Annotated in this window: 55 protein-coding genes (2 of these 55 cut by a window edge); 23 read left to right on the top strand and 32 right to left on the bottom strand. The window is 66.1% G+C overall.

Annotated elements, in window-relative coordinates:
• The 8 genes from rbsK to QNN98_RS11905 form a co-directional block, all read right to left on the bottom strand.
• A protein-coding gene (rbsK, locus tag QNN98_RS11940; RefSeq protein WP_283997361.1) for a ribokinase crosses the window boundary here: on the bottom strand, positions 1-497 show its 5' portion. Its footprint begins 436 nt before the window's first position; only the first 497 of its 933 coding nucleotides appear in the window; it begins with the start codon at positions 495-497; its stop codon lies beyond the left edge, outside the window.
• A gap of 4 nt (positions 498-501) precedes the next feature.
• Positions 502-1521, bottom strand: a complete 1020-nt coding sequence (locus QNN98_RS11935) for an aldose 1-epimerase family protein (RefSeq protein ID WP_283997359.1) — start codon at positions 1519-1521, stop codon at positions 502-504.
• Positions 1508-2863, bottom strand: a complete 1356-nt coding sequence (fucP, locus tag QNN98_RS11930; RefSeq protein ID WP_227926861.1) for an L-fucose:H+ symporter permease — start codon at positions 2861-2863, stop codon at positions 1508-1510. Before fucP ends, QNN98_RS11935 begins: the two co-directional genes overlap by 14 nt.
• The gene (gene deoC, locus QNN98_RS11925; RefSeq protein ID WP_227914353.1) at positions 2863-3519 is read right to left on the bottom strand and encodes a deoxyribose-phosphate aldolase; all 657 of its coding nucleotides are present in this window, start codon (positions 3517-3519) and stop codon (positions 2863-2865) included. Before deoC ends, fucP begins: the two co-directional genes overlap by 1 nt.
• 99 nt (positions 3520-3618) lie before the next feature.
• On the bottom strand, positions 3619-4572 hold the full coding sequence (locus QNN98_RS11920) for a sugar-binding transcriptional regulator (protein ID WP_283997356.1): 954 nt from the start codon (positions 4570-4572) through the stop codon (positions 3619-3621).
• 156 nt (positions 4573-4728) lie between these two features.
• Positions 4729-6270, bottom strand: coding sequence for a tripartite tricarboxylate transporter permease (locus QNN98_RS11915; RefSeq protein WP_227914358.1), 1542 nt, complete (start codon positions 6268-6270; stop codon positions 4729-4731).
• The gene (locus QNN98_RS11910; protein ID WP_227914360.1) at positions 6270-6899 is read right to left on the bottom strand and encodes a tripartite tricarboxylate transporter TctB family protein; all 630 of its coding nucleotides are present in this window, start codon (positions 6897-6899) and stop codon (positions 6270-6272) included. Before QNN98_RS11910 ends, QNN98_RS11915 begins: the two co-directional genes overlap by 1 nt.
• Complete coding sequence (locus QNN98_RS11905) at positions 6896-7876, bottom strand: tripartite tricarboxylate transporter substrate binding protein (RefSeq protein ID WP_227914362.1); 981 nt, start codon at positions 7874-7876, stop codon at positions 6896-6898. Before QNN98_RS11905 ends, QNN98_RS11910 begins: the two co-directional genes overlap by 4 nt.
• A gap of 236 nt (positions 7877-8112) precedes the next feature.
• Here QNN98_RS11905 and tcuA point away from each other — a divergent pair, with 236 nt between their 5' ends.
• Both tcuA and QNN98_RS11895 read left to right on the top strand, forming a co-directional pair.
• Positions 8113-9591 carry an FAD-dependent tricarballylate dehydrogenase TcuA gene (gene tcuA / locus QNN98_RS11900; RefSeq protein ID WP_283997352.1) on the top strand — a complete coding sequence of 493 codons (1479 nt, stop codon included), beginning with the start codon at positions 8113-8115 and terminating at the stop codon, positions 9589-9591.
• Between the two features lie 135 nt (positions 9592-9726).
• Positions 9727-10410, top strand: a complete 684-nt coding sequence (locus tag QNN98_RS11895; protein WP_227914365.1) for a GntR family transcriptional regulator — start codon at positions 9727-9729, stop codon at positions 10408-10410.
• Here QNN98_RS11895 and QNN98_RS11890 read toward each other — a convergent pair.
• The 3 genes from QNN98_RS11890 to QNN98_RS11880 all read right to left on the bottom strand — a co-directional run bounded on the left by QNN98_RS11890 (position 10407) and on the right by QNN98_RS11880 (position 13332).
• On the bottom strand, positions 10407-11321 hold the full coding sequence (locus QNN98_RS11890) for a DUF5996 family protein (protein WP_227914368.1): 915 nt from the start codon (positions 11319-11321) through the stop codon (positions 10407-10409). The genes QNN98_RS11895 and QNN98_RS11890 overlap by 4 nt on opposite strands.
• An 84-nt stretch (positions 11322-11405) precedes the next feature.
• The gene (locus tag QNN98_RS11885) at positions 11406-12344 is read right to left on the bottom strand and encodes a DMT family transporter (protein ID WP_283997347.1); all 939 of its coding nucleotides are present in this window, start codon (positions 12342-12344) and stop codon (positions 11406-11408) included.
• A gap of 10 nt (positions 12345-12354) precedes the next feature.
• Positions 12355-13332 carry an N-acetylglucosamine kinase gene (locus QNN98_RS11880; protein ID WP_283997345.1) on the bottom strand — a complete coding sequence of 326 codons (978 nt, stop codon included), beginning with the start codon at positions 13330-13332 and terminating at the stop codon, positions 12355-12357.
• Positions 13333-13494: 162 nt separating this feature from the next.
• On the opposite strand from QNN98_RS11880, the gene QNN98_RS11875 reads away from it, so the two are divergent.
• On the top strand, positions 13495-14313 hold the full coding sequence (locus QNN98_RS11875) for a DeoR/GlpR family DNA-binding transcription regulator (RefSeq protein WP_227926855.1): 819 nt from the start codon (positions 13495-13497) through the stop codon (positions 14311-14313).
• On the opposite strand, the gene QNN98_RS11870 is transcribed toward QNN98_RS11875, so the two are convergent.
• The gene (locus tag QNN98_RS11870) at positions 14310-15134 is read right to left on the bottom strand and encodes a glycerophosphodiester phosphodiesterase (RefSeq protein WP_227926854.1); all 825 of its coding nucleotides are present in this window, start codon (positions 15132-15134) and stop codon (positions 14310-14312) included. The two genes, QNN98_RS11875 and QNN98_RS11870, sit on opposite strands and share 4 nt — an antisense overlap.
• Positions 15135-15544: 410 nt before the next feature.
• On the opposite strand from QNN98_RS11870, the gene QNN98_RS11865 reads away from it, so the two are divergent.
• Entirely contained in the window at positions 15545-15841 is a 297-nt protein-coding gene (locus tag QNN98_RS11865; protein WP_227926853.1) for a hypothetical protein, read from the top strand.
• Between the two features lie 74 nt (positions 15842-15915).
• Positions 15916-16668 carry a ZIP family metal transporter gene (locus QNN98_RS11860; protein WP_227926852.1) on the top strand — a complete coding sequence of 251 codons (753 nt, stop codon included), beginning with the start codon at positions 15916-15918 and terminating at the stop codon, positions 16666-16668.
• Between the two features lie 36 nt (positions 16669-16704).
• On the opposite strand, the gene QNN98_RS11855 is transcribed toward QNN98_RS11860, so the two are convergent.
• Positions 16705-17100 (bottom strand): hypothetical protein, encoded by a 396-nt coding sequence (locus QNN98_RS11855; RefSeq protein ID WP_283997340.1) that lies wholly within the window; start codon positions 17098-17100, stop codon positions 16705-16707.
• A 455-nt stretch (positions 17101-17555) separates the two neighbouring features.
• Here QNN98_RS11855 and QNN98_RS11850 point away from each other — a divergent pair, with 455 nt between their 5' ends.
• Entirely contained in the window at positions 17556-18980 is a 1425-nt protein-coding gene (locus QNN98_RS11850; protein ID WP_283997338.1) for a DUF222 domain-containing protein, read from the top strand.
• A gap of 283 nt (positions 18981-19263) precedes the next feature.
• Here QNN98_RS11850 and QNN98_RS11845 read toward each other — a convergent pair whose 3' ends face one another.
• A complete protein-coding gene (locus QNN98_RS11845; protein WP_283997336.1) occupies positions 19264-20304 on the bottom strand; it encodes a LacI family DNA-binding transcriptional regulator in 1041 nt (346 codons plus the stop codon).
• Between the two features lie 140 nt (positions 20305-20444).
• Here QNN98_RS11845 and QNN98_RS11840 point away from each other — a divergent pair, with 140 nt between their 5' ends.
• From QNN98_RS11840 to QNN98_RS11820, 5 genes are all read left to right on the top strand, one after another.
• Positions 20445-21755: an ABC transporter substrate-binding protein gene (locus QNN98_RS11840; RefSeq protein WP_283997334.1), complete on the top strand. Its 1311-nt coding sequence runs from the start codon at positions 20445-20447 to the stop codon at positions 21753-21755.
• 20 nt (positions 21756-21775) lie between these two features.
• Entirely contained in the window at positions 21776-22726 is a 951-nt protein-coding gene (locus tag QNN98_RS11835; protein WP_283997332.1) for a carbohydrate ABC transporter permease, read from the top strand.
• Positions 22726-23544, top strand: a complete 819-nt coding sequence (locus tag QNN98_RS11830; RefSeq protein WP_227913356.1) for a carbohydrate ABC transporter permease — start codon at positions 22726-22728, stop codon at positions 23542-23544. Before QNN98_RS11835 ends, QNN98_RS11830 begins: the two co-directional genes overlap by 1 nt.
• A 2-nt stretch (positions 23545-23546) precedes the next feature.
• Complete coding sequence (locus QNN98_RS11825) at positions 23547-25952, top strand: beta-xylosidase/alpha-l-arabinosidase (protein ID WP_283997330.1); 2406 nt, start codon at positions 23547-23549, stop codon at positions 25950-25952.
• Positions 25953-26028: 76 nt separating this feature from the next.
• Positions 26029-27024: an acetylxylan esterase gene (locus tag QNN98_RS11820; RefSeq protein WP_283997328.1), complete on the top strand. Its 996-nt coding sequence runs from the start codon at positions 26029-26031 to the stop codon at positions 27022-27024.
• Here the strand turns inward: QNN98_RS11820 and QNN98_RS11815 are convergent.
• The 5 genes from QNN98_RS11815 to xylA all read right to left on the bottom strand — a co-directional run bounded on the left by QNN98_RS11815 (position 27021) and on the right by xylA (position 31533).
• Positions 27021-27593, bottom strand: coding sequence for a GNAT family N-acetyltransferase (locus tag QNN98_RS11815; protein ID WP_283997326.1), 573 nt, complete (start codon positions 27591-27593; stop codon positions 27021-27023). The genes QNN98_RS11820 and QNN98_RS11815 overlap by 4 nt on opposite strands.
• A 66-nt stretch (positions 27594-27659) precedes the next feature.
• Positions 27660-27839 (bottom strand): hypothetical protein, encoded by a 180-nt coding sequence (locus tag QNN98_RS11810; protein WP_227926844.1) that lies wholly within the window; start codon positions 27837-27839, stop codon positions 27660-27662.
• A 47-nt stretch (positions 27840-27886) separates the two neighbouring features.
• Positions 27887-28816 (bottom strand): aldose-1-epimerase, encoded by a 930-nt coding sequence (locus QNN98_RS11805; protein WP_227926843.1) that lies wholly within the window; start codon positions 28814-28816, stop codon positions 27887-27889.
• A 10-nt stretch (positions 28817-28826) separates the two neighbouring features.
• Positions 28827-30248 carry a xylulokinase gene (gene xylB, locus QNN98_RS11800; protein ID WP_283997323.1) on the bottom strand — a complete coding sequence of 474 codons (1422 nt, stop codon included), beginning with the start codon at positions 30246-30248 and terminating at the stop codon, positions 28827-28829.
• 103 nt (positions 30249-30351) lie between these two features.
• On the bottom strand, positions 30352-31533 hold the full coding sequence (gene xylA, locus QNN98_RS11795) for a xylose isomerase (protein ID WP_502864726.1): 1182 nt from the start codon (positions 31531-31533) through the stop codon (positions 30352-30354).
• Between the two features lie 31 nt (positions 31534-31564).
• On the opposite strand from xylA, the gene QNN98_RS11790 reads away from it, so the two are divergent.
• Positions 31565-32956, top strand: a complete 1392-nt coding sequence (locus tag QNN98_RS11790) for an ROK family transcriptional regulator (protein ID WP_227926841.1) — start codon at positions 31565-31567, stop codon at positions 32954-32956.
• Between the two features lie 114 nt (positions 32957-33070).
• Here QNN98_RS11790 and QNN98_RS11785 read toward each other — a convergent pair whose 3' ends face one another.
• Genes QNN98_RS11785 through QNN98_RS11765 form a run of 5 tightly spaced genes read right to left on the bottom strand, consistent with a single transcriptional unit; the run spans position 33071 to position 37320 of the window.
• Entirely contained in the window at positions 33071-33481 is a 411-nt protein-coding gene (locus QNN98_RS11785; protein WP_227926840.1) for a Rid family detoxifying hydrolase, read from the bottom strand.
• Positions 33478-34599 carry an aminotransferase class V-fold PLP-dependent enzyme gene (locus QNN98_RS11780; protein WP_283997318.1) on the bottom strand — a complete coding sequence of 374 codons (1122 nt, stop codon included), beginning with the start codon at positions 34597-34599 and terminating at the stop codon, positions 33478-33480. Before QNN98_RS11780 ends, QNN98_RS11785 begins: the two co-directional genes overlap by 4 nt.
• On the bottom strand, positions 34596-35408 hold the full coding sequence (locus QNN98_RS11775; protein ID WP_283997317.1) for an amino acid ABC transporter ATP-binding protein: 813 nt from the start codon (positions 35406-35408) through the stop codon (positions 34596-34598). The genes QNN98_RS11780 and QNN98_RS11775 overlap by 4 nt, the downstream gene beginning before the upstream one ends.
• Positions 35405-36349, bottom strand: coding sequence for an amino acid ABC transporter permease (locus tag QNN98_RS11770; protein WP_227926838.1), 945 nt, complete (start codon positions 36347-36349; stop codon positions 35405-35407). Before QNN98_RS11770 ends, QNN98_RS11775 begins: the two co-directional genes overlap by 4 nt.
• Before the next feature lie 2 nt (positions 36350-36351).
• A complete protein-coding gene (locus tag QNN98_RS11765) occupies positions 36352-37320 on the bottom strand; it encodes an ABC transporter substrate-binding protein (protein ID WP_227926837.1) in 969 nt (322 codons plus the stop codon).
• A gap of 203 nt (positions 37321-37523) precedes the next feature.
• Here QNN98_RS11765 and QNN98_RS11760 point away from each other — a divergent pair, with 203 nt between their 5' ends.
• Positions 37524-38252: a helix-turn-helix transcriptional regulator gene (locus tag QNN98_RS11760; protein WP_227926836.1), complete on the top strand. Its 729-nt coding sequence runs from the start codon at positions 37524-37526 to the stop codon at positions 38250-38252.
• Between the two features lie 42 nt (positions 38253-38294).
• On the opposite strand, the gene QNN98_RS11755 is transcribed toward QNN98_RS11760, so the two are convergent.
• Positions 38295-38954: a class F sortase gene (locus QNN98_RS11755; RefSeq protein WP_283997314.1), complete on the bottom strand. Its 660-nt coding sequence runs from the start codon at positions 38952-38954 to the stop codon at positions 38295-38297.
• Positions 38955-38962: 8 nt separating this feature from the next.
• A complete protein-coding gene (locus QNN98_RS11750; RefSeq protein ID WP_283997312.1) occupies positions 38963-39736 on the bottom strand; it encodes a hypothetical protein in 774 nt (257 codons plus the stop codon).
• A gap of 320 nt (positions 39737-40056) precedes the next feature.
• Between QNN98_RS11750 and QNN98_RS11745 the strand changes: the two genes are divergently transcribed.
• Positions 40057-40680, top strand: coding sequence for a sigma-70 family RNA polymerase sigma factor (locus QNN98_RS11745; RefSeq protein WP_283997310.1), 624 nt, complete (start codon positions 40057-40059; stop codon positions 40678-40680).
• Positions 40677-41423 (top strand): anti-sigma factor, encoded by a 747-nt coding sequence (locus QNN98_RS11740; RefSeq protein WP_283997308.1) that lies wholly within the window; start codon positions 40677-40679, stop codon positions 41421-41423. The genes QNN98_RS11745 and QNN98_RS11740 overlap by 4 nt, the downstream gene beginning before the upstream one ends.
• Before the next feature lie 23 nt (positions 41424-41446).
• On the opposite strand, the gene QNN98_RS11735 is transcribed toward QNN98_RS11740, so the two are convergent.
• The 6 genes from QNN98_RS11735 to QNN98_RS11710 all read right to left on the bottom strand — a co-directional run bounded on the left by QNN98_RS11735 (position 41447) and on the right by QNN98_RS11710 (position 50357).
• Entirely contained in the window at positions 41447-42253 is an 807-nt protein-coding gene (locus QNN98_RS11735) for a 3-hydroxyacyl-CoA dehydrogenase family protein (protein ID WP_231706335.1), read from the bottom strand.
• 55 nt (positions 42254-42308) lie between these two features.
• Positions 42309-43106, bottom strand: coding sequence for an enoyl-CoA hydratase/isomerase family protein (locus QNN98_RS11730; RefSeq protein ID WP_283997304.1), 798 nt, complete (start codon positions 43104-43106; stop codon positions 42309-42311).
• An 87-nt stretch (positions 43107-43193) separates the two neighbouring features.
• Complete coding sequence (locus QNN98_RS11725) at positions 43194-44060, bottom strand: SGNH/GDSL hydrolase family protein (RefSeq protein ID WP_283997302.1); 867 nt, start codon at positions 44058-44060, stop codon at positions 43194-43196.
• A 309-nt stretch (positions 44061-44369) separates the two neighbouring features.
• Complete coding sequence (locus tag QNN98_RS11720) at positions 44370-46832, bottom strand: DUF7937 domain-containing protein (protein WP_283997301.1); 2463 nt, start codon at positions 46830-46832, stop codon at positions 44370-44372.
• 181 nt (positions 46833-47013) lie between these two features.
• Entirely contained in the window at positions 47014-49428 is a 2415-nt protein-coding gene (locus QNN98_RS11715) for a hypothetical protein (protein ID WP_283997299.1), read from the bottom strand.
• A 527-nt stretch (positions 49429-49955) separates the two neighbouring features.
• On the bottom strand, positions 49956-50357 hold the full coding sequence (locus QNN98_RS11710) for a variant leucine-rich repeat-containing protein (RefSeq protein WP_283997297.1): 402 nt from the start codon (positions 50355-50357) through the stop codon (positions 49956-49958).
• Positions 50358-50664: 307 nt separating this feature from the next.
• Between QNN98_RS11710 and QNN98_RS11705 the strand changes: the two genes are divergently transcribed.
• From QNN98_RS11705 to QNN98_RS11670, 8 genes are all read left to right on the top strand, one after another.
• Positions 50665-51774: a DUF475 domain-containing protein gene (locus QNN98_RS11705; RefSeq protein WP_283997295.1), complete on the top strand. Its 1110-nt coding sequence runs from the start codon at positions 50665-50667 to the stop codon at positions 51772-51774.
• A 12-nt stretch (positions 51775-51786) separates the two neighbouring features.
• A complete protein-coding gene (locus QNN98_RS11700) occupies positions 51787-52377 on the top strand; it encodes a TerD family protein (RefSeq protein WP_283997293.1) in 591 nt (196 codons plus the stop codon).
• Positions 52378-52401: 24 nt separating this feature from the next.
• A complete protein-coding gene (locus QNN98_RS11695; RefSeq protein ID WP_227913379.1) occupies positions 52402-52983 on the top strand; it encodes a TerD family protein in 582 nt (193 codons plus the stop codon).
• A 30-nt stretch (positions 52984-53013) separates the two neighbouring features.
• Positions 53014-53595: a TerD family protein gene (locus QNN98_RS11690; RefSeq protein WP_227913380.1), complete on the top strand. Its 582-nt coding sequence runs from the start codon at positions 53014-53016 to the stop codon at positions 53593-53595.
• A gap of 98 nt (positions 53596-53693) precedes the next feature.
• Positions 53694-54884: a toxic anion resistance protein gene (locus tag QNN98_RS11685; RefSeq protein ID WP_227913381.1), complete on the top strand. Its 1191-nt coding sequence runs from the start codon at positions 53694-53696 to the stop codon at positions 54882-54884.
• Positions 54885-54922: 38 nt separating this feature from the next.
• Positions 54923-55441: a hypothetical protein gene (locus QNN98_RS11680; protein WP_283997288.1), complete on the top strand. Its 519-nt coding sequence runs from the start codon at positions 54923-54925 to the stop codon at positions 55439-55441.
• The gene (locus tag QNN98_RS11675; protein WP_227913383.1) at positions 55442-55993 is read left to right on the top strand and encodes a TerD family protein; all 552 of its coding nucleotides are present in this window, start codon (positions 55442-55444) and stop codon (positions 55991-55993) included.
• A 9-nt stretch (positions 55994-56002) separates the two neighbouring features.
• A protein-coding gene (locus QNN98_RS11670) for a hypothetical protein (RefSeq protein ID WP_283997286.1) crosses the window boundary here: on the top strand, positions 56003-56469 show its start. 517 nt of this gene lie beyond the right edge of the window; 467 of the gene's 984 nt are visible here — the first part of the coding sequence; it begins with the start codon at positions 56003-56005; its stop codon lies off the right edge, out of view.

Below are 56469 nucleotides of genomic sequence, written 5' to 3'. Positions count from 1 at the left end.
CTGGCCGGTGCCGGGTTGAGCAGCACAGGGATGCCGTGCCGGTTCCCGAAGTCGATGGCGGCGTAGACGGTCTCCAGGTTCACTTCCAGCTGCAGCACCATCAGTTTGCACTGCGCAATGGCCTCGGCGGCGTCCTCGATGTCCGCCGCCGTCAGGAAGGCGTTGGCGCCCTTGGCAATGACAATCGAGTTGCGGGAGTTGTCATCCACGAAGATGGGCGCGACGCCGCTGGTGGCGTCCGTGTCCAGCACGTAGGTGGTGTCGATCCCGTTGGCCTCGAAGTTGCGCCGGGTGGTTTCGGCGAAGGCGTCGTTGCCCACCCGGGTCAGCATCAGCACCGAGGAACCCATGCGGGCGGCGGCCATCGCCTGGTTGGCTCCCTTGCCGCCGCAGCCCATGGCGAAGTCCCGGGCCTCAACGGTTTCCCCTTCGTCCGGCATCCGGCTGAGGTAGGACACCAGGTCCACCATGTTGGAACCGATTACTGCAATATCCATGGGGCTATGCCTTCTCTTTGATGCCGGTGCTGACGTGGAAGGAGCGGGTGGCTCCGGGTGCCAGTTCAATTAGTGTCCCTGCGGCCTTGGCTGCCAGGAAGCCTTCGGGCCGCGAGGTGCCGGGCAGGACAAACGAGGCCACTTTCTGGTCCGGGTTGTGCAGCAGCCAGCGGGTGGCCACTGGGAACTGGGCGCCGGAGAACCGGGTGCAGAACGTGACGCCGTCGGTGCGCTCCAGCCGGAATTCCAGCTCGTCCCCTGCGGGCAGGTTATCCGCGAGGAACACGATTTCCGGGTCGTAGCCCTGTGAAGCGTCCACCACGTCGGCGGGAACCTTCCCGGTGCGGATGGCCTCGTTCAGGACCGTCCACTCCGGCGTCGGGAATACGTGTGCCGGGACGGTTTCCCGCAGCCGGAACGCGCCGTCGGGCAGGGACTGCGTCATGCGGGCCCCGTCCGAGTAGGCGTAGTTCATGTGGCACATGTACTGCAGCGGCATGGTGCGGGCCGCGGACAGGTTGGTCACGGACAGGTCGATGTCGAACATGGCCGAACCGGCGGTCAGCCGGACAGCGGGAACGGCCTCGTAATGGTTCCCGAATCCCTTGACGTATTCGTAACGTCCGGAGACGGCCACGGAATCGCCGGTGATTTCCAGCCACGCTTCGTCAAAATCCGCGCATGGGAACTCCCCGTGCAGCGGGTGGGAGTCTTCGGGTGCGGGGCAGCCGGCGGCAAGCAGTCCGGAGTGGAAGGCGAAGCAGCCGTAGGTGTCCTCGACGAGCGTGGCGGGATAGGGCTGCCGGAAGGGCGAGTCCATCCGCAGGCTCACGCCGTCGAACTCCGCGTCCCAGACCATCTGGCCCAGGAACGGCAGGACCTCGACCCGGCCGCGGGAGTTTGCCACGGTGACGGATTCGACGCCGCTGGGATAGCGGAACGCGGTGACCGTGAACTCCGCGGACTCCACCAGGGTTGCTTTGACGGCGGAGAAGGAACTCCGGTCCAGGTTAATGCGATACATGCTCGGGATTCCTTTCCGGGGTGCCGGCGACGCCGGTGCGGGCTTCGCTGCGGCGCAGGTGGCGGAAGTGCATAAAGACCACCAGGAAGCAGACCAGGGAGACCACGAAGGAGATCTGCAGCGAGTCGGTCAGGTCCGAGGCCAGGCCCTGGACGACGGGGATGACCGCGCCGCCGACAATGGCCATGACCAGCACGGCGCCGCCGGTTTCGGTGTGCCGTTTGTCCGTGATGGTGTCCAGGGTGCGGCCGAAGATGGTGGCCCAGCAGGGTCCGAAGAGGCCGGAGACCAGGATGGCGGCCCAGACGGCGGTGATGTTCGGAACCAGGATCACGTAGACGAGGGCCAGGCTGCCGAGGACGGCGAAGCCCATCAGGACCGCATTGACGTCGAAGCGGGTAATCAGGAAGTTGGCAACAACCTTGCCCAGGAAGAACGCGATGAAGGCGAAGAACATGTAGTTGGTCGCGCTGCGTTCGTTGAGCGAATCGTCCAGGTTCAGGGCCAGCCGGATGGTGAAGGACCAAACGGCGGTCTGCATGCCCACGTACATGAACTGGGCGAAGATACCGCGCAGGAATTCCTTGTTCCGGGCCAGGTAGGCCAGCGTCTCGCCGATCCGCGCGGTTGCTTCATGGGTCTTGTCGCGCAGCGGCTTGCAGTGCGGGAACTTAGTCAGGGCCACCACAATGAACACGACCACGAGGATCATGATGATGTATTTGTACGGCATCAGGGTGCGCTGCAGCATGTCCGCGCTGAAGGCAACCTTCTCGTCCGCCGACATGGTGGCCATCTGGCTTTCCAGCTTGTCCCCGTCGGTGAAGACCAGGTACTTGCCCAGCAGGATGCCCAGGATGGAGCCGATGGGGGTGAAGGTCTGGGAGACGTTCAGGCGCCACGTGGAGGTGGGCTTGGGACCAAGCAGGGTGGAGTACGTGTTGCAGGCCGTCTCCAGGAAGCTGAGGCCAATGGCAATGGCGAACAGCGCCACCAGGAACATGCTGTAGGTGGCCATGTGCGAGGCCGGGAAAAACGCCGCGCAGCCCAGGATGTAAACGCCCAGGCCGATCAGGATGCCGGTCTTGTAGGTGAAACGGCGGATGATCCGTGAGGCCGGAATGGCGATGATGAAGTAGCCGCCGTAGAACGCCGACTGGACAAACGCGGTGGCCAGGTCCGAGAGGGTGAACACGGACTTGAACTGCGTAATGAGGATGTCGTTCAGGCTGGCAGCGGCGCCCCACATCGGAAAGCAGAGCGAAATGAGCAGGAACTGGAACCACGGGATACGGCTGAGGTAGCCGTCCGGCTGCTGGACGGCGGAGGTCTTGAAGAGCATCAGATGGTGCTGCCTGCGAGGATGCTTGCGCCGGCGGAAGCACCGATGCGGGTGGCGCCTGCTTCCACCATGCGGGCCAGGTCCTCGGCGGTGCGGACGCCGCCGGAAGCCTTCACGCCAAGGTCCGGTCCAACCGTTTCGCGCATGATGCGGACCGCTTCCACGGTGGCGCCGTGCTTGGAGAAGCCGGTGGAGGTCTTCACGAAGTCTGCACCCGCGGCAACGCTGCAGCGGGATGCTTCCTCGGTCTGCTCGGCGTCGAGCAGGCAGGTTTCCAGGATGACCTTGACCAGGGCCTTGCCCCGTGCGGCCTCGACGACGGCGCGGATCTCCGCTTCGACGTCGTCCCAGGCACCGGCGAGTGCCCAGCCGATGTTGATGACCATGTCCACTTCGTCCGCGCCGTTGGCGATGGCGTCGGTGGTTTCGAAAACCTTGACGGCGGTGGTGGATGCCCCCAGCGGGAAACCGACCACGGTGCAGATGCCTACCGGTGTGCCCTGGGCGGCGCGGCTGGCCAGGCCAACCCATGCCGGGTTGACGCACACCGTCTTGAACTCGTGTTCAACGGCTTCCTGGACAAGGGTTTCGATCTGCGTTGCGGTTGCCGTCGGGGCAAGCAGGGTGTGATCGATGAGCTGCGAAATCTTCGACATGTGAGCCTCCTCATTGAGGGTGTTCACTCACTGTAGAAGTGGCTCGGAACACATGTCAAATTGCTCTTTTACATGTGTGCAGCCCGTCGAAACGGCCCGCTAGGAAGCCGCCCGCTGCTGGGTGGCGCGCAGCACCTGCCCTGCCGTAGCGGCGTCGATCACCAGGTGCGTGGCGTAGCCGGACCGCAGCGCCGCCTCGATGGCGGCCACCTTGTCCTCTCCCCCGGCCACAAGCAGCCGGGTGCGGATTCCGCGCAGGTCCCCCAGCGTGATCCCGACCGTCCGCTCGTCCAGCTGCGGCACGCAGGCGTTGCCGTCGTCGTCGATAAACCGGGAGCAGATATCCCCGACGGCACGGGCTGCGATGCCGGCCTTCTCGGTCTCGCTGAGGTAGCCCAGGTTGAACAACATGGCGTCGGCGCGGATGGCGCCCACGGTGAAGACCGCGACGTCGGCATCCCGGCCCATTTCGATGACGCGTTGAATGTGTTTCTCCGCCTCGACCAGCCGTTTGACCTCCACGCTGTCGAAAATCACCGGCAGCGGCAGGGTGCGGGCAAAAGCACCGAAGGCATTACAGAAGAGCGTGATGGTTTCAAAGTCATTGGTCACCCGGGTGGTGTAGGACACCCCGCCCTTGAGCTGGATGATTTCCACGCCGCTGCGCTCCTGCCGGCTGAGGTTCCGGGCCACCGAATACATGGTCTGCCCCCAAGTCACGCCCACCGTGTCGCCGTCGTTCACGTTTTCGGCCAGCACGGCGGCGCCCACCTTCCCGAGCTGGCCCACCAGGTCCGTTCCGTTTTCGGGCACGACGGCGAGGCGGACGTCCCGGAGCCCGAACACCTCGCGCAGCTCTGCGGCGAGGGAGGACTCCGCTTCCCGCGGATCGTGGATGCGGATGCTGACGTATCCGCGGTCCTTGCCGTACTGGATGAGCTTGGACACCGTGGGCCTGGACAGGCCCAGGCGCTCGGCCACCTCGCTCTGGGACAGCCCCGCTTCGTAGTAGAGCTTGACCGCGTCCAGCGCCTGGTTCTCGCGTGCGTCCATCAAAGTGACCCCCTTGTCGCTTCTCCCCATGAGTCGCATAGGTGATTGTTCCATCTTGCGACGCCAGTCACACAACAGGGCCGGCCGCGGGTGGATTCCGCGGCCGGCCCTGTCCGGTGAAACCGGTTGGTCGGATGACGTCCTTTCGTGCCGGCGCTACACCGTTTCGTGCTCCGGTTCGGCGTCGGGAACCCGACGGTCATTGCGGCGGTGGCGCAGGTGCTGCAGGGCGCTGACTACCAGTGCCGCGACCAGCACCAGGTAGAGCGTGACGGTGATGGGACTGCCCACCAGGATGCCGAGGTCCCCCTCGGATACAGCCAGGGCGCGCCGCAGTTCCGTTTCCGCCATCGGACCCAGGATGACGGCGATTAGCAACGGTGCCAACGGAATGCCGTAGCGGCGCATCATGAAGCCGACCAGGCCGATGCCGATGAGCAGCCAGAGGTCGATCAGGGAGGAACTCACCGCGTAGACGCCCAGCACCGAAAACACGGTGATGCCGGCGTAGAGGTAGTGCCGGGGAATGCTCAGCAGCTTGGCCCACACGCTGGCGAACGGCAGGTTGATGATCAGCAGCATCACCAGGCCGATGAACAGCGAAGCCAGCAGCGCCCAGACCAGGTCCCCACTCCGTTCGAACAGCAGCGGGCCGGGCTGCATGCCGTACTGCTGGAAGGCGGCCAGCATGATGGCAGCGGTGGCCGACGTCGGCAGGCCCAGGGCCAGCAGCGCACCCATGGCGGTACCCGCGGTGGCGTTGGATGCCGCTTCCGGTGCGGCCAGCCCCTTGATGGAGCCGGTGGTGCCGAACTCCGGGTCCTTCCGGCGCTTGGCGAGCTGCTTTTCGGTGCCGTAGGCCAGGAAGGTGGGGACTTCGGCGCCGCCGGCCGGGATCAGCCCGAAGGGTGCTCCGAACGCGGTGCCGCGCAGCCAGGACGGCAGTGCCTTGCGGAAGTCCTTGAAGTTGATCCGGGCGTTGCCGCCGGACTCGATCCGGGTGGCGACGGGGTCGCGGTGGATCCGCGAGGCCACATGGAAGACTTCACCCAGCGCGAGCAGGCCCACGGTGATGACAATGACAGAGATCCCGTCAAACAGCTGCGGCATGCCGAGGGTGAACCGGGCGGTGCCGCTGGGGCCATCGATGCCCACCAGCGCCAGGGCCAGGCCGATGCCCAGGGCAGCCACGCCGCGGATCACGGATTCGGAGACCACCGCGGAGATGGCCAGGAACGCGAAGACGGCCAGCGCGAAGTATTCGGCCGGCCCGAACACGGTGGCCAGCTTCACCAGCGTGGGGGCGAAGAACACCACCAGCGTGGTGGCGATCAGGCCGCCGATGAAGGCGCCGATGGCCGCGGTGGCCAGCGCCTTGGCGGCGTGTCCGTTCTTAGCCATCCGGTGGCCCTCGAAGGTGGAGGCAATGGCTGAGGAGTTGCCCGGCGTGTTCAGCAGGATGCCTGCCGTGGAATCACCAAACAGTCCGCCGAAGTAGATGCCGGCGAACATAATGAACGCCGCGGTGGGCTCCAGGGAGAAGGTCACCGGCAGCAGCAGGGCCACCGCCATGGCGGAGCCGAGGCCGGGCAGGACGCCGACGGCGGTGCCCAGCACCGCGCCTATAAGCACCCAGAGCAGGTTTACGGGGGTCAGCGCGTGGGCGAACCCTTCAAAAAGCAGTGCGAGCTGATCCATCAGAGCATCCCTCCCAGGAAGCCGGAGGGCAGGTTGAGGCCGAGGCCGGCGCTGAAGGCCAGCTGCACGGCAGAGGCGAAGAGCAGGGATACCCCCACGTCAAAGCCGGGGCGCTTGCTGCCCATGGCGTAGCAGATCACCCAGAACAGGAACGCGGCGCTGAGGATCCAGCCCAGGATGTTCAGTGCCGCGGTAAAGACCACCACGCCGCCCACCACCAGGCCCACGGTGCGCCAGTCGGAGTAGGTTTTCCAGTTCCGCTGCCCCTCCCCTGCTGCGGGGTGTTCGGCGGCGAATTCGTGCTCGCCGGAAAGGTCGTCCAGCATGGCGCCGGAGAAGTTGCCGCGGCCGGGGTGGATCCGGGTGTCGGGGATGACGGGACGGCGGATTATCGAGATCGCCAGGGCGGTGGCGACGGCGAACAGGGCCACGCAGACCAGGATGGGGAAGAACTGCGGCCCGGGTGTTGCACTGCCCTGCACGTTCATGGTGGCGGTGCCGACCGCCAGGAAGACGGCTATGGCGTAGAGGACCGCTACGACAATCAGTTCGCTGCGGCCTTCCAGTGCGCCGCCGCGCCGGTTGGTGGACTGCTGCACGGGTGCCGGTTTGTCCTGGGCGAGGCTCATAGTCCCAGCTCCTTCACGATTGACTGTGCCGTGGAAACTTCTTCTTCGATGAAGGCTTCGAATTCCTCGCCGGTGGCAAAGCTGTCCGTCCAGCTGTTGCGTTCCAGCGTGTCCTTCCATTCCTCGGAGTCGCGCATTTCGGTGATGATGGCGATGAACTCGGCCTTCGCCTCGTCCGAGATACCGGGGGCTGCGACGACGCCGCGCCAGTTGGACATGGACACGTCCACTCCCTGCTCCATGAAGGTGGGCACATCAACGCCGTCGAGCCGTTCCTCCGAGGAGATGGCCAGTGCCCGGAGGGTGCCGGCTTCGATCTGGTCCGCCACCTCGTTGTAGCCGGACATGCCGGCCACGGTGGTGTGGGACAGCAGGGAGGTCAGGGCTTCGCCGCCGCCGGAGTACGCCACATAGTTCACGTCCCGGGGATCAATGCCGCTCTTTTGGGCCAGCAGCCCGCTGAGCAGGTGGTCGATGGATCCCAGGGACCCGCCGCCTATCGAGTTGGCGCCCGGGTTCGCCTTCCACGCGTCGAGGAAGTCGGCCAGGGTCTGGATTTCGGAGTCGGCCGGGACCACCAGCACGGCGTAATCGTCCGCGAGGCGGGCGATGGGCACGACGTCGGCCATGGACTCGGGATTGTCCGCCAGTTCGATGGCCCCCACCATCACGCCTCCGGTGACCAGCAGCGCGTCTTCGCGCCCCGGGGTCTGGACAAACTGGCTCAGGCCGATGGTGCCGCCGGCGCCGGGCACGTTGACTACCTGCGGATTGTTCACCACGCCGTTGCTGCGGAGCGCCTGCTGCGCCTCGCGGGCAAACCCGTCCCAGCCGCCTCCGGGGGCGGCCGGAGCGATGAGCGTGAGTTTGCTGCGTGCGGTTGCCGTGCCGCCGGATGCTGCTGCGTTGACGAACGCCAGCACCGTGACCACGGCTACGACCAGGGCAAAAAGCCCGGTGCGAATGGTCTTTTTCATGTTTCCCGTTCCATTACTTCGTTGTCGGAGGGGGTGGGGCGCGTTGTACACAATGCAATACAGCTATACCCGAAGTGACCTGCATCACTCTAGTCCCAAACGCGGCTCCGGTAACAAAAGGAAGATGTGCCTCAATATTTCGCCGCCGTTGGATCGGGTAGGGAATCTGCGTAGACTCTTCCCCGTTCGCAGATTGAATGTATACAGTTGTATGCAACAGCAACCAGGAGTGCATCATGACAGAAGTTCCGGAGACCGTCAGGACCGAAGTAGTGGTGGTGGGCGGCGGCAACGCCGGGTTTACCGCCGCACACGCCGCAGCCGAACGCGGACGAAAGGTGATCCTCCTGGAGAAGGGTGCCGAGGAACTTTCCGGCGGCAACAGTTTCTACACCGCCGGCGCCACGCGGATTGTCCACGGCGGGCTGTCGGACCTGGCCGGACTGGTGGAACCCGATGACCGGCACGCCTCCACCGTGGTGCCGCCTTACACCGCAGAAAACTACGCCTCGGACCTGGCCAAGGTGACTGAAGGGCGCAACGACCCGGAGCTGACCGAGGTCCTAATCGCCGAAAGCCAGTCCACCCTGCGCTGGCTTAACGGCCTGGGACTGAGGTACCGGCTGATGTACGAGCGCCAGGCCTACGAGCGTCCGGACGGCAGCTACCTGTTCTGGGGCGGGCTGCACGTGGGAAACGTGGGCGGCGGCGAAGGCATGATGGCGGACCACGTCCGGGTGGCCCGGGAGCTGGGCACTGACATCCGTTACGCCAGCCCCGCGACCCGCCTTGTGGTCGACGGCGGCCGCGTCACCGGCGTCGTCGTTAGCGGACCCGTTGGTGAGTACCGGATCGAAGCCGAGTCCGTAATCCTCACCGCCGGCGGCTTTGAATCCGATCCGCAGCTGCGCCGGGAACACCTGGGCGAAGGGTGGGAGAACGCGAAGGTGCGCGGCACCCCGTACAACACCGGCGACATGATCCTGGCTGCGCTCGACGCCGGCGCCGGCCGCGGCGGGGACTGGAACACCTGCCACAGCGTGCAATGGGATGCCTTTACGCCGGAGAACGAAAGCAACCGTGAGCTGACCAACCGGCTCACCCGGCAGAGCTACCCCCTGGGCATCATTGTGAACCGCGACGGCGAGCGGTTCCTGGACGAAGGTGCAGACTTCCGCAACTACACCTACGCCAAGTACGGCAAGGAAATCCTCCGCCAGCCCGGGTCCGTCGCCTGGCAGATATTCGACGCCGCGCTGCGCCCGATGCTGCGCACCGAGGAATACGACATGCCTGGTGTCTCCGTGGAAACCGCGGACACCATCGCGGAGCTGGCCGCCAAGACCGGCATCAGCCCCGAAGCGCTGGAGAAAACCGTCGCGGACTACAACTCCTCCATTGACCGCAGCGTGGAGTTCGATCCCAACGTGCTCGATGGCCGGGGCGCCCAAACCGCTCCAGTGAAGAGCAACTGGGCGAATCCGCTGGAAACCGGGCCGTTCTACGCGTTCGGTGTCACCTGCGGCATCACCTTTACGTTCGGCGGGGTCCGGGGCGATACCTCCGGTCGGGTGCTGGACACCGAGGGCAACGCCATCCCGGGGCTCTTCGCCGCGGGCGAGATGCTGGGCGGACTCTTCAGCATCAACTACCCCGGCGGGTCCGGCCTGGCCGCCGGCTGCGTCTTCGGCCGCCGGGCCGGCGCGCTGGCCTGACTGCGCCGGCCTGGCCTGACTGCGCCGGCCTGGCCTGACTGCGCCGCGCTGGCGTCACCGCGTAGGGCCGGTGTGACCGCGTAATGTTGGGACCGACAGTTTCGGTTATATTCCGTATCTCTTCGAGGACGTTCAGTGGCCCAAGCAGCATCAGCACGTATTGACGGTGAGGCGATCTTCGCAACGCTGCGCAGTGAGATCCTCTCCGGCGTGCACAGCCCCGGTACGCCCATGCGGGAAGTAACCCTGGCCGAACGCTTCGGCGTCTCCCGGACTCCGGTCCGGGAGGCGCTCTCCCGCCTGCAGCAGGAACGCCTGCTGGAGCGGGTGGCACGAGGGCTGCAGGTGCCCGAAATCGATCCGGCACAGGTCATCCAAATCTATGACATGCGGATCATGCTCGAAGAAGAAGCGGCCGGACAGGCAGCCCGCGCGCGGCAGTTCACCGACCTGATGCGGCTGGAGGCCCTGCTGGAACGCGACCGGCAGCTGACGGAGCCTGATGACACCACGCGGATCACCACCAATCTGGAATTCCACGCGGCGGTGTGGGCTTGTGCGCACAATCCAGTCCTGACGGATCTGCTGGAGCGGCTCAGCACGCACCTGGTGCACGCCCCGCAGTCCACGCTGTCCGTGGAGACCCGCTGGGATACCGCACTGGCCGAGCATGCGGCCCTGATCGAGGCCATTGAGCGGCAGGACGTGGATGAGGCACGCCGGATTGCCCGTGCACACATGGAAACAGCGCGCCAGATCCGCCTGAAGCTCCTGCGCGAAGGGGCGCTGCGTCAACCGCTCCGGCCGTTCACGCGCTAGTGCTGCGGGGCGTAGGTCAGCGGTTCCGTGATCCACTCAATGTCGCTCCACGGATCCATCCGCTGCAGGATGTCGAAGCTGGTGCGGCAGAAGTCCACCACCGCACGCTGGGGATCGGGGGTGGAGAAAGCGTCCTTGAGGGTGAGGATGAATTCGCTGGACTTGGTGAGGAACTCTGCCTGGGGCGGCGCCAGCATGCTGCCGTAGCTGCCGATGTTGGACAGGAACGGATAGGGCATCACGTAAAACGCCGGTTCGATGGAGGACGGGTCGCCGGGCCAGAAACCGAACTCGCAGAACCGCTCATCGAAGCTGTTTGCGGCAATGGCTCCCTTGCCCGGATAGGGAGCGGACTGGCCGCTGTAAATCGCTCCGGAGATGTCCATGGTGCCGAACCAGTACGCCGGCAGATGCACCTTGCCGCGCACCGGTGCCAGGAACTGTGACAGGCTCCGCTGGGCGAAGTGCAGGTTGTCCAGGAACAGTTCCACGGCATGCCTGTCGTAGCTGTGATGCTTGGTGTCGGCATCAAAAGGCACTGGATCATAGAATTCCTGCGGCTCCGTGTTGATGGGCGTGGGAGCTTCGATGAACTCAAGGGCATCCATTAGCTGCTGGTAGAAGCCTGCCACGCTGAGCCCGTCGGTGAGGTCCAGCCGGGTGCGGATGTAATTGGTGTTCTGCACATCGACGTGGTGCTCACGCAGGTTGAAATAGATCTCGAAGTTGGTGTCCGGACCGGGGATAACGCCGGTGCCGATACCCTGCACCGTCAGCGGCATCCGTACGTGCGCCCACTCCGGTTCCGGACAGCTTCGTTCCACTTTCACCTTGCCGGCCATCTGCAGGAACAGGTGCAGGGTATCCGCGGTGGCCTGCCAGTCGGGATAGTTCAGGAAGTTCTTGTCCATGGGAAGCACCTCTGCTCGGGGACGGACCTCGCACCTGCTGCTCTTAGTGTGAAACCCGCCCCCGGACACGGTCAACGGCCGCGATTACGTGGACAGGGGTGTCCGGCGTTCGGCGTCGTCTGCCAGGACGGCCTCGCTGAGGGCCTCGCCGCGGCGCTCGTCGCTGTAGACCATAAGGGTTGATCCCACCAAGGCAAGGACAATGGCAATCAGCCCGTAGGTGGAAGGCAGCGTCTGGTACACCGCAAGGGATACAACAATGGTCAGTGCCGGCGCCAGCGCATTCGTGACCGGTGAAACGATGGACGCCTTCCCCCGGCTGAGCGCCATCACGAGGAACAGGGCGCCTACGGCATTGAGCAGCTGGGTTGCGGCGGTCAGGGCCGGTGCCTGCCACGGGCCATCAAGCGGGATTCCGCCGCCGGCTACAAGTGCAACAGGTGCGAGCAGCAGGCCGGTGATTGCCATCCAGGCGAAGGTGGTCGCGTCATTCACGCCGATGGTTGCCGCTTTGCGCATAAAGAACGCCTGCACGCCCCAGGCTACGCAAATCAGGATTGAAAGGAGCAGCCAGGTCCCCGCACTGGCATCGTCATCCCCGCTGGAGATGCTGAAGAGGACCAGTGCGGCAAGGACGGCCACCAGCCCGAGTACTGCAATCTTGGTGAGTCTCTCCCGGAGGAAGACGATCGCCATCACAACAGTGATGGCCGGGGAGATCGAGATGATCGGAAAGATGAGGTATGCCGGTCCGCGGGACAGTGCCTCGAAAAGAAGCAGCTGGCCGCCTGCGCCGGTCAGCCCCACAAGTACGCCGTATACAGCCGCCATGGGACGCCGGTCGAATTTCTGCCGGCGGAGGGCAAACGCCGCCGGAATGATCATGGTTAGTGACCAGATCACGTACACCATTTCGTTCGGATATCCGTAGAGCGTGGTGGGAGAGGCGGAAAAGGCGCCCCAAACGCCCCAGAAAAGAATCAGGAGCGAAGCGTAGACAATCCAGGACTGGGTTTTCCTCATGGTGGTGTCCTTAGGTCGTGGGTTGCAATTGCTGGAGGTTCTCGAGCGCCGGATCGGACAACGGTTGGCCCGCAGCCCGTGCGGCATACAGGGCAGCCCCAATTCCCGGCCCGAGGAGAGGCGTGCGAAGTTCGTAGCGGAACGCGCGGAATCCGATCGCATCGCTGAACATGTTCCGCATGTAAGCGGAACCGAACATTCCGCCGGAATAGGAAAGCGGAACCGCTTCGTCTGCGCAATAGCTGAGGTTCATAGCGGTGACGTCGACAATCTGCACAAGTTCACGGCACGCGTCACGGATGATTTCCGCGGCAAGTCCGTCGCCCAATTCCGCGGCCTGGACCACCGTCTTTGACAGGTCCGCGATTGCCATCCGCCGGCCGTGCCACTCGTTTTGGACAATGCCGACCAGGTCCAGGTCGTTGGAGATATTCATGCGTGCCCGCATCACGTCGTAGAGCTCGCTTCGCTGCTTCCGCCCGTCGCTCATCCGTGAAAAGGCATTCAATCCGCGCACGGCAATCCAATATGCGGATCCTTCGTCCCCGAACAGCTCGCCCCACCCTCCTGCCCTATAGGTACGGCCTGCGCGCTCGCCGTAGGTCATGGAACCGGTCCCGCTGATGACGTTGATGCCGTCCGCTGCAGCGAGCGAGCCGGACCATCCGCAAATCATGTCGTTGTCGCACGAGTAGCGGGACGATCCCAGAATGCCCTCCGGCATGGCACGGAGTTCCGCCACATCCCCGCTGACCTCTCCGTAACCCGGGAGCCCGAAAAATGACTGTGTGATGTCTGCGGGGGCTATGCCTGATTGCAGGGATATTTCTTCTATGCCTTTGCGCAGAACTGTTGCTACAAGCTCAATGCCTTCGTCCACGTAGTAGCAGCTTGGCTGCTCCACTTCGGCCAGTACTCGGCCGGTTGCGTCAATCAGGACAAACGCTGTTTTCGTTCCTCCTCCGTCAACACCTAAATATGTACGCATTCCGGTGGCTGTAGGCGCAGTAAATCCAGGCATGGCCCGCTCCTTTTGGCGTTTGCGTCCCGCGTCGTACCTGCGATGAGTAAAGTGTTCGCTTTGCGCAATAAATATCAATACCCGGTGCTAAAGTGAGCAGAAATTTTGCGCGGATGGGAGGCGGCCGCCATGTCAGACCGGGGAATAGAGGAACTCCGCCCCCATGCCATCAGCAGGAAACGCCTCAACCGTATGCACCGGATATTGTCCGTGCTTCACAACGAGCACTATGCCTCCCTGGACGGTCTCGCCCAGCAATTAGGGCTATCCAAAGCGACCCTTCGACGCGACTTGGCCGCCCTGGATGAACAGGGGCTCTTGATCAGGACACACGGCGGCGCAAGGGCCAGGGGCTCGAGCAGGGAGATTCCGGTGCGGCTGCGGGACGCCCAGGCGCCGGGGACCAAAAGCCTTATTGCACGGCAGGCGGCGCTCATGATTCCATCAGGGCCCCACGCCCTTGCAGTCAGCGGCGGCACCACGACGCAGGAAGTCGTACGCGCTCTCCACTATCGAACGAACCTGACCATCATTACGAACGCATTGACCATTGCCGTCGACTGCGCCGCGAATCCGAGGCTGAACGTCATCATCACCGGGGGTACCGTCCGCGCCAGCTCGCTCGAGGCAGTGGGGCCGCTATCCGAATCGGCCTTCGCGTCAATGAACATCGGCACTGCTGTCCTTGGCACTGACGGGATCAGCGTCGAGGGCGGAGTGACTACCCATGACGCCACGGAGGCCCGGACCAACCGGGCGATGGTCGAGGCGGCCCAGCGCGTTATTGTCGTTTCCGACGGATCAAAGGTCGGCAAAATGACCCTGGCGAAAATGGCGGAACTACGTCAGATCGACGATTTCCTGACAGATGAAACCGCAGACCCGACGGCGTTGGAGAAGATATCCCGGGCGGGTGTAAGGGTCCACGTTGTGGCCCGCGCCCGCTAGCCCGCGAGGGGAAGGAGGGACTGCTCCCTGCTGCCGCCGACAACTGTCCGCAGGTTTTCCGGGTAATCCGTAATCACAGCGTCCACCCCCAGCGCCAGGACCTTCGCGCTGTGTGCCGGAGCATTGACCGTGTAGACCCACAGGCCCAGTCCGGCAGCGCGGACCGCTGCGGCGCCGTCGTCGGTAAGGCACAGGTGATTAGCCACCACCCCGGCTGTCCGCGGATCCAACCCGTCCAGGAGCAGGGCGTCCGGATCGGCGTCGACCAGCTGCCATGCCGGCAGGTTGCAGTCAGCCGCCTTGCCCACGGCGGCGGGGTCAAAGGAACTGACCGTCACCGGCCGGGTTTCGCGCAGCCGCACCCAGTCATCATGGTCGGCCAGCATTGAGGCAAGGGCCTGTTCAACGCCCGGCGAGCTGGCCGGCGCCTTGATCTCCAGGTTGATGCCCAGGTCAAAACCCACCGCCTCGGGAAGGTCGGCGAGGAAGAGCACCGGCTCTCCGGCGTACTGCGCGTCGAAATACGCTCCGCAATCCAGCCGGCGAAGCTCTCCTGCAGTAAAGGAAGTGATCGGATCGCCGGCCCGCAACGGGTAGACCTGCGCCACGTTGGTAGTGCGGAAGCCGGTCTCGTCGTGGAAAAGGAACAACTCGCCGTCGGCCGTGAGGCGGACATCGGTTTCGATCATGTCGGCTCCGGCTGCACGCGCCCGGGCGAAGGAAGCCGCTGTGTTTTCGGGTGCCGAACCGCTGTTCCCGCGGTGCCCCACCACCAGCGGAGGGTGCCCTTGAAGTGCCGTCTGTCCTGTCTTGTATGCCACCTGCGGGGTACCTCGTCACACTTCGCACATTGATGTTGCAGCCGCCGCCGGACGGTGGCTCGTCCACTTCGACGTTAGGCCTCCCGCGGGCCTGGCGCCGAACTTCGTGCCCAACGCCACGGCTGTATGTGTGCCACGCTAACTGCCCGGATTTACGGGGTCGCGAACGCTAGGCTAACGGTGCGTGAACACCCCGCTTGGGGGTTCGCGGGCACTGTCAGGGGAAATATGCGGTTACACCATGTCCAGGTTTCAATGCCGGCCGACGGCGAAGACTCCGCCCGGCGCTTCTACGGCGAGGCGCTGGGCCTGACGGAGGTGCCCAAGCCGCCGTCGCCGAACGGTTCCACTGCAAGGACCCGTTCGGAAACCGGGTGGAGATCCTCTCCCCTCCGGCAGAGGTTTCGGCGTTGAGTATCCAGCAGCCGGTGGAAGAGATCCGGGACGAGATCCTTTCAGCCGCTGCCGCTGTCCGGGACGCAGCCCGCCTGGAGAACGACGACTGGCGATCCGGGGTGGCCGCAAGGATCGAAGGGTTGTTTGCGGGTGTGACCGAAGCGGGCGACCTGCGGGAGCGCGCTGCCGATTGTCTTGGCCTCTATGGCGGAATGGGGTCCTTCTCAGACGTTGGAACCGAACTCATGTCTGATGCCGTGTCCAAGCTGCGCGTTCCCCTGGTCCGTGCGCGGGCCTTCGAGGCCGAATAGACCGGAGGCGAGATGGAACCTGCTGGCCCAAGTATCAGTATGCTGATCTTCGGTAAACGGAGAGAGGAACGTCTTTGGGCTCGTGGTATGACGCGTTGCTGTGGGGAACGGTGGCCGGATCGGCGCTGGTAATCGGGTCCGCCATTGCGTGGAAATGGCATATCCCGGCGAAGATCGTCTCTTCGGTGATGGCTTTCGGCGCCGGTGTTTTGATTTCCGCCCTGGCCTTTGAGCTGGTGGACGAGGCCGTGGAATCCGGCGGCCTCGCGGCCACCGTCTGGGGTTTCCTCGCCGGCTCGGTGGCGTATGTGGGGGCCAATACCCTGCTGGCCCGGGCCGGTGCCCGGCACCGGAAGCGTTCCGGGGACAAGCACCCCCGCGAGGAGGACAGTCCGGGCAGCGGCGGCGCCATTGCAGTGGGTGCACTGCTGGACGGCATTCCGGAATCCGTAGTGCTGGGTTTGGGGCTGGTGACGGCGTCAGCGGTCAGCCCGGCCATGCTTGCTGCTGTCTTCATTTCCAACGTGCCCGAGGGGCTTTCCAGCACTGCGGGTATGAAGCGTTCCGGGCGCAGCGCCAAGTACGTTTTCGGCGTGTGGGGCGGTATCGCGATCTTGTGCGGGCTGGCGTCGTTGCTCGGCTTTGTTGCCCTGCAGGGTGCACCCGTGGAGCTGATCGCCTTCATTACTGCCATTGCCGCCGGGGCCATCCTGGCCATGCTCGCGGACACGATGATTCCCGAGGCTTTCGAAGAGAGCCACGTGCTGACCGGTCTGATTGCTTCCTTCGGGTTCCTGGTCGCCTTTTCCATTCACCGTTTGGGCTGAGTACCGGGCAGGGGTGGCGTCAGGGCCGGGCGGGTTTCACGTGTCCGGAAAGTCCCGTCCGCGAATCAAGGCCAGCCCGAGGTTGTGGCCCGCTTCTGCCATGACAGCGCTGCCGTAGTCCGCAAAGCCGCCCGCTCCCCCGCGGTACAGTTCCAGCGCCTTGGCAGCAGATCGACGCAGCGACTGCTCATCGGTAATTCCTGTAAACATGGCTTCCACCCAATCAGCCACGTTCTCCCGCTGCTCATCGTCGTCGGTGAGTGCTGCGTGACGAAGCCCCCTGACTGCCGAAAGAACGCCGTCACGCACTTCTGCCACGGCTTCCTGCCCGGTGGGCGGTGTTCCGTCCTCAGTCCGGTGAGCAGAAGTGAGTTGCCGGACCTCGAAGGAGGCAGCGGCACTTGGGGCCGTCTCGCCGCGAAGCCGTTCCATTCCTTGGACCGCTTCCGATCGGCTGGCGAACTGCGGGCTCCGGCGGATAAAGTCGCCGTTTTCTTCAAAAACCCGGTATTCCCACAACGGGCGCGGATACGAATGCTGGACCAAGGCCCACGGCCCGTCCCCTAGCTCGAAACGGGGGTTTGAATACCTCAAAGATGCTCCTTCTGTATTACCTCACCAGCCGGAGCAATCAGCCGTCCCCTGCCACCTGCGGGTCGCGGGTCGCGGGTCGCGGGTCGCCCCCATGGCGAGCCTACCCCCGCCGCCAACGTTGCCGGGCAACCGGCGATGTGTGCCTTCCAGCGCGGCCCTCCGGGGAGAAACATGGTCAGTTTTTGGAGGGTAGGTAGCGGTGTCAAAAAGACGGGTATTTGGAGTTTCCTACAAGGTCGTTTTGACCCTCTTTTGGGGCCGGAATTGTCAGTGCCGGATGAAATCCTTGAGGCATGGATCAGCTCGGGAACACCGAACGGATAACTGAAGAAGCAGGGTCTGAACACCAGTCGGCTAAAGGCCAGGCTGGTAAGGCGGGTGCCTCCGACTCGGAGCGCACACTCGCAGTCTTCCGGGCTGATTTGCATGTAGCGGTTAACGACGCCGGACAAGTCGGCGGTGGCTTCGACGCCGCGGCCTCCACCACCGCCTATGCCGGCGCTGCCGGAAATCCAGGCGCTGCCGGAGATCCAGGTTTTGACTCCGGTTTTCCGGACGGTTTCAGCGGGGTGCTGGCCCTGCAGAACCTGGAATCCTTTGACGAACAGGCCACCTGTGATGTTTTGGCCCGCGTGGTGCATCTGGTGCGTTGGACACAGGCACAGGAGGCCCGCTTGATCCACCATCTGGAGGAACTCTTCCGGTCCGGTCTCGGCAAGGATGCGGGCCGGGAAGAAGCCGGGCTCGCGTTCAGCCTCGCAGCTTCGGAATGCGCAGCTATTTTGAACGTCCCGCAGACCACCGCGCAGGGAATGATGTTCGAAGCGGACAGGCTCTGCAGCACCCATACCGCCACCCTGGCCGGATTGGAAGACGGACGGCTCAGCTACGGGCACGCTCAAGTGGTGCTCGACCAGTGCGAGACCATCCCCGCGGCGGAGCTTCCCGGGTTCGAGTCCGAACTGCTGACCAAGGCAGAAGGCGTAACGAGGAGCCAGTTCTGTGCCAAGGCCAGGCGGCTAAGGGAGCGCAAATACCCGGAGACCGTTCCTGAGCGGCATCTGACGGCCTTCGATAAGCGGCGCGTCGTCCTGGACCGGGACGAGGACGGCATGTCGTGGCTGTCGGCGCATTTGCGGGCCGCGGAAGCCCAGCAGATCTACACGGCCTTGAGCACTGCTGCCCGCGGTGAACAGGCCGCCGGTGACTCCCGGACTGCGGACCAGCTGCGCGCCGATGTCCTGGCCCAGCTGCTGATGGGCGGCCTCGGCTCAGCCCCGTCAGGTGCACGAAGTGGAGCGGGCGCCGAAGCAGGCGGTGGAGCAGGCAGCGGAGCAGGCGGTCGAGCAGCCGACCGTGCAGGCGGTCGAGCAGCCGGCGGAGCAGGCAGCGCGCCTGCCGATGCCGATCCCGACGCCTCAACGGTCCTGCCGCGGGCGGAAATCATGGTCCTGATCAACGCCGAAACCCTCTTCGGTGCCAACGAGGAGCCGGCTGAGCTCCACGGCTACGGTCCGATCAGCGCCGAAGAAGCACGCCGACTGGCCCGCAACGCTGCGGGGGGGGACAGGTCTGGCCCAGGATCCGAAGACCGGCGAAATCCTCGGCGTGGGCAAGCGCCGGAAAGTCCCCGCCGGACTGGCCCGCTGGCTACGCGCCCGGGACGGGACCTGCCGGTTCCCCGGTTGCAGGGTCAGCACCGCCGTCACGGAAATTGACCACACCATCGACTGGGCGGCAGGTGGTCCTACCGAGCACGGCAACCTTGAACACCTGTGCCGCCGGCATCACCGCTTCAAGACCCTGGGCTTCTGGAAGGCCTCCCAGCCCACGCCGGGCGTGATCGAGTGGACCTCACCCACGGGGCGGGTTTATCGTACGGAACCCTTCCTGGAATTCGGATCTGCACCCTCAACGCGTGAGTCGGGCGACGTGTTGGAGCCCGCCCCCTTCTGAAAGCCTGTGCCCCAGCGGCCGGGGATCACCCTCCGCCTTCCGCCCTCAGCTCCCCGTTCCCCGCGACCCGACCGGTGCAGCCACCGGCGCCGTGCTCTGCCGCACCACCAGTGACGTGGCCAAATCCAGTCGCAGGTTGTTGGGCCGCTCCCCCTCGAACAACCTCACCGCCATCCGAGCTGCTTCCTCGGCCATCTCGATCAGCGGCTGGTGTACTGTGGTCAGCGCCGGGCTGGACCACTGCGCCACCTGCAGGTCGTCATACCCAACAATGGACAGCTCCTCCGGAACGCTGATGCCCAGCTGCCGGGCGGCGTCGAGCACCCCGAGCGCCTGCAGGTCGCTGCCCGCAAAAATGGCGGTGGGCCGGTCCGGCAGGGAGAGCAGTTCCAAGGCGTGGTCGCGGCCGCCGTCCACATGGAAGTTCCCGTACCGGATCAGCTCCCGGTCCAGGGGCAGGGCTGCAGCATTGAGCGCGGAACTGTAGCCGTCAATCCGGGCCAGGGAACACATCATGTCCTCCGGCCCGGTAATGGCGGCAATGCGCGTGTGCCCCAAATCGATCAGGTGCCGGGTGGCCATCATGCCGCCGGACCAGTTCGCCGAACCCACAGAGGGCACATCCGGCGCCGGGTCACCAGCCGGATCGATGATGACAAAAGGAATGGACCGTGCTTCGAGTTGGCGGCGCGAGTCCTGGGCCAGGTCGGAGAACACCAGCACGACGCCGACCGGCCGGCGGGCAATCACGCCTTCCACCCACTCGGGCGACGGCGCGTGCCGGGTACCGCTTTCGGTCAGGACCACGCTCAGCCCCTTTTCACGGGCCACATTCTCCACCCCGCGGATGATCTCCAGCGCCCACGCACTTTCGAGTTCGTGGAACACCAGCTCGAGCAGCCGCGACTTCGCTCCTCCCTTCCGCCGGTACCCGTGATCCTCCAGCAGCGCCTCCACTTTCGCCCGGGTGGCCCGCGAAACATCGGACCTGCCGTTCAATACTTTCGAAACTGTGGAGAGGGAAACATCGGCTTCCGCAGCCAGATCAGCCAGGGTGACCGGGCTCTGCGGGACGGATGACGGCATGAAGTGCCCTTCGGTGAGGCGATACAAAAACGGAAACCAGTTTATCCAAAAGTGTTGCGCATCACATTACGCCCAACTTATGCTGACCGCGTCAAGTAACTTTCGATCAATATACCGAAACTTTCGGAAGGTGTTCAAAGATGAACAAGCCCTCGCTACGGACCCCGGTCCTGGCCGCAGCCAGCACGCTGGCCCTCGGCCTCACGCTGGCCGGCTGCGGAGGAGGCGGCGAATCCGCATCCTCAGACCGTCCCGAGAACGAGGTTCACGTCCTCGTTTACGGAGACGCGAGCAACGACGTCGAAACCGCCATGGTGGACCGCTTCAACGAAACCTCCGATGTAAAGGTTGTCCTGGACACCATCCCCGGCGCCGACTACCAGCAGAAGCTCCAGACGGTGATGAGCACCGACGCCGCACCGGACATCTTCTTCAACTGGGGCGGAGGCAGCATCTCCAACTTCGTGGACGCTGACCTGCTGATGCCGCTGGATGACTTCATCGAAGAGGACCCGCAGCTCAAGGACGCCTTCCTGCCCTCGGTGTTCGACGTCGCCACGGTGGACGGCACTCCCTACGGCATCCCGATGCGCGGCACCCAGCCGGTCATGCTGTTCAACAACAAGGAAGTCCTCGCCTCTGTGGGCATCACCGAATCCCCGAAGACGTGGGATGACCTGCTCTCCGCCGTCGACAAGCTCAAGGCAGCCGGCAAGACGCCCATTGCCCTGGGCGGAGGCGATGAATGGCCCACCCAGATGTGGTTCTCCTACGTTTATGACCGGGTGGCAGGTCCGGAACTCTTCCAGACCGCACTCGACGGCGACACCAGCGTGTGGGACTCCGAAGAGAGCCGGGAAGCCCTGGGCAAGCTCCGCGACCTGGTGGATTCCGGCGCCTTCGGCACCAACTTCCAGTCCGTGAAGTTCACCGACGGCGGCTCCCCCGCGCTGCTGGCAGGCGGACAGGCCGGCTTCGAACTGATGGGCTCCTGGGAGTACTCCACCATCCGGGACACCAACCCTGACTTCGTGGCCACCAACTTGGGCTGGAGCACGTTCCCCGAGATTGAGGGCGGGAAGGGCGACGCCGCCAATCTGGTGGGCAACACCAACAACTACTATTCCGTCCTCAAGGACACCCGGTACCCGGACACCGTGCGGGACTTCCTGAAACTGATGTACTCGGATGAATTCGTCCAGGCGCAGATGGCCACCGGCAACCTGCCCACCACCACCAGCACCGAGCAGTTCCTGGACCAGGCGACCAACCCGGAGTATGCCCGCTACCAGTTCGAGCTGGTGCAGGACGCCCCGAACTTCCAGCTCTCCTGGGACCAGGCCTATCCGCCGGCCGCCACCCCCACCATCCATAGCGCCGTGGCCGATTTCTTCGCCGGAAGCATCGACGAAGACGGTTTCATTTCGGCCATGCAGTCCCTGAAGAAGTAAACCGGGGCAAAGGCCAGACCATGACCACTCTGCTTCCACCGCGGCCGCCGGCCGCATCGGACCACCCCGCCAAGGGGCGTCCGGTGCGGCCGGGCCGGGCCCGCCTCAACCGTCCCGGCGTGGCATGGACCCTGCCCGCCACCGTGTTTTTCCTGCTCTTCGCCGTGATCCCGCTGATCGCCGTCGTGGTCCTGTCCTTTATGACCTGGTCGGGCCTCGGCGATCCGAAGTTTGTCGGCATGGAAAACTGGCAGGAGCTGGCCGGAGATCCGGTAATGCTCAAGAGCCTGTGGCTGAGCCTGCTGTTCATCGTTCTCGGGGTGGTGACCCAAACTCCGGTGAGCATCCTCCTCGGTGTATGGGCGGCCGGGCCGCAACGCAACCGTGCCGTGCTCAGCGCCATCTTCTTCCTGCCCCTGCTGCTCTCCTCTGCGGCCATCTCCGTGCTGTGGCGGGCGCTGCTGGATCCGAACTTCGGCGTCCCGGCGCAGTTCCGCTGGCTGTTCGGAGACGGCAACCTCTTCGGCCACCAGCCCACCGCCATCGGCGTCATCATCTTCGTGGGCATGTGGCAGTTCACCCCCTTCCACACCTTGATCTACCAGGGGGCCGCCAAATCCGTTCCGCCGGTGCTCTACCAGGCCGCGGAAGTGGACGGAGCCGGACGGGCCCGGCAGTTCTTTTCCATCACCCTGCCGCAGCTGCGCAACAGCATCATCACCTCGGTGATCCTCATGGTGGTGGGCGGCCTGACCACCTTTGAAACGGTGCTGATCCTGACCAACGGCGGACCCGGGACAGACACCACCATCACCGCCTTCTACATGTTCGAGGAAGCCTTCCGCCGCTACAACTTCGGCATGGGCTCGGCCATTGCCGTGGTGCTGGTGGTGGTGGCCACCGCCATTTCCCTGGTCATGGTGAAGCTCTCCGGCTACGACAAAATGCGCAGCACCATGGAGGGAGTCTGATGCGTACCCGCCCCAATTACATTGCCGGCGCCGCCGTCACCCTCTGGCTGCTGATCGTGGCCCTGCCGCTGTACGTGATGGTGGCCGCCAGCGTGCAGAGCCGCACCGAATTCAGCGCCAACGGCCCCGTTGCCCTGCCCACCGGCTTCACGCTGGACAACTTCCTGGAGGTGTTCCGCAGCGGCTTCGGCAAGTACTTCCTGAACACCTTTGTGGTCACCGCCGGGGTGGTGGGCATTGTCCTGCTCGTGGTTCCGCCGCTGGCCTACGCCATTGTGCGCAGCCAGTCCCGGTCCACCACGCTGATCTTCAGGTTCTTCCTGCTGGGGCTGGCCATTCCGGTGCAGGCGGTGATTGTGCCGATGTTCTACCTGATCAATTCCGTAGGGCTGTATGACACTCTGCTGGGCATCATCCTGCCCACGGCGGCGTTCGCCCTGCCGATTTGCACCCTGATCCTCTCCGGGACCATGCGGGACATCACCCCCGACCTCTACGAGGCCATGTCCGTGGACGGCGCCTCCACGGCGCGCACGTTCCTGCGCCTGGTGCTGCCGCTGTCCAAGGGCGGACTGTCCACCATCGCCGTGTTCGCCGCCCTGCAGGGCTGGAACGGGTTCCTCCTGCCCCTGATCCTTACCCAGTCCGACTCCACCAAGGTGGTCACCCTGGGCCTGTTCAACTTCCAAACCCAGTACGGCATCAACGTGCCGGGCATCCTCGCCGCAGTGATGCTCTCCATGATTCCGGTGCTGCTGGTGTACCTCTTTGCGCGTCGCGCGCTGGTCCAGGGCCTTATGGGCGTGGGCGGAAAGTAGACATGACAGATACAACAGTTGATTACCTGCCCTGGCGTGACACCTCCCGGACCGCCCGCGAGCGCGCCGCCCTGCTGGCAGCACAGATGACCAGGCAGGAAAAAGTGGCCCAGCTCTTTGGCGTCTGGGTGGGTGCCTCCAGCGAGGGCGGCCAGGTCGCCCCGCACCAGCACGACATGAAGGAACCGGTCCCCCTCGAGAACCTGCTCCCTTCCGGGCTGGGCCAGCTCACCCGCCCCTTCGGCACGCACCCGGTGGATGCCGGGATGGGTGCCCTGTCCCTGATGCGCACCCAGCAGCGGATCGCCGGAGCCAACCGGTTCGGCATCCCTGCCATGGCGCATGAGGAGTGCCTGGCCGGATTCGCGGCCTGGGGCGCTACGGCCTACCCGGTTCCGCTGTCCTGGGGGGCCACCTTCAACCCTGAGCTGATTGCCCGGGTGGGCGCAGCCATCGGCGCGGACATGCGTTCCGTCGGGGTGCACCAGGGGTTGGCTCCGGTGCTCGACGTCGTCCGCGACGCCCGCTGGGGACGGGTCGAGGAAACCATCGGCGAGGACCCGTACCTGGTGGGGAGCATCGCCTCCGCCTACATCCGCGGCTTGGAAGGCGCAGGCGTGGTGGCCACGCTGAAACACTTTGTGGGCTACTCGGCTTCCAAGGCCGGCCGCAACCTGGCGCCCGTCTCGGTAGGTGTCCGCGAGCGCGCCGACGTGCTGCTGCCGCCTTTTGAAATGGCGGTCCGGGAATCCGGCGTGCGTTCGGTGATGCACGCCTATACCGACGTCGACGGCGTCCCCTCCGCTGCGGACCGGGACCTGCTCACCGGCCTGCTGCGCGAGACCTGGGGATTTGAAGGCACCGTGGTGGCCGACTACTTCGGAGTGGGTTTCCTCAAGGAGCTGCACCGGGTGGCCGGCACCATGGGCGGGGCCGCCGCAGCGGCACTGACCGCAGGGGTCGACGTCGAACTGCCCACAGTGGATGCCTTCGGCGAGCCGCTGCTGGCGGAACTTGAGGCCGGCCGGCTGGATGAGTCCGTGATCGATACCGCCGTGCAGCGGGTGTTGGAGCAGAAGATCCAGCTCGGGCTGCTGGACGCGGACTGGTCAGCCGTCCCGCCAGCCCTGGCGGGCATACCCGGCCTGGATCTGGACGGCGGCTCGGTGGACAGGGCCTCGGACGGCGCCCCAGCGGTCAGCGTCGCGGGATCCGTAAACCTGGACGGACCGGAAAACCGTGCCCTGGCCGCCGAAGTGGCCGAACAGGCCCTGGTGCTGACCGCGAACAACGGCATTCTGCCCCTGGCCGCACCGGGACGGATCGCCGTCGTCGGGCCCAATGGAGATAATCCGATGGCGTTCCTGGGCTGCTACTCCTTCCCCGCACATGTGGGGGTGCAGCATCCGGAGGTGGCCGCCGGCATCGAACTGCCCACGGTGGCCGCCGCAGTGCGCACCGAATTCCCGGACAGCACGATCACCGTCGCCGAAGGCTGCAGCGTGGACGGACGCGCCACGGACGGATTCGACGCCGCCGTGGCCGCGGCCGGGAACGCGGACGTGGTGGTGGCGGTGCTGGGCGACCGGTCCGGCCTGTTTGGCCGCGGCACCAGCGGCGAGGGCTGCGACACCGAATCGCTGGTGCTGCCCGGGGTGCAGCAGCAGCTGCTCGAGGCCCTGCTCGACAGCGGCACCCCCGTGGTCTTGGTGCTGCTCACCGGACGGCCCTACGCCCTGGGCCGGGCGGCCACCGAGGCGGCGGCCATTGTGCAGGCCTTCTTCCCCGGCGAAGAGGGCGGACCGGCGGTGGCGGGCGTGCTCAGCGGACGGATTAATCCCAGCGGACGGCTGCCGGTCAGTGTGCCTGCCTCCCCCGGCGCGCAGCCCTCCACCTATCTGGCCGCTCCCCTGGCCCGGTCCAGCGACGTGTCCAGCATCGACCCCACCCCTGCTTTCCCGTTCGGGCACGGGATCGGGTACAGCACCTTCACCTGGTCCGATGCTGCACTGGACGGTCCTGCGGAGTTCGGCGTCGACGGCGAAACATCCGTCGCCGTGACCGTCACCAATACCTCCGGGCGCGACGGTACGGAGATAGTCCAGCTGTATCTGCACGATCCGGTGGCCTCGGTGGTCCGTCCGGAGCACCGCCTGGCGGGGTTCGCCCGGGTGCCGCTGGCCGCCGGAGCTTCCGCGCGGGTGAGCTTTGGCGTGCCGGCGGACGTTGCGTCCTTCACCGGCCGGAACGGGGTGCGGATTGTGGAACCCGGTGAATTGGAGTTGCGGCTGGGCGCCTCCAGCACTGATATCCGTGCAACGGCCGGTGTTACCCTGACCGGTATCGTGCGGGAGGTGGACCACACCAGGCGGCTGCATTGCCCGGCGGAGGTAAGCCCGCTGGACTGAGCAGCATGGATTGAGCCGCATGGATTGAGCAGCACCGGTCCGCACCGCCTGCAAACCTACGACACCCGGGAGCCGCATGTATTACGATCTGCCGGCCGAAGAACTTGCCACCTACCGCGGCAGCACCAGCGCTCCGGAGGACCTGGACCGGTTCTGGGCGGACACCCTGGACCAGGCGCGGGCACACCCCTTGGTAGTGGAGGTCACCCCCTTCCCCAGCGGGTTGCGGACGGTTGAGGTCTACGACGTGGTGTTCCCGGGCTTCGCCGGTGACCCGATCCGGGCCTGGCTGCGGCTGCCCGCCCGGAGCATCCGCGGCGACGGCCCGCTGCCGGGCGTGGTGCAGTTTGTGGGCTACGGCGGCGGCCGGGGCGACGCACACGAGAGCCTGTTCTGGGCTTCGGCCGGCTTCGCGCACCTGCAGATGGACACCCGCGGGCAGGGTGCCGGCTGGAGCACGGGCACGACGCCGGATGCCGCCGGCAGTGCCGGTCCCCAGGTTCCGGGGGTGATGACCCGCGGGGTGCTCGATCCGCAGACGTATTACTACCGCCGGCTGATCACCGATGCCGTCCGGGCGGTGGAGGCCATGCGTTCACTTGCGGGCAGGGGTCTGGCGCCGGTGGATCCGGATCGGGTGGCGGTGCTGGGGATGAGCCAGGGCGGCGGGCTGGCTCTGGCGGCTGCCGCCCTGTACCCGGAGGTGGCCGCCGTCGTCGCCCTGGTCCCGTTCCTTTCGGACTTTCCGCGGGCGCTGACCGTTACCGATGCCTACCCGTACCGGGAAATCACCGATTTCCTGTCCATGCAGCGCGGGACGGCGCAGCAGGTGATGCAGACGCTGCGCTATTTCGATGTCGTGAACCTGGTGCCGCGCGCCTCCGCACCGGCGCTGTTCGCGGTGGGCCTGATGGATACCACCACTCCCCCGTCCACGGTGTACGCCGCCTACAACACCTATGCCGGCCCAAAGGAACTCTCCGTCTGGCCCTTCAACCAGCATGAGGCCGGGGGCAGTCAGGATGAGCTCGCCGCGCTGGCGTTCCTGCGCAAGCAGTTCGGGGAGGGCTAGCTCACCGCACCGGCGTTGTTCCCGGCGGGATTGTCAGCGGTGAAGAGCTGGCAGGTCTTGTTGTAGTACCGGTCGGTGGTGCCCTGCGCCTGGAGCCCGATTTTCCCGCAGACCCGCATCGACGCCATGTTGGCGGGATTGGTTACTGCCACAATGCGGGGAAGGCCGGCGTCGAACCCATGCTGCAGGACGGCGGCTGCAGCCTCCGGCGCATAGCCCCGCCCCCAGAAGTCCGGGTGGAAGTGCCAGCCGATTTCAATGTCGCCGGACTCCTGCAGTTCCGGGCCCGACGCCGGTATGGGCTTCAGCAGGAGCGTCCCGGTGAGCTGCCCGGCGACGTTGTCCTCCGCCGCCTTCTCCTGCACGGCCCAAATGCCGCAGGTTCCGTCGTCCCGGCGGGTCCACGCCTCGATGAGCGCAACTGCCTCGGTCCGGTCCTTCATCAGCTTCGGGGGGTGGCCGCTGATATAGCGCTGCACGTCCATCCGGGAGTACAGGTCGAGGACAAAGTCGGCGTCATCGGCGGTGAACGGGCGGAGGGTCAGCCGGTCGGTCTCGAGGGCGCGCATTCGGGCAGTCTATGGTCGCTGCGGATGCACGGCAAGGCTGGCGCCGGCGCCGGCTGAAAGAAGAGGTCAGGGACTCGAGTGCAACCGCCGCTGAAAGGAGCTGGCCGTAATCATGACGCTGTCGGGATGCCGGTGCGCCACGCTGACATGCCCCGGGGTGTCCCTGTACTCCAGCACGCGCACACGCTCGTTTTCAAACACCACGGCGTAGTGGTCTGGATTGGACTCCACTGGATCCTGGGCCATAGGCACAATGCTAGAGCCGTGCCCACCCCCGCAACAGGGGCTGCGGGTCAGGCCGCAGCGATGCCGAAGCCCAGCCGATGCTCCTCGCCCGGAGCCAGCACAATCAGGCCCTCCCCGGAATTGAAGGCATCCGGCGGGCAGGTCATCGGTTCAACGGCCGCACCCCGGCGGCCCATCTGCTCCCCGGAGTAAACCTGGAGCCAGGGCGCGTCCTTGCCGTTGGCGGACAGCACCGACCCGATCCCGGTTTCGGGATCCGTCAGGCGGACCTGCCATTCGCCGTCGGGCAGGCCCGCATAGGCATGGTCCGCAGTGCGGGCGCCGATGGGTTCCGCAGCCGTAAAGGCCAGCGCGGTGCCTTTCACGTCCTGCAGCTCGGACAGGTCCAGGGGCCGGCCGGACTGTTCCAGGGTGCCGAGCACCTGCGCGGCAGGCACCTCCAGCACACACCGGTCCACCGGCACCAAATCCGCGGTGAGGTACGGATGTGCGGAGACACCGTACGGCGCAGCCGAAGTCCCGGCATTGCGGGCGGCCAGTTCCACGCTCAGCCCGGCGCCGGCGTCGAGCGCGTACACCGCTTCGAGTTCCAGGGTGAAGGGATAGCCCGGCTGGCCCATCAGCCGGTGCCGCAGCACCACGCGGTCGGCAGCGGCCTCAGCTACCTGCCATTCGTCCCAGCACACCAGCCCGTGCAGGGCCATTCCGGTTTCAGGTTCGTTGACGGGCACCTGGTAGTCGGAGCCCTCAAAGGAGTAGCGTCCGCCAACGATTCGGTTGGGCCAGGGCATAAGCACCTTGCCGGTGTAGGCGTGCGGCACGGTGTCCTCGGGCAGCGGCAACACCAGATGCCGGCCGTCCCGGGTCAGCGCGGCCAGTGTGGCGCCAACCGGGTAGATGGTGGCGCGGTAGGAACCGGCCGCCAGCTCGATGGGGCTGCCGTTGGGACCTGTGCCGTGGAAACCGGTGTTCGTCATGGGCACGAGCCTACCGCGTGGCCGGAAGCGTAGGAGTGACAGCGGCCTGCCGGTAGCGGGCCAACACTTCCGGCGCCGGATCGGCCGCCACCACGGTGGACGTGCCGTCGTTCCAGGCCGGCCAGTCCCCGGTGAGGACCGCGGCCGCCTGCCGCGCGGCGCCGTCGGCCACGTATTCCCCCGGCCGGGGCACGGTGACGGGCAGGCCAAACACCGCGGCGATGGACTGCTGCACCGCCTCGGACCGGGCGGCTCCGCCCACCAGGATCACCCGCTGCGCATCCACGCCGGTGTCCTTCAGCGCGGCGAACCCGTCCGCCAGCGAACAGGCAATGCCCTCGACTGCGGCGCGGGCCAGGTTCGCGGGAGTGAAATTGGCCAGCGTTACCCCGTGCAGGGAACCGGTCGCATCCGGCAGGTTGGGTGTCCGCTCGCCCTCGAAGTACGGCACCAGCACCAGGCCCTGCGCTCCGGCGGGAGCGGAGAGGGCCAGACGGGTCAGTTCATGCAAGTCGACGCCGAGCATCGCCGCGGTGGCATCCAGCACCCGGGAGGCGTTCAGCGTGCAGGCCAGCGGCAGGTAGTGCCCGGTGGCGTCAGCGAATCCGGCCACCAGGCCGGTGGCGTCCGACGTCGGCGCGTCGGCGACGGCGAACACAGTACCGGAAGTGCCGATGGAGACCACTACGTCCCCCACCCCGGCGGCAACGCCCAGCCCGGCGGCCGCGTTGTCCCCCGCGCCGGGCCCGATCAGGGCTCCGGACGGCGTGCGCCCGGCAGCTTCCAGCGGCCCGAGCAAACGCGGCAGCAGCGGCACATGGCCCAGGACCTGCTTCAGGACCTCCGGCAGGTACTCGCCGTTCGCCGGGGACCAGTAACCGGTGCCGGAGGCGTCGGACCGGTCGGTGGTGAGGGCGGCCAGGCCCTCGGCGCCGCTGCCCGGCCCGTATCCGGCCAGCCGCCAGCTCAGCCAGTCGTGCGGCAGGCACACCGCGGCGGTGCGGGCGGCGTTGTCCGGTTCGTTCTCCGCCAGCCAGCGCAGTTTCGCGGCGGTAAAGGCGGCCACAGGAACCGATCCGGTGCTGTCCGCCCAGTAGCGCGCGCCGTCCGGGCCGGCGTCGGCCACCATTTGTTCAGCCGCTCCCGCAGAACGGACGTCGTTCCAGAGCAGGGCCGGGCGGACCACGGCCCCGGTCTCGTCCAGGCAGACCATGCCGTGCTGCTGCCCGCCCACGGACACCGCGGCCACGTCCGCCAGACCTCCGGCAGCGGCAAGCGCCTCCTGCAGAGCGGTCCACCATGCTTCGGGGTCCACCTCGGTGCCGGCGGGATGGCGTGCAGTGCCCTCGCGCAGCAGGGCGCCGCTCTGCGCATCGCGGATGACTACCTTGCAGGACTGGGTGGAGCTGTCGACTCCGGCGACGAGGGGCATGCCCGGCCTTTCAACAGGTGCTGCCGCCGGCTCCCCCCAGAGGGCCGGCGGCAGCACGGATGGAAGTACTTTTCCGCGTGTGATTCCGGTTAGGTCCGAGAGCCTAGCGGGCACCCATCAGGTGTTCCAGTGCCAGCTGGTTCAGCTTCACGAACCCGAAGTCGCGCTCCGCGGCCGCAGCAGCGTCGAAGTCCTCGAAAGCGGAGGCATCCTGCAGCAGGTCCGTGACGGTTTCCCCGGCGGCCAGCGTGGGCTGCGCCAGTTCGCCGATCCCGGCGTACTGCAGGGCTTCCTGCACCTCGGGGTCGGCCCGGAAAGCGGTGGCGCGTTCCTTGAGCAGCAGGTACATGTCCATATTGGCCTTGGCTGATTCCCAGACTCCGGTGTAGCCCTCGGTGCGGGAGGGCTTGTAGTCGAAGTGGCGCGGGCCCTCGTAGCGCGGGCCGCCGTTGGGGAAACCGTTTTCCAGCAGGTCCACGGTGAAGAAGGCGCTGGTGAGGTCGCCGTGGCCGAAGACCAGGTCCTGGTCGAACTTGATGGACTTCTGCCCGTTGAGGTCAATGTGGAACAGCTTGCCGGACCACAGGGCCTGGGCGATGCCGTGGGTGAAGTTCAGCCCGGCCATCTGCTCGTGCCCCGTCTCCGGGTTCAGGCCAACAATGTCGCCGTTCTCCAGCTGGGCAATGAACGCCAGCGCGTGGCCGATGGTCGGCAGGAAAATGTCGCCGCGCGGTTCGTTGGGCTTGGGCTCAATGGCCAGGCGCAGGCCGTAGCCCTTTTCCTTCACGTAGCCAGCTACCGTGTCCACGCCTTCCTTCATCCGCTCAAACGCCGCGGCGAAGTCCTTGGACCCGTCGTATTCGCTGCCTTCCCGGCCGCCCCACATCACGAAGGTCTCCGCACCGAGTTCGGCGGCCAGGTCAATGTTGCGCAGCACCTTGCGCAGCGCGAAGCGGCGCACGGACCGGTCATTGGAGGTGAAGCCGCCGTCCTTGAAGACCGGATGGGTGAACAGGTTGGTGGTCACCATGGGCGCCTTTAGGCCGGTTTCGGCCAGGGCGTTGGTGAAGTTCTTCAGGATCAGGTCCCGTTCCTGCGCAGAGGCATCGAACGGCACCAGGTCATTGTCGTGGAAGGTCACCCCGTAGGCGCCCAGTTCGGCGAGCTTATGCATGCCTTCGATGGGATCCAGGTTGGCGCGGGTGGGAGTGCCGAAGGGGTCCGTTCCGGTCCAGCCGATGGTCCACAGGCCGAAGGTAAAACGGTCAGAAGGCGATGGCGTCATTGTCACGTTAGCTCCAGGTCGCAAGAATTAGTTGGTAGCCACAACATATTCCGGCGAAGCGGGGGTGTCAACGGTTTCAGCGGGTACGCTGAAAGCGGCAGCCGGGCCCCAGCAGGGGCTGGCAGGCTGGTACACGGGCAGCTTCACGGGCAGTTTCACGGGCAGGGGGATCGGCGGCATGGCCGGCAGGAACAGCAAGACCACGGGCAGTGCGCAGCCGGCACCGGCCGGAGGCGGGACCGACAGCCTGCGGGCAACTAACCTGTCCCGGGTGCTGACCCTGCTGCACCGGCACGGACCGCTGTCCCGGGCCGAGCTGACCCGCCGGACCGGTTTCAACCGCTCCACCGTGGGCGCCTTGGCCGGGGAACTGGCCGCCATGGGTTTGGCGTATGAAACCAATCCGCCCGCCGGACGGGTGGGGCGGCCCAGCCCCCTGGTGCACCCCAATGAGCAGGTGGCAGCCGTGGCGGTCCATCCCGACGTCGACGCCGTCACCGTGGGGTTGGTGGGCCTTGGCGGGCGCGTGCACCGGCGAATCCGCTGCGAAACACCCGCCGCCCCCGGCGTCCCGGACACTGTGGAGCTCACCCGTGCCGCCCTTGCCGCAATGTCCGGCGAGCTGGAAACCCTGGACCGGATTGTGGGGGTGGGCGTAGCCGTTCCCGGGCTCACCCGCACCACCGACGGCCTGGTGCTGCTGGCTCCGCACCTGGGCTGGCGGAACGAACCGCTGGCCGCACCGCTGGCGGAAGCCCTGGACCTGCCGGTCTTCGCCGGCAACGACGCCACGCTGGCCTCCGTGGCCGAAAGCCTATTCGGCGCCGCCGTCGACGCCGGTAACGCCGTGTACCTCAACGGCAGCGCCAGCGGCATCGGCGGCGGAATCATCGCGGCCGGCGAACCCCTGCGCGGAGCCGACGGATACGCCGGCGAACTGGGCCACACCATGGTCCGCAGCAACGGGGCACTGTGCCACTGCGGCCGGCGCGGCTGCCTGGAAACGGAAGTGAACCTGCCCCGCCTGCTGGCGGCGCTGGGTCTGGAACGCGCGGACCAGGACACGTTGGATGCCGCCATGGCCGAACCCCGTTCCGCCGCAGTCCGGGCCGAAGCGGACCGGCAGCTGGACCACCTCGCCGTGGCGCTGACCAACTTCGTGAACATCTTCAACCCGGAGACCATAGTGCTCGGCGGTTTCCTGGGCACGCTGTTTGCCTGCAACCCGGAGCGGCTGCAGGGCTCCGTGGCCGGCGACGCCATCGCCGGCCTGGGCGGGCGGGTGCAGCTGCGCCGAGCGGCCCTGCGCTCGGAGCTGCTGCTGGTGGGCGCCGCAGAGCTGGTGTTCGCACCACTGTTGGCCGCGCCGTCGGCGGACCCGGCGAACGGCGCCGCCGCGCTCTCCGACGTCGAGGCTAGCTGAACCGTTCCGCAGGCACCGAAAGGGCCGCTGGGCGGCCTTTGCTGCCGCCGCGGCCGGCGCCGGCCATTCGGTGGTGGCTCCGTAGCTGCCCCGGGTAACGGAGCGATGGTGCGGTTAGCCCGCGGCAGCTACGAGTTCTATTTCCACCTGCGCGCCTTTGGGCAGTGCGGCTACCGCGTAAGCGGCGCGCGCCGGCAGCACCTCCCCGTGAAAGAACCGCGAGTAGACCTCATTGACGGCCGCGAAGTCATTGATGTCGGCAAGCAGGACGGTGGTCTTCACGACCTTGTCCAGGCTTGTCCCGGCGGCGCCAAGGATCGCCTCGATGTTTCGCAGGGATTGCTCGGCCTGCTCCGCGGCCGTGCTGCCGGTCAGCTCACCGGTGACCGGGTCAAGAGGCAGCTGCCCGCTGACAAACACCAGTCCGCCGGCACGGACTGCCTGCGAGTATGGTCCGATGGCCGCCGGGGCCGCCGACGTCGAAACGGCCGTCAGCGTGGACAGCGGCGCCTGTGTATCCGTCATGATGTGCCTTTCAAAATGGTTGCAGCTGTGTCAACGGCCGCTTCCGTAGTGGTGGCGTGCACCGACAGCCGGATGCGGGTACTGCCGTGCAGCGTCGCGGTGATGCCTGCTTCCGCGAGCCGTTCATGCATCGCCGGGGCGCTGCCGTCGCTGAATTCTGCTACCACAATGCCCGCGCGGTCCTCCCGGGCACGCGGCGAGGCAACGGAGACGCGGGCCTCGTCGAGCCGATCAATGAAGTAGTCCATGCGCTCCGCAATGGCTGCTTCGATGGCTTCGACTCCGGCGGACTCGGCCAGTTCAAGGGCGGCAGACAGGGCGCCCGATGCGAACGGTGAACCGTTGGTGACCGAGAGCCTGGCAGCACCGTCCAGCGGCGGGTGCTGCACACCGTCATAATTGGTGGGCTGGTTGACTCCGGTCCAGCCTCCAAGCGTGTTGCCGAGCCGTTCCAATGCGCGATCGGACAAAGCCATGAACCCACAGCCCCAACCTGCCCGCATCCATTTCTGGCCGCCCGCCACCAGCACATCGGCAGCGTCCCAGGGCAACTCAATGGCGCCGAATCCCTGGATTCCATCCACCACCAGCAAACGGTCGCCCACGGCCTCCCGGATGCCGGCAAGGTCCGCCCGGTATCCGGTCCGGAAGTCGACAGCGCTCACGGAAACCGCGACGGTCGACTCGGTAAGGGCCGCACGTACGCGCTCGGGGGTCACCGGCGCCAGGGGGCATCCGTTCTCCGGCAGCGTGCGTACCTGGAGCAGCCCGGCGTCGCGTGCCCGCCACCAGGGATAGAGGTTGGCGGGGAATTCCGCCGAGGACACCAGCACCTCGCCGCCCGACACCCCGAAGGCCGCCTGAAAAAGTCCGTGCGAGGTGCTCGGCACCAGCCCCACATTCTGCGGGGCGAAGCCGGACAGGCGTGCTGCCGCGCCGGTGGCCCGCCTGTCCATGGCATGCAGGTACTGCCCCGAGTCCGCCCCGCTGTGCGCGAGCTCCAGTAGCCGAGCGGTTTCCGAGACCACCGGGGATGACGGCGGTCCGTAACTGGCGAAGTTAAGGTATCCCTCGGGAGCGCCGAAGGCCCCAACATAGGCAGCGGGAATGGCCGTCATGCCAGGACCCGCTGCAGGAACTGCTGGGTCCGCGCTTCACGCGGCGTTTCCAGCACCTGCGAGACCGGGCCCTGCTCGACAATCGCGCCGTCGGCCATAAAGACCACCCGGTCGGCAACCTGGCGGGCAAAGCCGATTTCATGCGTGACCACCAGCATGGTCATACCGTCGCGGGCCAGATCCGTCATCACGGTCAGGACCTCCCCCACCAGCTCCGGATCGAGCGCGGAGGTCGGCTCATCAAAGAGCAGGAATAAGGGTTTCATGGCCACGGCCCGCGCAATGGCAACACGTTGGCGCTGGCCGCCGGAGAGCTGGCCCGGGTATTGGTCAGCCTTTTCCGCGAGTCCCATCCGTTCCAGGATGACGGTTGCTTCCGCCCGTGCCTGCCGAGCGGACCGCTTCTGGACCCGGACAGGCCCTTCAATGACATTGCCCAGGACTGTCAGGTGAGGAAAAAGGTTGAAGTGCTGGAACACCATCCCCGTTTTTGCCCGCTGTCCGGAGAGGCGGCGCTCGGACAGTTCGTGGAGCCTGCCTCCGCGCAGCTCGAAACCCATTGGTTCCCCGCCCACCCAGACCTCGCCGGCATCGGGAACTTCCAGCCGGTTCAGGGCACGCAGGAAGGTTGACTTCCCGGCACCCGAGGGGCCGATGATGCAGACCACCTCACCCGGATACACCTGCAGCGAGACATCCTTCAGGACCTCGTGGTGCCCGTAGGACTTGGAAATGGAGCGCGCGTTGAGCACCGGCGCGGTCGAAACGTCCGGTGTCGCTGCAGCACTGTTCGTAGTGTTGTCGATCAAGGGGTGCTCCTGACAAGGGGTGCGCGGCCAACTTCGGCCGCGATCTTACGGCGCAGCAGGGCGGCTTTCGGCCTGCCGCCCGGGCTTCGGTCCTGCCGGTCGAAGGCACGTTCCAGGTAGAACTGTCCAACGCTGGCCACACTGACCACGACCATGTACCAAATGGCTGCGGCGATGAGTGTCTCCATGACCTGCAGGTTGAAGGAAGAGATGTTATTGGCTGCCTTGATGAGTTCCATGTAGCCGATGACGGAAGCCATGGCCGTGCCCTTGAGCATGTTGATGAAGTCATTGCCCGTGGGCGGAATGATGACCCGCATGGCCTGCGGCAGGACAATCCGGCTCATCCGCTGCGCCGGGGTCTCACCGATGGACTGAGCCGCCTCGATCTGGCCGCGGTCCACGCTCTTCAGCCCGGCACGGACAATCTCGGCCATATACGCACTCTCGTTGAGGGCCAGGCCCAGGAACGCCGCCACGAAGGTGGTCATGAGTGAATTGGTGCTCACATCCACGAGGGTCACGTCGGTGAACGGAATACCGATGGTTAGCCGCGGGAAGATCAGCGCGAGGTTGTACCAAAGCAGGATCTGCAGCAGAACGGGCAGGCCCCTGAAAAGCCAGGTGTAGCCGGCAGCGAAGGCAGAGGCCACCGGCATCTTGGAGATGCGCATCAGTGCGATCACCACGCCGATGACAATGGCCGAAACCTGGGCGACCACGGCCAGCACAATTGTGTTGACGAGCCCTTCCAGGATGACGGGCGATACCAGGTACGCGGGAATTGACCCGTAATCGATGTCGCCCTGCGCGGCAGCGCCGGCCAGGAGGACCAGCGCGGCCACGATCACCACGGCACTGACCCACCGGCCCCAGCGCTTCAGGTGTACCTGAGGCAGCAGCTCACCGTCAGCGGGTTGCACCACGGTGGTGTTGCTCATGGTTATTTGCCGCCGTTGACTGCGGCGGCGTCCACGGCGCCGTCGTCAACGCCCCAGGCGGCGAGGATGTCGGCGTAGGTGCCGTCTTCAATCAGGGCATCCAGCGCTCCTGCGAGGGCATCACGCAGTTCAGGGTTGTCCTTGTTCACTCCGATGCCGTACGGGGCACCGTCAATGACGTCGCCGGGAACAACTTCGAAGGCCTCGCCGTCCTTGGTCGTCTTCGAGATGTAGACGGCACTGGGCAGATCGTTGACGATGGCGTCAATGCGGCCGGTCCTCAGCTGCGTCTGGTTCTGGCTGTCACTGTCCGTTACGGAGATCTCGAGTGCTTTCTTTCCGTCCGCAACGCACTTGTCGCTGGTCGACTGCGCGAAGTCCTGCTGGCTGGTACCGGTCACGACGGCGATCTTCTTCCCGCACAGCGCATCGGGCCCGTCGATCCCTGCCGGGTTGCCCTTCTGGACCATGATCGTGATGCCGGAGGTCAGGTAGTCCACAAAGTCGATGGCTTGCTGGCGCTCCGCAGTGTCATTCATGGCAGCGATGGTGGCTTCCACCCGGCCGGACTGCAGGCTGGTGATCAGCGCCTGGAAGTCGAGGTTCTCGTACTTGACGTCGAGGCCAAGCTTCTTCGCCATGGCGGTGATCAGGTCATGGTCGTTGCCCACCACCGTGGAACCATCAGCAGCGTAGAAGTTGTTGGGTGCGGACTGGACGTAGGAGCCCACGGTGAGGACGCCATCGTCGGCAATCCCGGCCGGCAGGGCCGCTGCGAGGCTCTCATCCACAGTGACGGAGTCCAGGATCGCGGCCGTGTCCGGGATGACGGAGGCGGAGCCCGCGGCAGGATCGGCACTTTCGCCGCCTGCGGTGTCGGAGCCGCTGTCACCGCAGCCGGTGAGGAGCATGGCAAGGACAAGCCCGCTGGCAGCGGCACCCAGAGCTGTACGTGAGGAATTTCGAGGCATGGTGGTCAGCCCTTTCTGAGCAGGAGTCGTCCTCGAAAACTAATCCACAAATCTCACCATGACAATAGTTTCTCATCATGCAATTAATTTATTTACGCGACTGAAACACGGTTTCCGGTAGTAGGGTGGCTTCATTGCGCAGCGGGCACGGCCCGTGGGTACGCCGGCAGATTTCTCGAAAGGACGGGCCATTGCAGGAACCGATGCGAGCAACCCAGGTCGATTTGGCCCGGGAACTCCGCCCGGAGTTTGCCCCGTACCTGGGGATGATGGACTTCCTTGGCGCCCTGCTGGGACCCCGCAGCGAAATTGTGCTGCACGACACCACCGACCTCAACCGTTCCGTGGTCGCACTGACCAACGGATACGTCAGCGGACGCGCCCTCGGCGCCCCGGCCACCGATCTGGTCCTGAAAGTGCTCCGCAACGGCGAGCACCATGACACCGATTACTTCGCCAACTACCTCGCCGAGTCGGCCGCGGGCGGACGGTTCCGATCCTCCACCTTTTTTATCCGCGACAGTGAAGCGGCAGTAATCGGCCTGCTCTGCATAAACATTGACGACACAGCCCTCGTGGCTGCCCGCGATGCCCTGGACGCGCTGACCGCCACCGGAAGCATCCGCAAAGAGGCCGCCACCGCTCCGAACTCGACGCCTTCTCCCTACCCCCCTGCACCTATTGGTGCCGTAGCTGAACGCCTGAGTACGAGTGTTGAGGACCTCACCCTCGACAGCGTGTCGCGTCACGTTGCATCCCAGAATGTTCCGCCGCTTCGAATGACGTCGGACGAGAAGATGGCCATCGTGCGGGACCTCGACGAAGCCGGCACCTTCCTGCTCAAGGGCTCAGTAGCCAAGGCAGCTTCCGCCCTGCACGTCTCCGAACCCACGGTCTACCGCTACCTCAAGCAGGTCCGGCAGGAGGCCTGACCGCCGGCCCCTTCCCGCGGCCGGCGGTCCGGGCTCGGTGCTTCAGGGCACCAGCGTCGCGAACACCACGTAGTTGTCGTCAAATTCGCCGCTGGCTGCGTCAAATCCGTCGCAGGTGATCAGCCTCAGCTCCGCCGCCTCGGTGTTGCCGTACACCTCCAGGGTCGGAAAGTCGGCCTTCCCGTACTGCTCTCCGCGGTCCACGGTGAAAACCGCCGTGGAACCGTCCTCGCGGTCAACGTTGATGCGGTCCCCCGGGCGGAGGTCGCGCAGGCCGGCAAAGACGCCCGGGCCGCCGCCGGTGGCATTAACGTGTCCCAGCAGGACTGCCGGGCCGCGGTCGCCGGGCGCCGGCGAGCCTGTGTACCAACCCGCCGGTGAGCCCGGTGGTTCCGGGGGAACCTCAAGTGTGCCGTCATCGCGCAGCCCCAATGGCAGCAGCTGCGAGTTTGTTCCGATGGCCGGAATGGACAAGGAAACAGGGGCGGCAGCCGCAGGCTGCGCAGCGGGCGGGGCCGCCGTCGCAGTGGGCGGGGCCGCCGTCGCAGCGGATTCAGCAGCCGGTGCCGGAAGGGCCGTGGACGCCGTGGACGCAGCCGGACTCCCGCCCTCCGGCATGGTGTTTCCCGCACAGCCGCCCAGCAGGAGGAGGGCGGCCGCCGCGCCGGTCAGCACGCGGCGGCCGTGTGCAGATACCTTCATGGCATCCGCTAGGCGCGCGCGCGGCGGCGGAGAACAGCTACCGCTGCACCGGCCAGCGCCAGGAAGCCAAATCCGGCGCCGGCGACGGCGGTGCCGGCAGCACCGTTGTCACTCTCCACTCCGGTATCAGCACCACCGGCGGGCATGTCGGCCATCTGAGAGCCGACCAGCGTGCCGCAGGCGGCGGGCAGGGTCGCGGCTGCGGGCAGGGCCGGGTCCAGGTCGGACATCTTTGCGGCCGCGGCCTCAGGCATCCGTGACGGGTCCACACCGTGCACCACAACCACCGCACTGCCGTCCTTGAGCGAAGCGGCCGTTTCCGGGCTCAGTTCCAGGGTCCGCTCGTAGGTGTAGGCGGATCCGCCCGGGAAGCGTTCCACAGCCAGCGCGGAATCGGGGCTGCTGTCCCCCTCCGTAGTCAGCGAGGTGCCAATGTGTCCGTAGAACGGGTGGCCTTCGGTAGTGTCCACCACGCCGTCGCCGTCTGTATCGGCGTCCGGGCCGGGGCAAACACCCTGGGCCGCGATGTGGATGTGCTGGGCGTGCGGGAAGGGTCCGTCCATAAAGGTCTCGGCAGCACCGGACACGTTGACGGTGACCTTGGCTTCGGTTCCGTGGACCTCCACCATGGCTTGTCCCGTGGTGCCGGAATTGTTCATCGTGTTCAGTGTGGCCTGGCTGGACCAGGAGTCCTCGCCGTGGGCCATCGCCGGACCGGTGGACAGCGCCACGGCACCCAGGGCCAGGGTAGGAACAGCAAGCAGACGCATCTTCTTATTCATGATCGTGTCCTTCGTGAGGTCGGGTGTGTGTAACAGCACAGGTTCGGAGCCGAGCCGCGAGCGGATGGGTCGCGGGAAGAAAAACCTGCAGAAGCTTCCCGGACCGCCCGTTCCCGCCGGACCCGTCCGTTCGGCGTCCGGCGGCGAACAGTACATATGGACAGACAGCGGATAAACGGCGCACATGGGCCGGACAGCGGACGTGGATCCCGGTGCGGGTGGCGCCGCGGAGTGGTGATGTGACAGTGTTCTCGGCGGGAACGCCCGCCACCGCACCGCGGTTGGGGCGGGGTAGTCGAAGGGACAATCCGTGGAAGCCAATGAATGACCCGCGCATAGACCGGAGGGATCCCGGTCAGACTTCCGCGGATACGTCCCCCGAAGGCGGCGAAAGCCACGGGCCGGACCTCGCGGACCTGGTGCGGCGCAGCGGCAACGGAGATGAAGCGAGCTTCGCGGCGCTCTATGACGCCACCTCCACGAAGGTCTACGGCTTGGCGTTACGCGTGGTCCGGTCCCCGGAGATCGCCGCTGAAGTTGTCCAGGAGGTTTATCTGATGGCCTGGCAGCAGTCGGAGCGGTTCGATTCGGCGCTGGGCTCGGTGCCGGCTTGGTTGTGTACCCTCGCCCACCGCCGGGCCGTGGACCGGATCCGCCAACTGGTCCGTGAGCGTGAGCGGGAACAAACCTATGAAGAAGAGCGGACCGAACCGCCGGCTGACCAAACCTGGCAGGAAGTGGAACAGAGTATGGACGCCCACCAGGTCCGCGACGGGCTGGATACCCTCAGCCCCCTCCAGCGCGAGGCGGTGGCATTGGCCTACTATCAGGGATGCACGCACCGTCAGGTGGCCGAGCACCTCGGCATTCCACTGGGCACGGCCAAAGCCCGGATCCGTGACGGGTTGAAGAGTCTCAAATCAGTGCTGGGGGGAGAACGGTGAACAGCTCAGACCGCCATGTTGGCGCCGACACCCTCCATGAGCTGGCGCCGCTGTATGCCGTGGACGCCCTTGAGCCGCAGGAACGCGCCGGCTTCGAGCAGCACCTGGCAAAGTGCCCGCAGTGCCGGGCCGAGGTGGCGGAGTACGCCGAGGTCGGCGCCTATCTGGCAGCCCAAAAACAGGAAGAGCCTCCTGCGGAGCTGCGCAGTTCGGTGCTAGCGGCCATCCACGGCACCAAGCCGGGGCAGGTGGCCGAGGTCGCTTCCCTGGACGAGCGGCGACGGAGCCGCCGTCGTTCCCTGCTGGCCGCGGCGGCAGCCGCCGTCCTGATTCCGGGCATTGCCCTGGGCGGTTGGGGACTGGGCGTCCAGTGGGAGCAACGGCAGCAGGAGCAGTCCGCAGCAGCCGAACAGGTCCGTGAGAATTCTTTGTTGTCCGCACCCGATGTCACGACCCACCGGCTGGACGTGAACGGTTCGCCGGCCACACTGGTCATCTCGCAGGACCAGGACGCGGCGTTATTCGTGGCCGGCGGCCTGCCGGATGCGGGCGAGGGTGAGGAATACCAGCTGTGGCTGCTTGAGGACGATACACCCATCCCCAATGTGCGCTTCACCGGCGGTGATGTCCGGATCTGGCTCGACGGCGATGTGTCCGCGGCCGGGGCAGTGGCCATGACCGTGGAACCGGAGGGCGGCTCGGAAGCACCTACGCTGCCGATCCTCGCCGTCGCCGAACTCTAGCATTCACCCGTGCGGCCCAAGGGCTATTCGTAGCTGAAGAACCCCTGCCCGGTCTTGCGGCCCAGCTCGCCGCGGGCCACCTTGTCGCGCAGGATCTGCGGCGGGGCGAACCGGTCCCCCAGCGTGGAGTGCAGGTACTCGGCAATGCCAAGCCGCACATCCAGCCCCACCAGGTCCGTGGTGCGCAGCGGTCCGGTGGGGTGCCGGTAGCCCAGCGTCATGGCAGCGTCGATGTCCTCGGCGGAGGCCACGCCTTCCTCCACCATGCGCATGGCTTCCAGGGCAATCGCAACGCCCAGGCGGGAGGAGGCGAAGCCGGGGGCGTCATGGACCACGACGGCGGTTTTGCCCAGGGCGCTGATCCAGTCCCGGGCGGTGCGGGCCAGTACGTCGGAGGTGGCCGCCCCCAGGACCAGTTCCACCAGCTTGGAAGCAGGCACCGGGTTGAAGAAGTGCAGGCCGCAGAAGCGTTCGGGGCGGGCCAGTTCGGCGGCCAGCTTGTCCACGGACAGGGAGGAGGTGTTGGTGGCCAGCCAGGCGCCGTCGTCGAGGTGTTCCTCCACAGCCCGCAGCGCGGCAGCCTTTAGCGCGAAGTCCTCCGGCACCGCTTCCACCACCAGCCCGCAGCGGGCAAACTCGGCATAGTCCACGGCAAACACGGCACGTTCGGCCAGCTCGCGTGCGCTTTCATCGGTATCGCCTCGTTCCACGCTTTTGGCGAGGGACCCGGTGACACGGGCGCGGGCGGCGTCGGCGGCGTCCCGGTCGCGTTCCACCACCACCACCTCCGCCCCGGCGAGCAGGAAGGCATGGGCTATGCCGGCGCCCATCCGTCCGCCGCCCAGTACACCCACCCGGTCCGGAACGACGGCGGTGTTCTCGTTTTCATCGGTCACGGCCGGTCTCCTTGCGGTCCAGGAACGCCTGCATGCGTTCAAACTTGGCGGCGGATTCAAACAAGATGCCCTGGGCCAGGTTGTCGATCAGCGGGTGGGCCTCCCGCGGAGCGGAAAACGCACTTTTGGTCAGGCGGAGGGCCAGCGGATCGGCGGCACCGATCCGGTCTGCGAGCGCGTGGGCGGCCGGCAGCAGCTGGGCCGGTTCGTGCAGTGCGGTAACCAGCCGTGCTGCGAGTGCTTCATTAGCGTCCAGGATCCGGCCGGCCAGCAGCATTTCCTTGGCCAACGGTTCCCCCACCAGTTCCTTCAACCGCCAGGTGGCACCGGCGGCGGCCATAATGCCCAAGCCTGCTTCGGGCTGGCCGATCTTCAGCCGCGGAGTGCCCAGCCGGAAATCGGCAGCATAGGCCAGTTCAGCGCCTCCGCCCAGCGCGTACCCGTCCAGCGCGGCAATCACGGGCAGCGGCAAGGCGGCAAGGCGGGCGAAGATCCCGGAGTTGATGCCTGCCAGCGCGTCGTCGCGGCGCCGTTCGCGCAGCTGGGCAATGTCGGCTCCGGAGGCAAAGACTCCCTTCCCCGACACCTCGGTGCCGGAGAGGATCAGCGTCCGCGGCCGGCGTTCAAGCTCGGCGCATACTGCGTGGAGTTCATCCACCATGAGCTGGTCGATGGCATTGCGGACCTCGGGCCGGTTCAGCCGGACATGGATCCGGTCATCTCCCTCGGTGACCAGCAGCGTCGAAAATCCGTCCAGCGCTGCAGCGCCTGGCGGGCGGTTTGTCACGGCGGCACGTCCTTTCGTTCCCGCCCGCGTCCTTGCAGGCTGTCCCGGTCCAGTATTACCCAGCATGCCCGTCCGATATGACACGGCTCACTGGGTTCCCGGTGCCGGGTTCTGATCCGCCCAGCGGATCAGCTCACGGGTCATTGCCCGGTAACCGTCCCGGGTGGGGTGCAGCAGCTCCTGGTCCGCGGCCCGTGAGCCGGCTGCCTCCAGCAGGCCGGAAACGTTGGCGGTATGGACATACGGGTCCCGGCTACAGGCGCCGTGGCCGGTCAGGGCGCCCTCCACCGCGTCCACGTAGAAGATGTTGGCGGCAGGGGAAGCAACCACGGCGGAGCGGATGGTCGCGTTCAGGTCGGTGATCAGCTGGCGGGCGAAGGCCTGTTCGCCGGGGTCCAAGCGTCCGCAGCCGTCCTGCGGAGCATCGAACAGCTGCGGATACGGGAGCACCAGCACCGGTACGGTGACGGCGGCCGCCGTGCGGGAATAGGCCTCGGCCAGGGCCGGCTGCAGGCCGGCGAGCTGCTCTGCCGCGTCCTCCCGCAGCTGCGGGTTCTCGCTGCAGGACTGTGCCTCGAGCAGGCACGCCTGCAGGAGGCCGGCGAAGTCCAGGTCATTGCCGCCTACTGAAAGCAGTACAAGCGTGGGGTCTGCGGCTTGGAGCTGTTCGAGCTGGGCGGGCACGGATTCGGCGTCCCGGCCGGAATCGCCGGTCACCAGTTGCTGCAGCGCTTCAAGGTGGCCGGTGGTGGCACGGGAACAGGCGATATTTGTTATGTTCTCGGGCGCAAACAGGTCCGTTCCCACCGGGTGCAGGCTGCGGTGGCAGGAATCGCGGTAGCCCGGAACAGCCGGGCGATAATCTCCGGCGCCTTCACCCGCAGCGAAGGAGTCACCCAGCAGCACCAGGCGGCCGGCGTCGCCGCTTCTGCCGGCCAGCCAGCCGGAGGGCACCGGGAGGGCCGTTGTGGAGGACGGGGCCGGCGTCGAGGACGGGGCCGGGATTGGCGCTGCAGAGCTGGAGCCGGCTGGCCTTGGCGCGGATGGGGCGGGCCGGTGCTCCGGTGTGGTGCCCGAACAGGCAACCAGGAACACGGCCATGCCCGCGGCGGCCGCCGTCCTGCGCCGTACCCTCATGTTCCTGCGGTACCGCCCGGAGAACGGCAGTTTCGGTGTCCTCATAACGCCTCTCGGGTGGTGTCGGATGAAAAGGCAGCCGGCGCCGTCGCTGGTGCGACGACGCCGGCTGCCGTGGTGCGGTACCTACTGCTGGCGGCGGTTCAATGCCTCATTCACGGCCGGATCGCCCAGCTGGCCAAGCCAGCTGAGCAGATCCGGGTACGTGGACGGGTTCGCCGCCACCGCTACCCGCGCCCGCGGATGGGTGGCCAGCTCCTGCAGCCGGGCCAAAGGCGTTGCCGGATCCGCTGCTTCTGCCAGGAGTGCGGCATCGGGATCGGCAGCGGGGACGCGGCGGACGGTTTCTTCGGTCGCTTCCTCGTCGGCGGGCTGCTGAGGCTCGGCCGGCGCCACGTGTGCTTGCTGCTCCCGCGGGGTGTGCCCCTGAGGAGCCTGCTCCTGAACGGGTGCCTGCTCCTGAGCCGGGGCCTGCTGGTGCTGCGGCTGCCCAGGTGCCGGCTGGGTTCCCGGAGCGGACTGCTGCCCGGGGAACTGCTGGCCCGGTTGTCCGCCAAACTGCGGCGGCTGCTGACCCTGCGGACCAGCGAACTGCCCGGGCTGTGCCGGCTGCTGGAACGGAACCTGCTGCGCACCGTAGAGGGCTGCCGGCGTCGGAATGCCCGGAGTGTGCGACGGCGCCTGCTGGCCCGGAGCTCCTGCAAAGTTGAACCCGGTACGGCTGCCGGCAGCAGGCAGCGAGGTGAAGTGTGCGCGGACCGCACGGTTCAGCCACAGCACGGCAAGCACGCCGAAGGCCAGGATCCAGCCAAGCACCAGGACCATGGACTCGACTGGCGAGCTGGGAATACCCTCACTGAACGGTGAGCCATCGGATCCCGCGACCGCCCAGACAATCATCAGGATCAGGGCAATAACGAACAGCCCGACGGCGTAGGCACTGCCCATCACGAACGTGGACCGTCCGTCGCGGTAAAGCAGCCGCGGCGCCAGCACGGTGCCGACGGCCGCAACGAGGCCCAGGATCAGCGTGACTACCCAGGGGGCAATAACGTCGTACTCGTTCACCAAGGCCACGGTCAGGCCCACCAGCGAAAAGACCACGACGGCGCAGGACAGGAGCAACGCCAGGAACAGGAACGGCTTAAGTGCAGCCTTGCGGTCGCCGGGGGCCGCGACAGTACGTTCCGTGAGACGGGCAACAGACGGTGCTGACATCACAACGCCGAACGCCATCCAGAACATCTGAGGGAAGCCGATCCAGCCCGGGGTGACTGAGATGTCGAAGGCCTCGGCGCGGGTTAGCGAAATTAAGGCCAGGAACGCGGTGCCCACGCCTAGGACGACACCCAGGAAACGCCAGGGGTCTTCCCCACGCCGGACCCGCAGTGTGATGAAGGCCAGGATGAATACGGCAAGGCCCGAACCCAGGATGGCCAGGACCAGGCTGACCCCCATGTGGTCGACATCGATGTCCTCCGGCACAATCTGGATCGCTGCTTGGACAAGGTCAACAACTACGACAACTGCGGCGAGACCCACCACGCCAAACGCGATGAACAGCCAACGCCGGTTCCGGGCGCCGTCGGCGTCTCCATCGGCAATTTCCGCGCGCCGCGGTTGTGCGGCAAGCAGCGCTCCGGCCAGGCCGAAGGCCACCGCTGCACCCAGCCCGTAGAAGTTGGAGTAAGTGTCTTTGGCCAGCATGCTCAGGACCAGGTACACGAGCACCAGCACCACGTACGGGACATTGGCCAGGAGCCTGATGTCCTGAATGGCCCGGTAACCAACTTTCTGTCCCAGCATTCCGGCACGCCAGAGGTAGCTGACGCCAAGGGAGAGCATGCTGAGGATGGTGATCAGCAGGACGTCGACCCGGCCCCAGGCCTTGGCCTCGTTCTCTTCGTAGGTGTCAAGTCCCCAGCACCAGGTCATAAACAGCGAAAAGAACAGGGCCAGGAACGCAATGCCGTCCCGGACATAGTCGCTGACCGGGACGCCGGCAAATGCGGACGGACGCTTGGGCGCCTGCTGCACGGGCGGCTGCGGGTAACCCTGCGGGTAAGGGTAGCCCTGCGGGTAAGGGTAGCCCTGCGGGTACGGGTAGCCCTGCGGCGGCTGCTGCTGGCCGTAACCCTGCGGCTGACCCGGCAGGCCGTAACCCTGCGGCGGCTGCTGGCCGTAACCCTGCGGCTGACCGGGCTGCGCGTAACCCAGCGGCGGCTGCTGGCCGGGCTGGCCATAACCCTGCGGCGGCTGCTGACCGTAACCCTGCGGCGGCTGCTGACCGTAACCCTGCGGCCGACCCGGCTGCGCGAAGCCCTGCGGATGACCCGGCTGGCCCGGCTGACCGTAACCCTGCCCCGGCTGGGCGAAGCCCTGGCGGGGGTGGCCTGCGGCGGGGGCACCGGCGGGGGCGAACTGCGGCTCACGTACCTCGGCGGCGGCTGCAGGGGTCCCCGCGCCGGCGGACTCCGGTCCGGCCGTTCCGGCTTCGCCGGCAGGACCGGCCGCAGGAGTTTCTCCGGAAGGACCCGAAACGGGCTGCGCCGGGGCGGAGCTGGTTTCCGGCGAAGTGTCGGCGCCCATGGCGTGCCCGCACTCCGGGCAGAACCGGCCTCCCGGTTCTTGTGGTTTACCGCATTCTGGACAGAATTTCATGGTGCCTTCCCTTGGGTTTCTACGTCGTGTGCGCCGGCAGTCGCCGGGAAATCTTGAAGACTGGTGCACCCGCACCGGGACGGGCATGCCGTCCCGGTACCGGTGCACGTTACTTGCGTTCGATGCTGATGTTGTAGCTGAGCATCATGGAGCCGTCACCGCCGTCGATCATCCGGACGGTCATGGTGTGGCCCTTGCCGTCATTGGGATACGGGATGGGGAGCTCACCGCGTCCTCCCTGCGCAATGTCCAGCTTGTGTTCCTGGCCGTCCAGGGTCACGCCGATGACAATCGGTGACGTGGAGGAACCCATCACAGTCACCACGGCCTCTGACTCGCCGTCGCTGGCAGCCATGTCGTGGCTCATGGTCTCCCCTGGCATCAGCAAGCCGTAGGCAGAGTCCTCCGGGGCGTCAGGCGCCGTCGCAGGCGCCGTCGAGGGCGAGGCGGAGGGTGACGGCGTCGTCGAAGGCGACTTCGTGGACGACGAATAGCCGTCGTCCTCGGTCAGCGTAAGTTCCTTGGAATAGTTGGTGTCGCTGCCGTTCTCGGCAAACTCGCCGTCCCATTCATAGCCGGCGAAGACCACCAGCTTGTAGTCACCTGCCGGAATCTCATCGCCGTAGCCCAGGGTGCCGATCTCTTCCTTGCCGTCCTCGGAGTACACGGTGATGGTGCCGAACTCGTATTCGTCATCGGCCGTCAGTTCCATGTCCTCATCCAGGCTCAGGGAGAGCACCGCGTAACCAGCCGAGTTGAACTCCACTTCAGTGGCTTCATCAAGCACGATATCTCCGCTGGGATCCTCGCTGCTGGCGAGTTGCATCAAGGCCAGGGCCTGCTCCCGGGTGAGCGAATCCGACCACCGAATCATCCAGTCAACAACGGTGTCCTCCATGCTGACCCGCCATTTGCCGTCCTCTTTGACCGTGGTCAGGGAGAACTCCTTCACCCCGCCGAACATCTCCGGCGACGCGTTCGAGGAGTAGCCGGAACCGTTCAGGCAGAAGCTGTCCGAATCTGTTTCACCCTCGATGCAGTCCTTGGTCACTGTGATCTCGTCGCCGTATCCGCTTTCCAGCGTGATGTTCTCGACGACGGCGCTGGCACGGTCTCCGTCCGTTTCACCTTCGGAGAAGCGTACGTCGCTCACGTTCAGCTCTTCCCCGGCCACGCCCTCCAGGACCGAGTCGAACATTTCGCCGTAAAGGTACAGGAGGCCGCCTTCGTGGACGGACAGTGTTCCGGCCAGCGGCTCCACGCTCCCCTTGTCCATCACCTCGGGCAGCGACTCCACCATGGCCTGCGCCGCCTCGGCGGGACTGTTGCTGCCGCCTGCGGAATCCGGCACGGAGCCGTGGCCGAAGTCTTCGCTCTGGTTGACCATTTCCACCACGCTGTACGTGGGGCTGATGTACCAGCTGCCGTCACGCTTGGTGGCGACCAGCGTCAGGGCCGATCCGTCCGGTCCCAGCTCAGACAGCTTTGTGGTCTCGTCAATCTTTTCCTCACCCGCGTCACCCGATGCGCCCAGCAGGGACCGCAGCTGTCCGTTGGTGGCGTCCGGGTCCACCTGCACCCGGACTTCACCCTCGGTGTACTTGATCAGGGCCGTGTTCTCGTCAATCTCTGTGATTTCCGGCGCAACGTCCGTGAAGGTGATGTCGACGCCGTCGAACGTCAGTTCGTCCGAGTTTTCTTCCTCGCCGCGGCCAACCTTGTCCATGGCGTCTTGGATCCCGAATTCGTCCATCTTCTCTTCGACGTGTTCCTGCAGCCGCTGAAGCGGCTCACGCTCGTTCGGGGGAACCAGCCCGACCAGGGACACCACGTCCTTGGATTCGATAGATTCCAACAGCTTGTCTGCTGCAGCCTCCGGGGAGCCGGCGCCGCCGCGGACGATGTTCTGCACAAAGAAGTACGCTCCGATGCCCAGGGCAAGCAGGATCGCCAGGACCACAACCAGGATGATTACCTTGCGGTTGGGTTTTTTCGGCGTTTCGGAGCCCGACGGCGGCACACCGGGTCCGGCGGGGCCGTTGCCGTTGTTGTTCGCGCCGTTGCCGGGGCCGTTGAAGTTATTGCCGTTGCCGGGGCCGTATCCGCCGGGATTGGCGGAAGCGCCGGCACCCTGGCTCGGAGCGTGTGGGGCGAAGCTTCCGGCCGTTGCGTAGGCGCCGGTGGGGGCGACAACGGGCGGATCAAATACCGAGGTTGTCGGGTTGGACGCACCCGCTTGGGCCGGGGGCTGCTCGAAGCGCTGCGTGGGCTGGGAATCCGTAGGCCCGGCGGTCGGCTGCTCGAAGCGCTGCGTCGGCTGGGAATCCGTAGGCCCGGCGCTCGGCTGCTCGAAGCGCTGCGTCGGCTGCTCATTTTGGTCCCCGGAACCGGCGGTGCGCGAAGCATCCGGGTCGGCAGGAGCTGCGGTTCCACTGTCATGCTGCGCCGGCTGAGGCGCCTGGCAGTTGGTACAGAACTTCCAGTGCGGCTGTAGTGCAGCGCCGCAGCTCGTGCAGTTTTTCAATTCTCCCCCAGGTAGTTACGCCCGGAAGGAGTAAGTGATGGTCCCCCCGAGCCAACAGATACGTATCGCAGAAGACCCTAGCACGCTGTTCGGCCCACTGTTGCGGCGGTCACAGGCGTGGGAACAAGGAATTCATTTGCGGGATACACCCCGCCTCCAGCCAGCGGCGAAAGGTGCTGGTTTCCCGGACCAGGACTCCCCCAGCACACACAGGTTCCCACTCTCTGTTACTGGTGTGATTCGAGGGAACCCATCAGCCTCACCAATAACAGAGCGTGGGAAAACCTGCTCGCCTATGAGGCAACGCCCGCACTCCCTTCTGCCGACCCGTCCCGTTCCGGCCCCTCCCGCCGACCCCGGTCGGTCCCGCAGGCTGACCCGACCCCGGGATACAGGACATCCCGCCGCCCAGGTCCTGGTGCAGCGGGATGTCCCTTAGTTATGCAGTTAGTTGCAGTTAGTTGCAGTGATGCAGTGAGTTGCACCCGCCTCGGCTCGAGGCCGTGCAAAGCACAAACGGCCTGCAGCTAGGCTCCGCGCCGCGCGAGGGCCTCGTTTACGCCGGCGTCGTCCAGTGCGGCCAGCCATTCAAGCAGTTCCGGGCCTGCCGCGGGGTTCGCGGCAACGGCAGGCCGGGCCAGGGGATGATCGGTCGCCAGTTCCTGGAGCCGCAGATGGCTTGTGCCCGGATCCTCCGCTTCGGCAAGGATGGCCACCTCGGCCGGATCCACCTGCGAAGCCGGGGCAGCAGAGGCGCCGCCGCCAACAATGTCGGCCGCCGGAATGTTCATCACGGGGCTGGCGATCCGGCTCCCCTGGTCCTGGGGCAGCGTCTGGTCCTGCGGCAGCGTCTGGTCCTGCGGCAGCGCCTGGTCCTGCGGCTGAACATGATCCTGAGCCTGAGTGTGGTCCTGAGTGTGGTCCTGCATGCAGTCCTCCTTCAAACGGCGCCTTGGTAAGTAGGCTTTCCTTTATCCTTCCAGACGGCAGCCGTCCCTGCCCAATCAAGCGCCTCTGCAAGCACCCCAAGACCCCGGCCCACGGACACCGCGCCGCGCGCCGCGGCACCGCCCCGGCCCGGCGTCCCCGCCGCCGCTACCGGTGGTAGTTGCCCGCGCCCTTTCCGGTGCGACATACTGAACCCCTAATTCCGTTTGGAACAAAGCCATCCTCTACCTAGTTTTTGCCTACCCCGGCCACCGGCTGCGTGCAGGAACTGAAGGAGCTGCAAGCAGAGTGTTTCTCAAGACTTTCGGTTGGTCGTTCGCCATTACGGCCGTCGCGCTGGTCATCGCGTTCTTCTACGGCGGGGTAGAGGCACTTGTCCTTTGCGCCATCCTGGGTGTTCTCGAAATCAGCCTCAGCTTCGACAATGCCGTGGTCAACGCGCGCATCCTCGAAAAAATGAGCCCCTTCTGGCAGAAGATGTTCCTCACCGTCGGCATCCTGATCGCCGTCGTTGGCATGCGCATCATCTTCCCGCTGCTGATTGTGGGCATCAGTGCCAGCATGAACCCCATCGATGCGCTGCAGCTGGCCCTGGAAAAGGGCGACCCGGAGCAGGAAGGCACCTACGGGTACATCCTGCACGAGGCACACCCGCAGATCGCTGCCTTCGGCGGCCTGTTCCTGCTGATGATCTTCCTGGACTTCATGTTCGAGGAACGCGACATCCGCTGGCTGCGCTGGCTTGAGGCCCCGCTGGGCAAGATCGGCAAGATCAACGGCGCCTCCCTCGTGGTTGGCCTCGCCGCCCTGCTGGCCGCGGCCCTGCTGGCCGATGACAAGCACACCACCGACATCTTCATTGCCGGTGTAGCCGGCCTGATCACCTACCTGCTGGTCACGGGGCTGGGCGACATGTTCGACGTCGACGGCGATGAGGATTACGACGCCGACGACGCCGAGGCGCACGAGCCGAAGAAGGGCCCCAACGGTCTGGTCAAGGCCACCGGCAAGGCCGCCTTCATGCTCTTCCTCTACCTCGAGGTCATTGACGCGTCCTTCTCCTTCGACGGTGTCATCGGCGCCTTCGCGATCACCTCGGACCCGATCATCATTGCCCTCGGCCTCGGCCTCATCGGCGCCCTGTTCGTCCGGTCCCTGACCGTCTTCCTGGTCCGCCAGGGCACCCTGGACGAGTTCGTGTACCTGGACCACGGCGCACACTGGGCCATCGGTGCCTTGGCCGCCATCCTGCTGCTCACCATCGAGCTCGAAATCAACGAGGTCATCACCGGTCTGATCGGCGTGGTCTTCATCCTCGCCGCCCTGACCTCCTCGATTGTCCGCAACAAGCGCGTGGCAGCGGCCAACGCCGCCAAAGAACCCGCGTACACCAAATAACAAAGGAGAATCATGGGCCTGAGCCTGCAGAAAGGTCAGTCGCTGTCACTGACGAAGAAGGACGGCGGCGCACTGAGCAAGACGCGTCTGGGACTGGGCTGGGATTCCGCAGCCCCGGTCAAGCGTGGAATCTTCGGCACCAAGAAGGCCGCCGAAGTGGACCTGGATGCCTCAGCCATTTTCTTCGATGCCCACGGCAACGCCGTTGACCAGGTCTGGTACGGCCAGCTGGCCAGCAAGGACGGCTCCGCCAAGCACACCGGCGACAACCTCACCGGTGCCGGCGAGGGCGACGACGAGGTCATCCTGGTGAACCTGCAGGCCGTCTCCCCCGCCGTGCAGCAGATTGTCTTCGTGATCTCCAGCTACAGCCGGCAGACCTTCGACCAGGTGGAGAACGCCTTCTGCCGCCTGATCGACGACTCGACGCCGGGCAGCCCCGAAATTGCCCGCTACCAGCTGACCGACTCGGGCACCCACACGGCCATGGTCATGGCGAAGGTGTCCCGCGACGGTTCGGGCTGGAGCTTCACCGCTCTCGGCGAACGGGCCCAGGGCCGCACGGTCATGGACCTGATCCCCACCGCCGCCCGCTCGCTCTAACCGCACGTCTCAAAGGAGAGCACCTTGTCCAGCCTGACATTGTCCAAAGGAAGCAACCTTTCCCTCACGAAGGCCGATCCGGGGCTGGAACGGGCCCTGATCGGCCTGGGCTGGGACCCGCGCACCACCAGCGGGGATCCCTTTGACCTGGACGCGTCGGCACTGCTGCTGGGCGCCAACGGCAAGGTGCGCTCCCAGGACGACTTCATCTTCTACAACCAGCTGTCCGCCAAGGACGGCTCGGTGGTCCACCAGGGCGACAACCGCACCGGCCTGGGCGACGGCGACGACGAGCAGATCCTGATTGACCTCAGCATCCTGACCGACGACGTCGACCGCGTGGTCATTGTGGTTTCCATCGACCAGGCCGAAGCCCGCCACCAGAACTTCGGCCAGGTGCGCGACGCGTACTGCCGGGTGGTCAACCAGGACACGGACGCGGAAGTGGTCCGCTACGACCTCAGCGAAGACGCGGCAGCGGAAACCTGCATGATCTTCGCGGAGATCTACCGCAACCGCGGAGAGTGGAAGTTCCGCGCCATCGGCCAGGGCTACGCCTCCGGACTGTACGGAGTCGCCACCGACTTCGGCATCGCCCTCGACTAAACCCATCCCCCGTACTAGGAGCTGAATACCATGGCAGGTCTGACCCTCGCGAAGGGCAACAACCTTTCCCTCACCAAGACCGACCCCGGGCTGCAGAAGGCCGTTGTCGGCCTGGGCTGGGATCCCCGCACCACCACGGGCGAACCCTTCGACCTCGACGCCTCGGCCCTGATGATCGGCGCCAACGGCAAGGTGCGGTCCTCCGACGACTTCATCTTCTACAACCAGCCCGCAGCCAAGGACGGCTCCGTCACCCACCTGGGCGACAACCGCTCCGGCGCCGGTGAAGGCGACGATGAGCAGATCCTGCTGGACCTGACCTCCATGGCCGCCGACGTCGAGCGCGTGGTCATTGTGGTCTCCATCGACCAGGCCGACGTGCGCCACCAGAACTTCGGCCAGGTCCGCGGTGCATACTGCCGGGTGATCAACCAGGACAACGACTCCGAGATTGTCCGGTTCGACCTCAGCGAGGACGCCGCACCGGAAACCTCCATGATCTTCGCCGAGGTGTACCGCAACAACGGCGAATGGAAGTTCAAGGCCGTGGGCCAGGGCTACGCTTCGGGACTGGCCGGAATTGTTACCGATTTTGGAGTCCAGCTCAGCTAGGCTCTAGCTTCTCAGCTACACCCCTGCGGGGAGTGCTTCCGCGGGCCGGAACACTCCCCGCACCCATACCGCAGCTCACCTTACGAAAAGGCTGGACCATGACTTCACCGCTGACTCCCCCGGACGCCTCCGAAGCCCTGGTGCTTCAGGCACCCGAACCGCCCGCCCCGGTAGCGCCGAACGACGCTCCGGGAATGGTCCCGGTTCCGGAAGAACGCCGCAAGGAAATTGCCGCCCAGGCGCGTTCCTTCATGGAGGAAGTATCCAAGCTGGACGCCCGCAGCCCGGAGTTCACCGCCCAGGTGGATTCCATCAACAAGCTGGCCGGACAGGAAATGACCACGTCCGCCGGCTACTCCAGCCGCCTGCTGGACCGCTCCTCCACCTCGGTGGCCGGCGCCAAGCGCTCCGGCAACGACGCCCAGAAGAAGGTCGCCACCACTCTGGGCGACCTGCGCAGCACCGTGGAGGACCTGACCCCGAACCAGGCGAACCTGGGCACCGGCCGCAAGATCCTGGGCATCATCCCGGGCGGCAACAAGCTGGCCAAGTACTTCCAGAAGTACGAGTCCGCGCAGGTCCAGCTGGACAAGATCATCAAGTCGCTGATGGCCGGCCAGGACGAGCTGCTCAAGGACAACGCCTCCCTCGCCGGGGAAAAGGTGGAGCTGTGGAAGACCATGCAGACCCTGAGCGAATACTCCGTGCTGGCCGAGTCCCTGGACGCCGCCTGCGTGGAGAAGGTGGACAAGCTCAAGAACTCCGGGCAGATTGAACAGGCCAACGCCTTGGAAGCGGACGTGCTCTTCCCCATCCGGCAGCGCCGCCAGGACATCCTGACCCAGCTGGCCGTCTCCGTGCAGGGCTACCTGGCCATGGACCTGATCCGCAAGAACAACGTGGAACTGATCAAGGGCGTGGAACGGGCCCGCACCACCACCATTTCGGCGCTGCGCACCGCCGTGATCGTGGCCCAGGCACTGGCGAACCAGAAGATGGTCCTGGACCAGATCGACGCCGTGAACGCCACCACGAACAACATGATCCTGAGCACCAGCGAAATGCTGAAGGACCAGACGGCGCGCATCCACCAGCAGGCCTCCAGCTCCGGCGTGAGCGTGGAGACCCTGCAGCGGGCCTTCGACAACGTGTTCCAGACCATGGACGCCATCGACAACTTCCGTTCCGAGGCTGCCCGCAACATGGAGGGCACGGTGAAGTCCCTGGAGAGCACCATCACCCAGGCGAAGCCGTACCTGGAGCGCTCCCGCCAGAGCGAGTCCCGCTAAATGCCGGGCAGGGCAGCTTCCATGCATGAGGCACGGCCGTGGCGATAGGCAGGTTCTTCGGATCCCTTTTCGGCAACACGCCGGAACCGGCGGCGGAGCTGGCGCAGCAAGGCGACCAGCCGCCGTCGGGCCCCGACGCCGAACACCGGGAGACCGTACGGTCACTGGTGAACCTGCGCACCGCCGTCCGCCGCGCCGGAGCTGCCCTGCCGCCGATGGTCTCTTCCATGGTCCGGCAGATCGATGACATCCTGGCCCCGCTGCTGGAGTACGTGGGCAGCAACGGCGCGTCCACCGAGCAGCGGGTGCTGCTCAACGCCATCATCACCAACTACCTTCCGACTCCCCTGCGGGCCTACGTGGCCCTGAATGACCGGGAGCGGACCGACGATTCCGAGGCCACCGCATTGCTCGTTGAACAACTGACCATCCTCGAGGGCATCGCCCGGGATTTGGAGAACCAGGTCCGCACCGGTGCCATCGCCGAGCTGTCCACGCACGGCCGGTTCCTGGATGACAAGTTCTCCCCCTCCTCCCTGACCTTCGGGGAGCAGTAAATGGGTACCCTGGTGGCCGGCGCCAACGCCGCCCTGACCGCGGAAAACCCGGGCCTGACCTCGGTAATGGTGGGCCTTGGCTGGAACGTGATTCCCAGCCGCGGACCGCAGTCCGAGCTGGTGCCGCTGACCCTGCTCTGCGGCCCCGACGGGCGGGTCCTCTCCGATGACCATCTGGTGTTCTTCAACCAGATCGCCAGCCCCGAGGCTTCGGTGCAGTTCGCCGGCGACGAGGACGAGGAACAGATCGACGTCGACCTTTCCCGGGTGCCCGCGTCCGTTACCAAGATTGTGTTTGCCGTCTACGCGGACCCCGAGCTGCGCGGCCCGGGCACCTTCGCCGCCGTGCGCAGCGCCTACATCCGGGTGGCCCGGGCCGACGGCGGGGAACTGGTCCGCTTTGACCTGCCCGCCGCCAACCGGGACAGCATCACCGCCATGATGTTCGGCGAGCTGTACCGGCACCGCAGTGACTGGAAGTTCCGTGCCCTGGGCCAGGGATACACCACCGGGCTCCGCGGGCTCGCCGCCGACTTCGGATTCGACCTCTAGGCAATGGCCGTGAACCGTTCGCGTGCCGTGCGCACCGATCTCCCCTACCTGAGCCGCCGGGTCAAGCCGCGCGCCGCGGCAACCCCGGTTGCTGCCGCACCCGCTGCCTCGACGCCTGTTTCGCCGTCGGCTCCGGATTCACCGGCGGCTCCGGTCTCGTCCGGGACACCGGCAAGCCCGCCCCGCACTACGTCGGCTCCCGCAGCTCCGGCCCCGGGATCCCTCTCGCTGTCCCCGCCGCCACGGCAGCAGGCGGCACCGCCCACCGTCAGCACCTCGCTGTCCCTGGGGCTCTCCCCCAACGCCGAGGCGCACAGCAACCGGGCCACCGCCAACCGGGCCACCGCCAACCGGGCCACCGCCAACGACGCCGAGTCCCGCGGTTCCGGGGCGCCGTCGTCGTCCGCGCCGTCGTCCCCGGCCGCGCCCGCGGCCTCACCCTCCGCCCCCGCCCCGCTGCACACCCGGCTGTTCCC

The organism is Arthrobacter sp. zg-Y1143, from assembly GCF_030125565.1.
Classification (GTDB): Bacteria; Actinomycetota; Actinomycetes; order Actinomycetales; family Micrococcaceae; genus Arthrobacter_B.
This window is presented reverse-complemented; position numbering and strand designations above follow the sequence as displayed.

Bases quoted from the DNA above. Each gene is read 5' to 3' on its own strand.
- QNN98_RS11935 (WP_283997359.1), bottom strand. From the start codon at position 1,521: ATGTATCGCATTAACCTGGACCGGAGTTCCTTCTCCGCCGTCAAAGCA.
- fucP (WP_227926861.1), bottom strand. From the start codon at position 2,863: ATGCTCTTCAAGACCTCCGCCGTCCAGCAGCCGGACGGCTACCTCAGC.
- deoC (WP_227914353.1), bottom strand. From the start codon at position 3,519: ATGTCGAAGATTTCGCAGCTCATCGATCACACCCTGCTTGCCCCGACG.
- QNN98_RS11920 (WP_283997356.1), bottom strand. From the start codon at position 4,572: ATGGACGCACGCGAGAACCAGGCGCTGGACGCGGTCAAGCTCTACTAC.
- QNN98_RS11915 (WP_227914358.1), bottom strand. From the start codon at position 6,270: ATGGATCAGCTCGCACTGCTTTTTGAAGGGTTCGCCCACGCGCTGACC.
- QNN98_RS11910 (WP_227914360.1), bottom strand. From the start codon at position 6,899: ATGAGCCTCGCCCAGGACAAACCGGCACCCGTGCAGCAGTCCACCAAC.
- QNN98_RS11905 (WP_227914362.1), bottom strand. From the start codon at position 7,876: ATGAAAAAGACCATTCGCACCGGGCTTTTTGCCCTGGTCGTAGCCGTG.
- tcuA (WP_283997352.1), top strand. From the start codon at position 8,113: ATGACAGAAGTTCCGGAGACCGTCAGGACCGAAGTAGTGGTGGTGGGC.
- QNN98_RS11890 (WP_227914368.1), bottom strand. From the start codon at position 11,321: ATGGACAAGAACTTCCTGAACTATCCCGACTGGCAGGCCACCGCGGAT.
- QNN98_RS11885 (WP_283997347.1), bottom strand. From the start codon at position 12,344: ATGAGGAAAACCCAGTCCTGGATTGTCTACGCTTCGCTCCTGATTCTT.
- QNN98_RS11880 (WP_283997345.1), bottom strand. From the start codon at position 13,332: ATGCGTACATATTTAGGTGTTGACGGAGGAGGAACGAAAACAGCGTTT.
- QNN98_RS11875 (WP_227926855.1), top strand. From the start codon at position 13,495: ATGTCAGACCGGGGAATAGAGGAACTCCGCCCCCATGCCATCAGCAGG.
- QNN98_RS11855 (WP_283997340.1), bottom strand. From the start codon at position 17,100: ATGGAACGGCTTCGCGGCGAGACGGCCCCAAGTGCCGCTGCCTCCTTC.
- QNN98_RS11850 (WP_283997338.1), top strand. From the start codon at position 17,556: ATGGATCAGCTCGGGAACACCGAACGGATAACTGAAGAAGCAGGGTCT.
- QNN98_RS11845 (WP_283997336.1), bottom strand. From the start codon at position 20,304: ATGCCGTCATCCGTCCCGCAGAGCCCGGTCACCCTGGCTGATCTGGCT.
- QNN98_RS11840 (WP_283997334.1), top strand. From the start codon at position 20,445: ATGAACAAGCCCTCGCTACGGACCCCGGTCCTGGCCGCAGCCAGCACG.
- QNN98_RS11835 (WP_283997332.1), top strand. From the start codon at position 21,776: ATGACCACTCTGCTTCCACCGCGGCCGCCGGCCGCATCGGACCACCCC.
- QNN98_RS11830 (WP_227913356.1), top strand. From the start codon at position 22,726: ATGCGTACCCGCCCCAATTACATTGCCGGCGCCGCCGTCACCCTCTGG.
- QNN98_RS11825 (WP_283997330.1), top strand. From the start codon at position 23,547: ATGACAGATACAACAGTTGATTACCTGCCCTGGCGTGACACCTCCCGG.
- QNN98_RS11820 (WP_283997328.1), top strand. From the start codon at position 26,029: ATGTATTACGATCTGCCGGCCGAAGAACTTGCCACCTACCGCGGCAGC.
- QNN98_RS11815 (WP_283997326.1), bottom strand. From the start codon at position 27,593: ATGCGCGCCCTCGAGACCGACCGGCTGACCCTCCGCCCGTTCACCGCC.
- QNN98_RS11810 (WP_227926844.1), bottom strand. From the start codon at position 27,839: ATGGCCCAGGATCCAGTGGAGTCCAATCCAGACCACTACGCCGTGGTG.
- QNN98_RS11805 (WP_227926843.1), bottom strand. From the start codon at position 28,816: ATGACGAACACCGGTTTCCACGGCACAGGTCCCAACGGCAGCCCCATC.
- xylB (WP_283997323.1), bottom strand. From the start codon at position 30,248: ATGCCCCTCGTCGCCGGAGTCGACAGCTCCACCCAGTCCTGCAAGGTA.
- xylA (WP_502864726.1), bottom strand. From the start codon at position 31,533: ATGACGCCATCGCCTTCTGACCGTTTTACCTTCGGCCTGTGGACCATC.
- QNN98_RS11785 (WP_227926840.1), bottom strand. From the start codon at position 33,481: ATGACGGATACACAGGCGCCGCTGTCCACGCTGACGGCCGTTTCGACG.
- QNN98_RS11780 (WP_283997318.1), bottom strand. From the start codon at position 34,599: ATGACGGCCATTCCCGCTGCCTATGTTGGGGCCTTCGGCGCTCCCGAG.
- QNN98_RS11770 (WP_227926838.1), bottom strand. From the start codon at position 36,349: ATGAGCAACACCACCGTGGTGCAACCCGCTGACGGTGAGCTGCTGCCT.
- QNN98_RS11765 (WP_227926837.1), bottom strand. From the start codon at position 37,320: ATGCCTCGAAATTCCTCACGTACAGCTCTGGGTGCCGCTGCCAGCGGG.
- QNN98_RS11760 (WP_227926836.1), top strand. From the start codon at position 37,524: ATGCGAGCAACCCAGGTCGATTTGGCCCGGGAACTCCGCCCGGAGTTT.
- QNN98_RS11755 (WP_283997314.1), bottom strand. From the start codon at position 38,954: ATGAAGGTATCTGCACACGGCCGCCGCGTGCTGACCGGCGCGGCGGCC.
- QNN98_RS11750 (WP_283997312.1), bottom strand. From the start codon at position 39,736: ATGAATAAGAAGATGCGTCTGCTTGCTGTTCCTACCCTGGCCCTGGGT.
- QNN98_RS11745 (WP_283997310.1), top strand. From the start codon at position 40,057: ATGAATGACCCGCGCATAGACCGGAGGGATCCCGGTCAGACTTCCGCG.
- QNN98_RS11735 (WP_231706335.1), bottom strand. From the start codon at position 42,253: ATGGGCGCCGGCATAGCCCATGCCTTCCTGCTCGCCGGGGCGGAGGTG.
- QNN98_RS11720 (WP_283997301.1), bottom strand. From the start codon at position 46,832: ATGGGCGCCGACACTTCGCCGGAAACCAGCTCCGCCCCGGCGCAGCCC.
- QNN98_RS11710 (WP_283997297.1), bottom strand. From the start codon at position 50,357: ATGCAGGACCACACTCAGGACCACACTCAGGCTCAGGATCATGTTCAG.
- QNN98_RS11700 (WP_283997293.1), top strand. From the start codon at position 51,787: ATGGGCCTGAGCCTGCAGAAAGGTCAGTCGCTGTCACTGACGAAGAAG.
- QNN98_RS11690 (WP_227913380.1), top strand. From the start codon at position 53,014: ATGGCAGGTCTGACCCTCGCGAAGGGCAACAACCTTTCCCTCACCAAG.
- QNN98_RS11685 (WP_227913381.1), top strand. From the start codon at position 53,694: ATGACTTCACCGCTGACTCCCCCGGACGCCTCCGAAGCCCTGGTGCTT.
- QNN98_RS11675 (WP_227913383.1), top strand. From the start codon at position 55,442: ATGGGTACCCTGGTGGCCGGCGCCAACGCCGCCCTGACCGCGGAAAAC.